This window comes from Pedobacter gandavensis, assembly GCF_014172405.1.
GTDB classification, from domain to species: domain Bacteria; phylum Bacteroidota; class Bacteroidia; order Sphingobacteriales; family Sphingobacteriaceae; genus Pedobacter; species Pedobacter gandavensis.
In genome coordinates this window covers 461,372-519,042 of sequence record NZ_WNXC01000001.1, presented here as the reverse complement: position 1 = coordinate 519,042, position 57,671 = coordinate 461,372, and the positions used below count along the sequence as shown (strand labels likewise).

The window sequence follows — 57,671 nt, the reverse complement described above, 5'->3', positions numbered from 1 at the left end:
TTAAACTCACGTGGGTAAGCCCAGATCAATACCGGCAATGGTCCGTTCTCTTTTTTATAATCTTTTGGCAAATAAAGTGTTGCAGAAAGCTTAATCCCATCCTTACGTGGATAAGAAAGCAAGGTCTTTTGGACACCTTTTAAACTCGGATAAGGATCTGAGAAACTGGTCAAGGCCTGTTCTGATTTATTTTTCAGGTTCAGGGCGAAAATATTAGGCGTTGCTTCTGTCGATTCTCTCGAGATATAAAGTTTTCCAGTATTGTTAAAAAACATGGGTTCCTCATAATAAGGCGCTTTAGACTTGAATAAGGTATCCTGTTTATTAGAAATCAAATCCCATTTCAGGAGAAAAGGACGATCCCCTTGTGGAGAAGCTCCTGCACCTTTGGTAAAGACAACACCGCCTTTATCAAACAATAACACTTTCGCGGAGAAAGGTCCTTTTCCATAAATGAAATCCCCGGGATCAGTATAGGTATCTTCTGAAGATCCCTCCTTAATTACTTTTACAACTTTACCAGTCTCCGGATTAATCAGTGTCATTTTTGCCGTACGACTTTTCCTCCATTGTTCTTTAAGTACCGCGTAGTTCTGATTGCCCCATTCTACTCCTCCATATCTGGAAGTCATGCTGAATAGCTTTACAGGAGTACCAGAGAAAGGCGCTTTTAGCGTAAATAAAGCATCACGATACTCAGATTTTACACTAGGATCACCTTTATCCTGTGCCTCTGCCCATACCACAGTTGCCGGAGCGTCACTTCTCCATTCATAAGCACGTGGACCCATTGCTACCGCATCAAAACCAGTTGGCAATTTCTCTGCCAATGGTGCATGATACAATTCTTTTACCGTTTTCCCAGTTACATCCAGGATACTGGTTTGGAATGGGAAATAGGAAATCGGCACCAAATAAGAATAAGGTTTCTCCACAGTTTGTACCATCAGGAAGCTTCCATCCGGCGAATAAGCTGCTTTGCGATAGATTGCAGGGCCAGCAATTTTTGTCAGCTTGCCATTCAGATCTACTTCCTGCAGTTCAGAACTGAGGTAATAGCCCATTAAGCTTTGATCGTAAGTGTTTTGAAGTAAGTTTTGATAAGTTCTGGAAGGCGTCACCACCCCAAGGTTCTGCTGAACAACCGGCCCTGTAGGCACGATGTTTTCTAGCGGTTTTGCGCCACGTCCTGGCAGTATAAACTGAGCGAGAATACGCTTTCCGTCTGGGTGCCATTGCAAAGTTGTCCCATAAGCATCATTTAGCAGACCGTTAGTCAACCTGTTAGCTTTCAAATTCCGAACATCTACCAGCCAAAGCTCTACCCCATTTAAGGTATTATTGCTAAAGGCGAAATAATTACCATCTGCATTCCAACTGATGTTGGTCATCCTCATTTTCTCCGGCAATCCGGCGACTTTACTTTCTTTTCCCGTTTTCAGGTCTTTAATGGTTAGGTCGTTATAGATACCCGAAACCTCTCCTTCAGTGGAGTTATTAGCGGGATTGATTCTGATTCCTGCCAGTCCAATCACAGGTTGCGCCACCTGCTCGATCGAAGCATATCCCGGTGCAGAAAGAAGTAACATCAAGTTGCCATCTTTATTAAAGCGTACTGTTGGACTGCCGGATGCATCTACCAAATCAACAATAGATTTTGGTGGTAATTGGTAAGTCAGGCTCTCCTGCGCATACCCTTGGCTGCTTAATCCTGCCATCAGTAATAAACTGAGTAAGGTTTTATTCATAGGTTTATAGTTTTCGGTTTTTTTCATTCCCACAAAAATGGGATTTTAAAGAAAGGTTACCAGACTATCGCGTAAAAGTTACCGGCAAATTATCCTATCTTTATTCTTTGAAATGTTCAATCCGGTACGGGAACAGATTTCATCCTACAATAGCTTACCATTAACGCTGCCACACCATATGCAAACTGTTGAAACCCTAGATCAGTTTTACAAAAGAACCAATCAGGTCATCCCTTCTGAACTGTTAAACCACTCCGGGAACCCAAGCCATTTTAATGTTCAGGAACGCAGGTATTGCAGTAAGGTGAGTCCGTTTAACAGAAGAGATCATTATAAAATCTTCCTGAATCTTGGAAAAGGGAAACTTCACATGCTGAATGAAGTGATTGAAATTGACCAGCCGGCATTGGTATTTTCCAATCCTACAGTTCCTTATTCCTGGGAATCAACTACCGAAAATCAAGAGGGCTATTTTTGTTTGTTCAATGACTCCTTCATTTCCCCAAATTTCAATAAAGGTTTAGAAAGAATCTGTCCTTTGTTTAACCCAGGCATTTCTCCCATTTGCTTTTTAACGGAGGATGCTTACCAGCGCGTCAACGGATATTTCCTCCAATTGATTGCGGAGTTAAAGAGTGATTATGAGTATAAGTTTGAAGTCATCAGGAGTATATTAAGACTGATCATACATGAAGGTATCAAAATCCAATCCGCGACCCTTACTCCTGTCCTCACAGAAAGTTCTGACCGCATCATCCCTAGATTTTTAGATTTATTAGAGCGACAATTCCCTGTAGATTCTCCAGAAAATCCTTTAAAGATTAAAAGTGCTTCGGAATTTGCAGAACAGCTAAACATCCATGTAAACCATTTGAATTATGTGATTAAATCACATACCGGGAAAACGACTACTCAAATGATTAGTAACAGAGTGGTCGAGGAAGCGAAAACTTTATTGAAGCAAACGGACTGGGATGTAGCTGAAATCGGGTACTGTCTTGGGTTCGACTATCCAGCGCATTTCAACAATTACTTTAAAAAGAATACTGGACTTACGCCTGCCGCATTTAAGCACCAAAGCTAAGTCCCGTTATTTTCTTTGATTTATGAAATGATCGTTTTAGGAAACATACACTTCTTCCTCTTTTCCGAAGGTCCAAACCTGTCGCTGTCCTCTCCTGGCAATAACCAGGGAATAATAATCTTCATACTCTGAGATTTCCAGTACCTCGCCTAGGTTGATAAGCTTGTCACCGATAGATAAATTTGCAATTTCTAAGTTTTTAAACATTATAGGCTGTTCCAATATGTGATTCATGAGAGCGAAAAATTAGAATAGATTTATTTAAAATTTAATTTATACCCAAAAATAAAATTATTTATCAAATAACACTAATAATTTAGTTAATTCCGGAGAATTCGCTTTTAAACCACTTAGAACAGCACTCTGATCAAAATAAAAGGGATTGCGGCTTAGGTTTCTCCAAATCAAGTAACCATTTTTTTCGCCATAGACCTCCGCCATACCCGGTTAATTTTCCGTCTGTACCAATCACCCTATGACAAGGGATCAGAATGGAAATCCGGTTCATTCCATTTGCATTTCCTACCGCTCTAATGGCTCCTGGTTTTTCCAGTTTCTGTGCTTGCTGAAGGTACGTTGAGGTTTCGCCATACGGAATGCCTTGCAGGTTTTTCCAGACTGCCTGTTGAAAGTCTGTCCCAGGGCTATGGATAGCCACCGTAAAACTGGTTCTTTTCCCGGCAAAATATTCGGCTAATTGTTCCCTCAGCACGTCAAAATGCTTATTTTCTCCTTGTAAGATCACTGCATTGAGTTGCTTCGCTAAGGCTTTAAACTCTGTCTCCAGCATCTTCCGGTCTGAAAATTCTAACAAACAGATCCCTGCTGCTGTAGCACAGGCAAACATAGTCCCTAATGGTGTTTCCAGCCTGGTAAGGTCTATCGCCCCGATGTGCTTGCTGTTTTTTGGAGAGATTCCAAAAACCGACTTAAAAGAATCACCAAAACCACTTAAAGGCTCATAACCTGCATCAAAAGCAGTATCGGTAACAGTGGCTCCATCCTGGATCTTTTTAAAGGCTGTGTTTATTCTAAACATTCTTTGGTAAGCCTGAAAAGTAATACCATGGTTTTTCAAAAACCATCTTCGAATCTGACTCGGCTGAACACCCATTTGAAGAAGATCCCAATCTTTGTACTTCCGGGAAGGATCTTGAGACAAGGCATTAAGGATATCTTTAATGAATGTTGGTGTTTCATCCAGGTGTTCCAAGGGTTTACAGACCTTACATGCTCTGTATCCCGCCAAAATCGCTTCCTTGGTGGTACTGAAAAACTCCACATTTTCTCTTTTAGGCTTTCTTGCGGTACAGGTTGGCCGACAAAAGATACCGGTAGTTTTCACGGCCGTAATAAAGGTGCCTTCATAAGCAGTATCTTTTTCTATAATGGCCGTATAATAAAGATCATCAATATGCTGTTCCATGATATTATTTCCTCGTTTCTATACTACAAAATAACGTCAACCTGAATTAAGGAGCAACCGAAAAATTAACAAGCATTTTTAATTTCGTTTTAATCCCAGTTTAATCTCTTGCAATTAGCTTTGCTAAAACCTTTAAATATAGAACATGGTATTATTAGAATTCTTAAACATGGGCGGTGGGGAAATCATGCTCATCCTGGTTGTAGTCCTGTTATTATTTGGCGGCAAAAAGCTCCCTGAACTGGCAAAGGGATTGGGCAGAGGTATCCGGGAATTTAAAGATGCCTCAGAAGGTGTCAAAAGAGAGATCCATAGAAACATCAACCTTGCTGGTGTAGAAGAGGAAATCGTCAAAGAAACGCCAGCAGCATTTAAAGAAGAAGCTCAACAAGCGTCTGCGCATCAAGAGTTTTCAGAACAACGCTAATTTTCACACACAAATCATAAAATAAAGAAACGATGTTACACACTCCTTTACTTGCCGCTTTAGGTACGCAAGAAGTCCTGATTATCCTGGTTGTGGTCCTCCTCCTATTTGGTGGTAAAAAAATCCCCGAGTTGTTGGGTGGATTAGGGAAAGGAATCCGTGAATTTAAAGATGGAAAAGACGGTTTAGACCAGTCAGAAACAGATAAGCGTTAAGATTTCGCTGTAAAGCGATCCATGAGTTGCATAGACAATATTGCTTCATCTGCGGAGCATGGGTTTTCTGTCTGCCCTAAAAAATAAGCCGTTACCTTCTCGATCATTGGCTGTTGTACGTGTGCTAAAGGGCTAAAGTCATACACTTTAGCTACGCCACCTTTCGTCAGCGTCATTTGATGTCCAAATACCGGGAAGCTGATTTTCCCTGTTGTTCCAATGATCTCGCATAAATCTGTTTTATCCTGCTCGGAAACGGTAAAACACCAGGTTCCATTAAATATAGTTCCACTTTTGAACCAGACCTGACCGGTCACCAGATCATCGACTAGCCCCGTTCCAGATTGATTGGTGGATAGACCAGAGGCATAAATCCATTCCCCAAAAAAGAAAACCAGGAGGTCTAGCTGATGCGGAGCAAGGTCATGGAATAAGCCGCCACCAGAAATTGCAGGATCTAATCTCCAGTTGGTTGCAGAATTTGCGATCTGATTGGAATCCTCTGGTTGCAGCATTTTAAGTTGCACCAACCTTATTGCTCCGATTTCCTCATCCTCCAATAAAGACTTAATCTTTAAAAACATGGGCTGGGCACGTCTGTAATGTGCAATGCTCAATTTGACACCTGTATTTAAAGCTGCATCCTTCATTCTAATGGCTGAAGCTGCATTTAGCGTCATCGGCTTCTCCACATAGACAGGTTTACCTGCTGCAAAAGCCATTAAAGCATAAACTTCATGCTGGGCCGGTGGCGTGGCAATATAGATGGCATTTACTTCTGGGTCATCGATAAGTTGTTGTGCATCGTCGTACCATTTTGGCACGCCATGACGTTTTGCATAGTCCTCTGCTTTCTCGGCATCTCTACGCATCACAGCTACCAATGATGAATTTGGCACCTTGTTAAAAGCAGGTCCGCTTTTAACTTCTGTTACGTCTCCGCAACCGATCATTCCCCAGTTAATACTTTTCATTTTTCTTGATTATCGATTCAGCTTCAATTCATAAATGTCGGATTTTAACAGCTCCGAATCATTGTCTTCACATAAAAGAAAACTGAGTAGCCCAGCGGTTTTATGTTTTAAGGTAATCCCTTCAAATTTATGTTGATCGGTGATTTGCTGTGTAAAGTCCAGCGTCATTTTCTCGATGTCGATGCAGCCAATCAAGGTGCCGAAGACAGCGCCATCCTGATAGGTAGAATTACTGTCCTCTGCAGCTGCTAAAAAGTAAAGCTTTCCATCTACTTCAATTGCATCTGTAAAACCACAGGAAACCCCTTTAATTTCTGGCAGCTGTATTTCCTTAAAGCTGATTTTCGAAGGTTTAGAAAGACTGGCACCGGTTACCTTAAAAAAGCCGTTTTTCCCTGCACCGCCATTACCCCGATTAAAGAAATACCAATCCGAACCTGTAAAGACTACGCCTTCAATATTAAAATTATCGGAATTGATCCGGGCTATCCCCTGCATTTTTTTATACAGCGCAGAAATATTGCGCGTCTCAATCACTTTTTTTGTTGCTGCATCTAGCTTAACCATTTGTGTTCTATTTTCTCTGGAACCAGAGCCAAATAGATAGATCACATTTCCATAGCTTGTTATTGCTTCAAAATCAGGCTTTAGTTTTTTCGCTATGTTTTCCGCGGGATGAGCGGTTAAAGGCTGACGAGACAAATGCGAGGTTTTCATTTCATAAGCGTAGAGATAAGTCCCATTGTCGCTGATGATGTTCAACTGGTCATTTTTTAATAATAGACCAGAAGCGGAACCAATCCCTATGATCTGAAATAACAGTTCGAGTGTAAATCTGTACATAAATGTAATCGGCTAATTCCTTATCGCATATAACAGGGTATCGGTTATCAAAATCATCAATCATTTGAAACCGATACCCGTATTTTTTACTTTTTAGCAGGTGTAATCACAATTTTTCTGAATTCGATAGGTCCATGATCTCCCTGAAAATAGATTGGTCCTGGTTCTCCCTCGTTACTGTCTAATGCACCGCCGGTAATCCCAGGAATCTCCTGGTTACTGATCACTGTTTTGCCATTTGCAACTACAGTAACCATTCTACCGACTAAAGTGATATCATACGTTTGCCATTTATCTGGTCCAAGGGCTGCAATTTCGCTTGGTGGCAAAAAGCCGTAGACACCGCTGTAGTACACGCTCGAAGGATGTGCTTCTTTCGGACTGTCTTCAATCTGCACCTCATAACGACCTCTTAAATACACACCGCTATTGCTACCTTTCTGATATTTAAACTCTACATGTAATTTAAAATCTTCGAATTTCTGATCGGAGATTAAGTTGGCGCCAGAATGTGGACTGCTCAGTACACCATCTTTCACTACCCATTGATTTTTCCCTAAAGCTTTCCAACCTGTCAGGTCTTTTCCATTGAATAATTCAATCGGCTTTGCCCATACTACCGGACTTGTTCTTTTCAGATAGGGAGCCTTCACTCCTTTCCAATTGTATTTTTTACCTTCACTGGTCAGCATTGTTCCTTCAATTACCGAACCTTTCAGTTCTCCTTCGATCACAAAATCCTGATCACCGCTTTCCCATTGTGGTGGGATCTTAAAGCTAAATTTACCATTGTCAAAATTTACCCTTGAGATTGGGCGAGCACTTCCGGAAGATCCTACGAAGTAGCCAACTAAGATGCGGTTACCAGATAATTTAACCTCTAGCCAAGACGGCAAAGACTTTCCGTTTTCCTCAACGGTAATGTCCCAACGTCCAATCAGATCTTTACCCGGTATATCTTGTACTGCATTGATATTTGTGAAGGTTGGAGCTGCAAAAAGCGCATCAGCAGATCCAAAGCTGAGTAAGCCGGTAACCGCCATTGCAAAAAGTTTCTTGTTCATAGTAACGAAATTAGGTTTAGGTTGATTAATTAAGGTTCTTGCGGGTAAGATAAGGATTAATTCGTATTTTGTAAAAGCCTTAATTAAACCCTTATGAAAGCTATTGAATTCAACTCCTATGGTGACTCCTCGGTATTACAACTAAAAGAAATCGCGATACCGGTCCCAAAAGCACATGAAGTGCTGATTAAAGTTGTGGCTGTGACCATTAACCCTTTTGACATCAAGAACAGATCCGGAGCGATGAAGGCCTTTTTCCCCATCACTTTCCCTCATATTCCTGGCACTGACGCTTCGGGAATGGTGGAAGCGGTAGGTTCAGCAGTAACCCGGATTAAAGTTGGTGACTTGGTTTTCGCTACAGCTTCCCATGGCACTTATGCGGAATATGTCTGTATTAACGAAGCAACGGTTTCGCTGATCCCGGATCATCTGAGCATGAATGAGGCTGCAGCGCTGGCTGTCCCATTAAATACCGCTTATAGTGTATTGGTAGAAACCGGGCATTTACAGCCCGGAGAAAGGGTATTAATCCACGGTGCGGCAGGCGGTGTAGGTGCAATCATTTTACAAATGGCAAAAGCATTGGGCGCTTATGTGATTGCTACTGCGTCTGGGACTGGACTGGATCTGATCAAATCTTTGGCTGCCGATGAAGTGATCGACTACAAATCACAAGACTTTAGCAAACTGGTCAAAGACCTGGACACGGTCGTTGATTTGGTGGGTGGAGAAACGCAGTTAAAATCTTACCCTTTAGTTAAAAAAGGAGGCAGACTATTGAGTATTGTCATGCCAACTTCCGATGAACTGGCCGCAAAACATCAGATCAATGCGCAATTTATCAGTTCCGTAGGAGATCATAAGAAGCTGGATTTTGGAAAAAGGCTGGTAGACTCCAATAAAATTAAGGTTCAAGTTGCCAAAGTGATGAAAATTGAGGAAGCTGCGGCAGCACAGGATTTGGTTTCTAAAGGAGGTTTAAATGGCAAAATTGTATTGAATTTTTAGGATTCCCTTGCAAGATCAAGCCCTTCCATCCCTTTTTCCTGGAAGAGCATTTTAAATTTGCAGCCCATATCCATAACCAATGCATGTCTGAGCATCGCAATTTTTTGCGCTGCCGTGGCCACGTCTTTTTCCTGAGAAAAAGCATTCATCACCCAATTGTTAAATCCCATTTGAAGCAAAAATTCTCCCTGACTGGTCAGCACAACTTCATTTAAGCCGTATTTTTGTCCCCAGTAACTTAAAGCAGAGAAGTTAACATGGGCCGTAATGTCTTGCTCGCCGATAAAAGCATAATAATCATCATTAACCGTATGGTTTCTATAACAACATAAAGTTCCTGCAGACCTACTGCTTTTATATATCTCCGGACTTCGATCACCGTAATCAATCGTCATCACATAGCCCTGAGTCATCGACATCGCGACCTCTTTAATCCAGGAAATCGCCTGAAGATTAATCTCCGTTTGGAAGTCTTTAGGGAGCACAATGTTTAAGGAGGAAAAGTAATCGGTTAAGGCTGGGGAAGCAGGCCTTAATACCTCCTTGAATCCATGACAATGATCTACAAAGACTTCCATGAGTTGTTCCTGCATGATGACACGGTGAACGGAGAAATTATCCAGCAACTCATTTGACAACACGCAGCCCCGAATTCCTTTGATCTCAGCAATATCATTATGCCATTCTACCTTTTCCTGAAGCCTTTCTTTTTCCAGGCTCACCATCATTGGGCTTCTTTCAATAATACAATAGCGCAGTTGTTCGTACAGCTCTGGGTGAGCTTGAAGTGCAGCAAGAATATCTGCTGCTAATTTACCTGTGCCGGCACCGTACTCAACGATGGTAAATGGCCCTTTACCTAATTTTAGCCAGATTTCCAGCATTCTTTTTGCAATCATTGCCCCAAATGCGGTACTCAAATAGGCACTGGTATAGTAGTCACCTTGCTTGCCAATTTTCATCCCTTCCGTATTGTAATAACCGAATTTGGGATGGTAAAGGCACATTTCCATATAATCACAGAAAGAAATTGCCCCATTTCTACTTATTTTGTTCTTGATCAAAGTGTGAAGTCCAGACATCTTTATATAGATAATAACGTTATAAAACAGTTCGGCGCAAGCATTGTTTATTTAGCAAAGCTCAAAACATGAAGAATGGCAGGTTGATAATGACGATAGCTGTCATCATGGTGATTACCCAGTCTTGCCGTCCTTCCGAAAATCCGAAGGTTCCTGTAGACAAAACCATTGATGAACATTTACAGGAAGCCCTGTTTATCCAAAGGACAGCACTCGATGGCATGAAGGCCATCGCTTTAGGAAATCTTGCTGCTGAAAAGGCGACTCAACCACAGCTAAAAAACTATGGCTCACAACTGGTCAGGAATTATGAAAAAATCAATGGCTCCTTGAAACTCATGGCCAGTTCAAAAGCCATCGTATTCCCTACTACCCTGCCTATGGAAGAACAGAAGCGCATTAAAGAACTCGGGGACATGGAGGTTGATTATTTTCAAAAGCTTTACCTGAAGATCATGATTGAAGACATCAGAAAAGACATCTCACTTTTTAAAGGGGCACAAAATGCACCAGACACTGCCATCGTCAACTTTGCAAGCAAAAATTTGCCCCTATTAGAGCAGCAACTTCAAAAAGCATTGTCCCTTCGGTAAATTAGCTGTCTTTTTGAACCGCTAGTTGCTTGAGCGCTGATAGATATGCTTTATAATCCTTTTTAACCTCTGCGGCATAACTCCTGGCATAATCCAGGAGGTCTTCCCCAACCTTATTCTGACTGGCAAAAGCTGTTAATTCATCATTAATTGAAGAACCCTGGATCCCGGAGCTCCGCAATTGTGCAGAAGCCGTCAGGACAGCCATATCCTTAATCACGTTGCTAATTTCTTTCATTTGATTACATAACCCCGCTAAATTAATCCGATCGGCTACCGGCTGCAACTCCTGTAACACAAATACGGCTCCATTAAAAGTGGTGGTACTCAATAGGGCTGGTGATACATTTTGCATATGATATTTTGCCGTACTGATTCGCGCCGCTTCGGAAGTCCATTTTGGCTGAATCACAGTATTGAAGGGCGCTAAAGATGAGGCTACAGCTTCCTTAAGGTCTAAAAACAACAGTTTGTCCGCATTCTTTTTGTTTTGCAATAACAGCATGTATCGTTTTAAACCAATACTTCCGGTACCGGCCACCCGAAACACAGCATCTTTTACCGTATACTTATTCCGCAACAGCTCCGTCTTTGCCAGCCATTGCCGAACATGTTGCATCACCGCTTGTTTTAACTTCTTTTCAAGCTTAAAATGCGTTTGGTTATTGATTTTAATCAGCAACTCTTTGTCTTTTCCAACCGCATTTTTTTTGATCAGTTCCTTTTCTTTTCTTAAAGCGGCCTGATCAAGAAAAGTTCGCACGACCCCATCGGCTGTTCTGGGATCAATGTAATAGGCTTTACCAGATTTTAACCTACCCATATAGACTTCCAGAAAAAGCTTTGCCATTTCTTCTGCCCTTTTCTTTTTCAGTTTTAAAGTATCAAAGGCGACGTAAATACTACACAGTATCCGCGCCAACTCCCAATTTAAGGGCGCAAGCATGGCTTCATCAAAATCATTTAAATCGAAATAAACCTGGCGGTTTGTTCCTTTAAAACTGCCAAAATTCTCCAGATGGAGGTCGCCACAAATCCAGGTTAATGGAGATTTAGGAAAGGATTTAACCTTGGAGAGATCTTCATAAAACAGGTGACAGGTCCCTCTGAAAAAGCGAAAAGGGCTCTCGGCCATCGCTTTATATTTCAACTGAACCATATCTGGTAGTAAACCACTGTTAAATCTTTCTATTCTTTGTGCAACCCTATCCATCGTATTCCCAATTAAGTTTGATTGTTATGATTACCATTCAAATGAAGCGATTGACTGCTGATTGAGGAGCCATTCGTTAAAAACCTCGAGCTGATCTCCTCTTCCGGAGACCTGAGCTTCCCAAATTAATTGCTCGCCATTGCGAAAAACCTTGATATTTGTACACTTCAGATTTAAGCTCCCCAACCGCTCGGAGATGCTCAGTTCTGGAGATTGCAGATTTAACACCACTTTATAGTCCCGATGTTGGAAACGAAAATCGATCCAAAACTGAATGTAATCCATTGCATATAGAATAAACAAGGATAGCACCATAGAAATTATGGCCAGTCCGAAAGCGCCTATGCCCACCAGCATCCCAATTGCGGCAGAAATCCATATTGAAGCCGCAGTGGTAATCCCGGAAACGGTGATGTTATTCCTAAATATGACGCCGGCACCTAAAAAACCGACTCCGGTGATCACGTTGGCCGCTAACCGATCTCGGTTCGCATCAACGCCCAACAGGTAAGAACAGATCGTAAAAATGGTGGAACCAAAACAAATGAGGGCTAGTGTCCTAAAGCCGGCTGATTTCCCACGGATCTCCCGTTCAAAGCCAAGGATACTGCCGCATAGGACAGATACAAATATTTTAAGGACCTCATCGCCATAGATATGGCTGGAATTAGTAAGGATCGAGTTCAAGGGCGAATGGGATAACCACCAATAATCTATTTACATTGGGTTATCTAAATATACCAAGAATTAGCCATAAGCACAATGGCCAAATTGTAGAATAAAAAAACCGCCCTTCCATACGGAAAGACGGTTCGTTTTTTATGAATTTCTATTATTTTATTTCGATAATGCTGATGGCATATCCACCACCTGGAGCGCAATACTGACTTAATTTGGCACCTTTTTTCACATTGATCTTTTTAATTACATAAGCTTTCGGATTCAACTCATAATGCGCATCTTTTCCATCCGCATAAACTGTAGCTATGTACTTTTTATTGGCATCGAGGAAGTCCAGATTTACCGTTGAGGTTCTACCATTTTCATCGCAGGTGCTTCCCACAAACCAGTTGTTCGTTCCTTTGGCTTTTCTGGCGAAAGTAATGTAATCACCAGGCTCTGCTTCCAGTACTTTCGTATCGTCCCAATCTACTGCTACATCCTTGATAAACTGGAAAGCATCTTTGTACTTATTATAAGTTTCCGGCAAGTCTGCAGCCATTTGTAGCGGACTGTACATCGTTACATAAAGGGCCAGCTGACGGGCAAGAGTGCTGTGTACGAAAGAGTTGTTTTCCGGATTGTAAGCACTGATCTTGGTTTCAAATATACCTGGGGTATAATCCATTGGCCCCCCCATGAGTCTGGTGAAAGGTAAAATGGTGGTATGATCTGCGTTATTGCCCCCAAATGCTTCATATTCTGTACCTCTTGCCGCTTCGTTAGCCAATAAATTCGGGTAAGTACGGCTCAGGCCCGTAGGTCTTACCGCTTCATGCGCATTGACCATGATTTTATATTCAGCAGCTTTCTCTATAGCATACTGGTAGTGGTTAACCAGCCATTGTCCGTAATGATGTTCTCCTCTTGGAATAATATTACCTACGTAACCGCTTTTTACTGCGTTGTAGCCATTATCTACCATAAACTTGTACGCTGTATCCAGATGACGTTCATAGTTTCGTACCGAGGATGAGGTTTCATGGTGCATCATGATTTTCACGTTTTTACTTGCTGCATATCGGTGCAATTCTTTGACGTCGAAATCAGGGTAAGGCGTCACAAAGTCGAAAACATAGTCTTTTGTTTTTCCAAACCAATCTTCCCATCCTTCATTCCATCCTTCTACCAACACGGCATCCAGGCCATTTTCTGCAGCGAAGTCGATGTACTCTTTTACCCTTTTGGTATTTGCAGCATGCTTACCATTTGGTGTTGTTTTGCTGTAATCGGTTACACCTAACTGAACATTGTCCAGATCATTATAGGCCCATGTGCTCTTACCCGTAATCATTTCCCACCATACACCTACATATTTAATCGGTTTAATCCAGGAAGTATCTTTAAATTTAGTAGGCTCATTTAAGTTTAAGATCGTCTTAGACATTAGGATATCCCCTGCTTTATCGCTCACAATGATGGTACGCCATGGCGACTGTGTAGGTGCTTGCATATAGCCTTTATCACCAATTGCATCTGGGGTCAGGACAGATTCCAGAACCATATCCTTATCATTCAGTTCTAAAGACATCGTAGAATAGTTAATCAATGCCGCTTCATGGATATTGATGTACAAACCATCTTTACTTTTCATCATTAAAGGCGTTTGTAAGCCCGTTTCAGAAAAAGTCTTTTGAGAAACGTTTGGGGTTACTGCTGCCTTCATTTTACCACGAACCTCAGAAAGGTTTGAGGTCGTCGTGCTATATTCCTGCGTATCATAATCACCAGGAAGCCAGAATGCTTTATGATCTCCAGCTAAAGCGAATTGCGTCTTTTCTTCTTTAATGGTGAAGTAGTTCAGGTTTTTCTGTTGAGGGAATTCATATCTGAAGCCTAAACCATCATTGAACAATCTAAAGCGAACCACAATAAAGCGGTCGCTGGCAGGCTGTTTAAGGGTTACTGCAAGTTCATTGTAATGGTTGCGAATGATTTTTACTTCTCCCCAAACTGGCTTCCAACTTTCATCAAATGTACTTTGTTTGGTATCAGCAATTTCAAAACCATTCAACAGATCTGCTGCATTTTTCAATTGAAAACCAAGATTACTGGGCTTAATGACACTTTTGCCTTTATAAGAAAGCTGGTACACGGGGCTTCCGGTATTGCCAAGGCTAAACTTTAAAGTTAGGTTATTGTCGGGTGATCTTAACTCCTGGGCGCTAGCGGAGGAAGTCGTCGTATAACAAAAACAAATCAGCAGAATGAACTTCGAGATGTTGGTCATACGGATAGGATTGCGAAATTGATAGGTGCTCATACCTGTACTACGGTTAAAGATTAATTTGGTTGGCAAAGCCCAAACGGACTGCTTTTCCAAAAGTACCGGCGAATTCCTTTTAAAAACCTTTGCTATTTAAAAATGTAGATCCATTTTTGATTTAAAAAACTCAAAACCAATCAACTAACAACAGAAACACCTGCTTAAAATGTAGACATTGTGCCTATTTCTTTGACATAATCCTCAAAATCCTCTCTTGGAACGATCGCTTTATTCCTCACTTTTGTTCTGTAATTGTAAATGGTACTCATCGAACAACGAAGAAAAGCAGCAATCTTTGCACTGTCATGAATTCCCAATCTGAGCAAAGCATACATCCTTAATTCTGTATTTAACTCCCCTGGTTTAAGGTCAAAACGTTCTTCGGCTAACAGCAGGTTGTTAAACTCAGTTACGAAATCAGGATATAGGTGTAAGAAAGTATCGTCAAAATTTTTGTAGAGCGCTTTAAGTTCAGTAGTCATCAGGTCTGTCGACTTTAACATTTTTAAAAGCGCATCTATATTTCCGGTTGTTGCTTTTTTATGGAGGCCTTTCCGATAATCTTCCAGCTTATTGATATAGTTGGAACAAAGGTCTAAGAAGTTTCCGATGTATTCTTCTTTAATTCGGTTTGCTTCACTGAGCTGGGTGTTTGTCTTGGTCAGCTGCTGATTTATACTTTGTAAATCTTGGTTCAGTTTCTTTAAAAGGTGGTTTACCCCTTGTAATTCCAACCGACTCTTTTGCAACTTTTTCATCTGCTTGATCACGTAAGCTACCGCGGCTATTAAACCTGCAGAAAGCACACTGATCAAGCCCAGCAAGATTAACAATTGGGTTCTTTGTTGTTTTTCTTTCGTTTGGTGGGCCACATCAATGATGGGAAAAATCTTGGAGATGACGATGGTACGTAATGGCGCATTACAAAAAATCGCGTCCTCCATGGAGCACTTAATATATTGGTAGGAACGGTCTAAATCCCCGGTTTCATATAGCGAAATGGCCAATGCCTGTAAAGAGGTATTCTCCTTAATTGCATTCTGTAGATCTGAAATGGCCGACAATGCAAAGTATTTTTGTTGAAGCAAAGTATCACCTTCGTTCCTATAGACTATCCCTAAAGCTGAACTCCAGATCGCGTATTCGTGATTTTTAGTTTTCACTCCTGCCAATAGTTCGAGTAAAAGTTTTTCTGCCGCTTTATATTCCCCAGAGCTGCTTAACTTTTCTGCATAAACCCCCTTATAATTCCTGGAAGAGGCCGGTAAGATCTGTAGCAGCGAATCTCTATAGGCTGCATTGTATTTACGATATAGATCGGTATTGACGTTATGATAGGCGGCCAAATTACTATAAAGATCTTTATAAGCCTGGTAGTAACCGATTTTCAGATCAGTTGTCAATTGATCTGAGTGCAAACTCCTCAATAAGCTAGCTGCGTCCATAGACATCCCAGCAATCGAATAAAGTGCAGAAAGTTGCAGCTTAGACGCTGCAATTCTTGAGGGATCTTTAAGAAGGCTTGCAATTTCCAGGTTGTAATTGACATATTTTATCGCAGAATCACTTTGATAAGGTTTGTATTCCTGATAAATTTTGCTGTTGAGCGTATATATTTCTTCTTTTGATAAATTAGGCGATTTCAGCTGCTGCTTGAGTCCGGATAGGACTGCTTCCCTCCTGTCCGTATAGGTTTGTCGCCGCTCAATGGCATGGTCCAGCGCTTTTAATAAACTGTCTAAACCAGAATTCCCGCTCCGCTCATTTTTAGCATAACCAGAAAACCCAAAGATGATCAGAAAAGACAGCAGAACAGTTTGTTTAAGCAATTTCAAAAGATACAAGGTTAAAGCAAATAGGAATGGGCAAAACTATCTAAATTCAGCTAAGAAACCTAGTAAATTCCATATCCCTTGTCGTTGGAAAACGTGTTTATAGGCCATTGATAATTCTTTGAGTGGTGCCATTCTCGTATCTATCTGATTTCATTAAAAACCTGCAACGCAGATTCCCTTCCTAAACTGGCCCTATGGTTTAATCAAAAACTGGACCCCATTGCTAGCCCTAAAATAACCCAGCTTTGCCGTAATTAAACACCACTAAATTTTAAGCGCATGAATACAATATTAAAAGCGAGCCTAGCCCATTTGAACGAATTTGCAGAATTATTTGATCAATACCGTGTTTTTTACAGACAAGAATCGGCATTAGAAAAAGGGAAAAAGTTTCTTGAAGAAAGGATTACAAACCAAGAAAGCGTTACATTTTTAATTAAACATGGAGACAAATTTGTTGGATTTGCACAGCTCTACCCATTGTTTCACTATAAAGCCTTACAGCGTCAATGGCTGTTAAGCGACTTGTTTGTTGATCCTGCCTACCGTGGACGCGGCTTCTCCATTGCACTCCTAGACAAATGCAAAGCCTATTGCGACGAAACAGATGCTTGCGGATTATTACTGGAAACAGAAAAAACAAACATCATTGGGAACAGACTATATCCAAAATGCGGATTTGAGCTCGATCAAGACCACAATTATTACAATTGGTGGAAATAGTCATCAACATGGCTTAATACTAAAACGCATTAAGCCATGCCACCATTAACACCAATATTTTGTGCGGTAATCCATTTCGCATCATCACTGGCAAGGAACACCACTACCTGAGCGATATCTTCTGGTTCTCCGATACGATTAAAAGCGGAAAGGGAAGCCAAACGGTCAATCACCTCCTGAGGTTTTCCATTCGTAAACAATTCCGTATTTGTTGGACCGGGCGAAATGGAGTTTACATTAATCCCCCGACCACCAACTTCTTTGGAGAACACACGGGTAAGCTGTTCTACTGCCGCTTTTGTAGCTACATAGGTACTATATCCAGGCAACATGATCCGGTTTACAGAAGTAGAAAAGTTAATGATACTTCCCTGATCGGCTAAACGCGTTGCTGCTTCCCTCATCGTATTGAAAGTTCCTTTTACATTGACATCAAACTGCTTTGCAAACTCCTCGTCTGTGGTGTCCTTAAGCAATTTCGTGATCATAATTCCTGCATTGTTTACCAATACGTCAATTCTGCCATAATGGGCAATTGCAGTATCGAACATGGTTTTAACCGCTGCCGAATTACTGACATCTGCCTGAATTGCGATCGCCTCCCCACCTTGCTCCTGGATTTTCGTAACAGTTTGCGCTGCCGCTTCCTTTCCTCCTGCATAGTTGACAATAATTTTAGCACCTGCAGTAGCCAGCTTTTCAGCGATACTTGCTCCGATACCTCTTGATGCACCAGTGACCAGAATTACTTTATCTTTTAGTGTTCTCATGTTTTCTTTATTTAATGATTCAAAGATCCGCTAAATCTGAGCTTAGAAATTACACATATTAAAGAATGACTTGCTCAATTCTAAGATAAAAAATGATTTGTCGGTTAGCGGGCAAGATTTTGCTTCCGATAAGCGATTGGCGTAAGTTGGGTATGTTTTTTAAAGTAGCTACTAAAATGACCGGGCTCGGCAAAGCCCAGCAAAAAAGAAATCTCTTTGATGGAGTCTTTGGAATTTTTCAACAAAGATTTTGCTTCTCCAATTGTTTTCTCGGCAATCCAGGTACTGACCGTCTTCCCCGTCTTGGTTTTAATCACCGTACTCAGATAATTGGCATGTAAATGCTGTAAATCCGCATAATCTTGTACCCTCAACAACACATTTTCTTTCGTAGATCCTAAAGCCCGATAATGTGCTTCCAGATTCTGCTTAAATGCTTTTACAATGGAAGAATTACGGCTTCCTTCTTGAATGGGGTTATAATCCTGCCAAAAGTATTCCTTTATTTTCAACAACAAGGCAACGAACAGGTTGCCAATAATCTTGTTCTTATATGGGGAATCTCCCAAGTGTTCTTTATAAATCAATTGGTAAAGCAGTTCAATTTCAGCAAATTGTTCCGGTGGTAATTGCTTCGGCTGGACAGTTTCTGTCAGTAAGAAAGAAAAATCCTCAAATACGTTGGACTGGACATTGGTCTTCAGGAAGGATTCATTAAAAGTAATCAAATAAGCATCTCTGATTTCAGTCCACTCAAAGCTTCTGTAATTACCTGGATTGGTGAAATAAATCGTTCCTGGATTGACCACAAATGACATTTCATCGATGACATAACTTCCTCTGGCATCCTTCAGAAATACGAAGCTAAAATAATCAGGTCGGTAAGCGATAGATTTAAAAGGCAAGTCTTTGAAGGTTTCTGTTAAAGCATGTATGGTAAAGCCAGATTTGCGCTGAACTGAATCCAAAGGTAAGCCCATCAATTTGTACAAATCTGCCAGATCTTTTGATATCGCTTCCTTTTGTTGCATATAACCCTTAATTTTTTGCTAAAATAGTCGTTTTGATCTATTTAATCGGTAGAAAACGTTAATCTTGTCAGCACCTTCCACTAAAACAGTGGAGAAACTTAAATTAGTTGGATTTACCTGATTTTAGGGAAAAGTATCCATTGACTAACCTAGTCTTTTCTTGGTCTTCAGGCGGAGCCATGGAAAAAATCGCATGCATTAACCAGTTACTATCATTTAAATTATAGAAAGCTAGAAGTTATGTTATTTTGAGGATAGTTCAATATTGAGGACTTTTGTGCCTTCAATAATAATTAACAAAATGGAATATAGAAAATTAGGAAATACAGCTTTGGAATTGTCTACCATAACTTATGGCGCATTCGCGATTGGTGGTACAATGTGGGCAGGAAATGATCAGAAAGATTCAATTGAGGCGATTCACGCGTCTTTAGATCATGGCGTAACTACTTTAGATACCGCTCCTTTTTACGGTTTCGGCTTAAGTGAAGAACTAATCGGACAAGCTTTAAAAGGAAAAGACAGAACTAAAGTTCAGTTGTTAACTAAATTCGGTCTGGTTTGGGACGGCAGTAACCAAGGAAAAGGAGAACATTTTTTCGATCTACCGGTAGATGGAAAGAATGTAGCTATCTATAAATTAGCTTCAAAAGCGAACATCATTAAAGAAGTTGAAGAGAGTCTGAAACGTTTAGATACGGATTATATCGATTTAATCCAGCAACACTGGCCGGATGCAAGCACTCCTATTGATGAAACGATGGAGGCGATGGAAAGCTTAATCCAGCAAGGAAAGGTCCGTGCAGCGGCAGTTTCAAACTATAGCTTAGATCAATTGAAAGAAGCAGGAAACACATTTGTTCCGGCAGCAAATCAAGTGGCTTACAGTATGCTGAACCGCAGTATCGAAAAGGACCTGGTGCCTTATACTGTAGAAAACAACATTGGCATTATTGTTTACAGTCCGATGGAAAGAGGTTTGCTTTCAGGCAAGTATTTCCAAAATGAAAAACTGAAGGCTGATGACCATAGAAATGGATATTTCGGTCAGTTTGATCTGGAAAAAGTGAAAACATTCCTGGAAAGTATTCGTCCGATTGCGGAGGAAAAAAACGCAAGTCTGGCACAACTGGCCTTACGTTGGACGACTTTGCAAAAAGGGATTACGATTGTATTGGCTGGTGCAAGAAATGCTGAACAAGCGATTTCTAATGCGCAGGCGATGAGTCTTGATTTAAGTGCGGAAGAGTTGAGTTTTATTGATGGGGAACTGAGAAAATTATAATAGGATAATTCAGCTACATTATTAGCTCAGAATGAACCAGGCTAAACGGATAATTACCCGTTTAGCCTGGTTTTTTTAATTAAAAAAAAGTTTATATTGCATATACTGTTTCCTTTGGGTTATGTCTTCACACAGCAGATCAGAATTGATATGAATTTAATTAACATTTTATTTATTGCTTTCTTTTTGGTAATCCTATCCAAAAGAGTCAGACTTATGGTTCCTTGTTACAAGAATCGTGACTATTCACAATTGAAGGCTCAGACTTTGTTTTTCAGCATCCAGTTGCTGGTTTCTATTGGCGTCCTGCTGATTCTTTTCAAAAGGATTTAAAATTCATACGATTGCTTAATAAAAATGGATGTTATCACATCCTTAATTGAATCCCAAATTTGGACAAAAGCTTTTGAAATAAAAATGGCCGTTACCACAAGGATGTGATAACGGCCATTTCTATTTATAGTAGCGCTGTAAAACGCAATCAAATTACTTACTGCGCATTTTAAATCTTCTGTAAGAGATAAATGCCAGGACAAAAACCACACCTACGGTCACATAAACCCATGATGGAATTGGTACAGGATCACCTTGTGCATAAGAATGCAGTCCGGTTAGGTAGTAATTCACCCCAAAATACGTCATGATAATTGTCGAGAAGCTCAACAACGACAGTAAATTGAACAGGTATTTAGTTCTTAAACCTGGAATCAAGCGAACGTGTAAAACGAAAGCATAAACGATCACAGAGATAAAAGCCCAGGTTTCTTTAGGATCCCAGCTCCAGTAACGCCCCCAGCTTTCATTAGCCCAGATACCACCCAAGAAAGTACCTACTGTAAGTAAGAACAATCCAACGGTTAAAGACATCTCGTTCACTATAGTCAATTCTGTGATGGAAGATTTCACTTTCGCAGAGATCTTGTTATTGTCAATTATGTATAAAATTAAGACTACAGTTCCCATTAAGGCACTTAGCCCGAAGAAACCATAACTAGAGGTAATAATTGCGACGTGAATCATCAACCAGTAAGATTTAAGCACTGGAACCAATGGCGTAATCTGTGGATTCATCTGTGATCCACCATGTGCAAATCCCATTAAGATCACGGCGATTAAACAACCCGCAGCAGGAATAAAGGCATTGCTATTTCTATACATTCCCAATCCGGAAAGTACCCCGATCCAGCTGATGAACAAAACGGCTTCATAACCATTGCTCCATGGCTCATGGCCAGAAATATACCATCTTATCCCTAAACCAAAACCTTGAAGGAATGCCGCGATACTGATTAAGATCAACACAAACGTCACTAGTTTATCCAGTGTTTTAGAGTTTTTGAACAGCTTAAAGAATGCCAATCCTAGAATTACAGCACCTAACATGGCATAAGTAATCATCAAGTTTAGGAATAGATTCCATGAGTTGTAGCTCACTTCCCAGAACACTTTCGAGTCTGAAGGCATCACCTCTTTACCGAATTTCAATTGAATATCTTTGATCTGATCTAAAGCAGTATTGGCTGCATCCCAGTTTCCAGTCTGCTGACCGTCTTTGATACTTTTAGCATAACGATCAATTGGGTTTAGTTCACCTACCAAGGCAGAGCCTGGGACTGCAGAAGGCATCGCAATCCAAGTATTATTTGCATCACCTTGAATCGGGAAAATACGCAAATATTGACCATTGATCAGTGATTGCATCGCCTGTAATTTATCATTCAGATCAATAATCTCTTTATCGTAGTTATTTTGCTCTGCTGGTTTCTTAGCAAAAGCTTTCGAATAATCATCTTTCAGGATAAACTGTAGCGTTCCATCCTCGCCTACCTTTAATAGGTTAATCATGGAGGTATAACCTTCTTCGTTCGCTTTTACTGCTTTAAGTAACTCTGGGCCACCTTTTGCTCCGATTTTAATCAGTGGAACATTTACCCATAGGAAAGGCGTAGTTGAAACCGAAAGGAAAAACTGGTTGGCATTTAAGCTGTGGAAACGGTCTTTACGGTGCAGTTTTCTCAGAATTTCTAAGGCCATCGTATTGATTGGCTCCACCCTTCCGTCGATATTTTGTACCAGCAAATGACCGAATTTATCGGCATGCGCCACATCAATTTTTATAGAAGATGCAAACTGAACTGGATCTACAGATTTTGCAGAAAGTAACATTTGCATTTCTGCTTTACTTGGTTGTTCATGGTTGTGTGCCTGAGCAGTAGTTCCAGGGGCTTCAGCGGCATGATCATGACCATCACCAGGAGCGTGATTATGACCGTCATCTGCTGTGTGATTGTGACCATCACCGGGAGCATGGTTATGACCGTCGTCTGCTGCATGGTTGTGACCATCGCCAGGTGCATGATTGTGGCCGTCGTCTGCTGGCATTTGCATCTGTGGTTTTACAAGACCTGGAATGGCAGTAGAACCATTTTTGCCATGCATATCAATCTTCTGACTAAACGCTGCACCTAAAGGAAGGAATAAAAGTGCCAGTAAAAGTGATTTTGATTTTGCTGATTTAGAGATTGTTCTCAACTGTTCGTTTAGTTTAGAGAAATGCGTTCCTTTCCAAAATAAAGTAACGAACATCCCAAGGAATAATAAAGTATAACCGATATAAGTCACGTTTGTACCTGTTTCATCATGATTTACAGAAAGGACTGTTCCTTTCTCATCGTCATCAAAACTGGCCTGGAACAAGCGGTATCCAGCTTTATCCAATACGTGGTTCATGTATATTTTGTAAGGTGTATCTTGTCCGCCATCCTGAATTAACACATCAGAAGAATAGGAAGCAGGGCTATTACTACCTGGATATTTCTCCATTTTGAAGTCTACCAGTTTAATAGAAAACGGGGTTTTATAAATTTTAGAACCGTAGGCCATAGATATTCTTAATCCGCCAATTTCACTTTGGTGTTGGAAATTCGTGATCCCTTTTCCGCCATAGAAAGAAACGGTATCCACTGTATTTCCAGAAGTAACTTCCACTTTAATCAGGTCCAGATCATGCTCATGTTTGGTTTTATCACCTTCAAAATAGATGATGTTACCAGGAATTGATGGCTCTGGGATGACGAAAGCTAAATTCCCAAAAGTATATAAGCTTCTTAAGTTGAAAGGTTGTGCCGGACTATCAGCAAGTACAGGTTTCTTCTCCTGCGTTGCCATGATCATGTAATCTCCAGTGAAAGGAGTGGCAATTTGCAAGCCGCCTGTAGTGGCATCTGAAATATTGATGGCTCCGGGAGTTTCCTTATTGTAGCTCACCAACATATTTTGCATCAACTGCACCGTTCCTGTAGGCACATACTTATTTACTCTCTTTCCGTTTTCTAAAACCACTAAATGTAAAGTTGGTTTACCGGTAGTACTGCGTACTAAAGAGTCTTGAGCTCTGGCGTAAAAGTCGATCACTCTGACTTTAACCCTTTGTCCCTGGTAATCGTATTCTGCTTTGAAAGTCTTTTTGAAAGGCTTTAGGTAAGTTGGAATTCGGTTAGAGATTAAAATTGCAGGTAGGTCATCATAGGCTAATGCCTGATCATCCTTCCCGATTTGCATTTTGAAAAAGGTAGCATCCGAAATGATTTCATCTGAAGATTCACCTTCTCTGATGTGCATAGAGCCTTCAAAGCTTACATATCTGGTAATGTATCCACCAATAAAGATGATTACGAATGCCAGGTGAAATACCAACAGTGGCCATTTTTTACGCTGTGTCAATTGGTATCTACCGATATTACCGATAAAATTGAGGACCAAAATGACCATCACCAATTCAAACCACCAGCAGTTGTAGATTAATGCTTTGGCGACTGCCGTCCCATAATCATTTTCCACAAAGGTGGCCATGGCCATGGAGAAAGCGTATAACAATAACATAGCACCCATCGTTCGGGTGGAAAAGAGAATTTTGCCTAACCTTGTAATCATTCGTGTGTTTTTCTTTTTCTTTTGTACCAGTTTTAATCACCGGCATTAGGAGTTGTTCCTTATCAATTGCGCAAAGATGACCCGAGAGATTTAGAAAAATGAGGGTTAATTATTTTATGGCAAAAAAAAGACGAAACTAAATCGTATTTTATAAAAAAAGGGTCTTATTTCATTGTTTTTGTTACAGTTGAAGAAAGAATTAATGTTGGCAGCAGACTGGTTTTGCCTGATACCTGTTAACGTCAGGAATAATTTTTATATTAAACAACCTAAACTATAACGATTTGATGAAGAAAATACTCCTGGCGCTGAGCTTACTTCCTATGGTAAACCTCGTAAATGCCCAGACAAAAACATTAAAAACCCATTCTGGAAATCCGATCTTCAAAGGATGGTATGCAGATCCTGAAGGCGTTATTTTTGAGAAAAATTACTGGGTATATCCTACTTTTTCGGCTCCATACGAAAAGCAAGTCTTTCTTGATGCCTTCTCCTCTCCTGACCTGGTGACCTGGACCAAGCATCCAAGAATATTGGACACCGCCAATATCAAATGGGCAAAAAAGGCCATATGGGCACCTGCTATCATTAAGAAAAAGAACCAATACTTTTTGTTTTTCGGGGCAAATGATATCCAAAGCGATCAGGAAACTGGTGGTATTGGAGTGGCTGTTGCAAATAACCCAGCCGGACCTTTTAAAGATCACTTAGGAAAGCCATTAGTCGACAAATTTCACAATGGTGCGCAACCGATAGATCAGTTTGTTTTCAAAGATAAGGATGGTAAATATTACCTGATTTATGGGGGCTGGAAACATTGCAACATCGCAAGACTAAATGATCAGTTTACGGGTTTCTTACCCATGAAAGATGGCAGTACTTTTAAAGAAATCACACCTGAAAACTACGTAGAAGGCCCATTTATGTTCATAAGAAACAACAAATACTACTTTATGTGGTCGGAAGGCGGCTGGACTGGCCCGGATTATAGTGTGGCTTATGCCATTGCAGATTCTCCGATGGGGCCATTCAAAAGAGTGGGTAAGATTTTACAACAAGATGCAAAAATCGCTAACGGTGCTGGCCATCATTCGGTGATTAGAAATGAGAAAAGCGATGATTGGTATATTGTGTATCATAGAAGACCGTTAAACCAGACCAATGGAAATGCAAGAGAAACTTGTATTGATCGAATGTATTTTGATAAAGATGGATTCATTAAACCAATCGTGATGACGACAGAAGGCGTTTCTCGCAAATCATTACGTTAAAAAGCACATTGTACTGGAATTGTTGTTATCTTGGAGCGAATTAAATTCCATATAGGAATACCGATAGAACACCATAAAGGATACCATTGAAAGAGAAGATTAGTTTAAGAAAAGGTATTTTTGCTACTGTCATTTTGGTATGGACATTATTGTTTGTACCCAATACTTTTTCTGCCAACTCTTCAAATGATCATCCTAATTTCCTTTACAGCTCCTACTTTCAAGGAGAACTTTTGGAAGACATCCCATTGGATATGGGTTATACTTCTGCTGTTAAAAAAGCAAAGTATTTTCAACCTCGAATTACAAATCATGATGCCATCGTTAGTCCGCTGGTACCTCAAACAGCAACAAAGATTGCTGTTGCCTCATGGAACTGGCCCCAACATGGTGAATATTCCTTTCTTTTTAGGTTAACTCCGTTCTAGATTTCAATTGATCAACAAAAGAAGTATTGCTCAAAATAATTGTAATCAGAATTAACTTAAAAAGAAGAAATTTTATGAATTGTCCAAATTGCCAGGAAACCCTATTAATGACCGTAAGAAATAATGTAGAAATTGATTATTGCCCAAAATGTCGCGGTATTTGGTTGGATCGAGGTGAATTAGATAAACTATTGGCACATGATCAAGATAAAGGCTCATCACACCGCCAGGAAGGTTACCGTGGACAGGATCAACGTGGCCATGACCAGCGTAATCAACATGGTTACGGAAGCAACGCCCATGGATATCCAAAAAAGAAGAAATCCTTTTTAGAGGACTTATTTGATTTTTAATCGCTTTTCCAAAAGGATTGCGCAATCTAACTTCATTGCATACCTGCAATAGATTTTAGAACATTCAGCAGGTCAGCATTACAAATGCTGACCTGTTTTATTTTCTTTACTTCCCTCCTGTTTACCGCTATTTGATTCCAAATTCTGGAGAAAATTCATCTCCAGGAATCTTTCTTCTATTCCTTTATTAATTTTCAACATCAAATTAGAATGCAGTATCCAGTGTATCAATAGGTTTCAATTACGGATGCTAATCCATGATAAAAATCCAGGTATCAAAACCATTGATACTATTTCAAATTTGCTCAAAAAGACTAATTTTGAAATTGAAGAACCATATTAAAGCAACCATAAACCAAGATATCTCCATTCGAAATCAATCAATTGAGCGCTATCAGAAACCCAAAACCATTTATAAATGAGTATGATCCAACAAGCTGAATTTCTAAGTACCTACAACCTTAATTCAGCAGATTTAAAAGCTACGAACCTTAATTACGAAGAACTGTTAAACATCAGCGCCGATTTTGAATCCAAAAAGGCTGCGTATGATGAAATCGGCACCGGAGTTGTCAAAATACTTTTCAAGTTTGATGCCGTTCATGCCATCAAATATCAGATCCAGAATTCGGAAGAACTAATCGCTAACCTTGTTGCGTATAAACTACAACATCCAGAGGTTATCCTTGATTTGACGACTTATGAAGCACTGATTGAAAACCTGATCAGCATTAGAATCATTCCACTTTTCAAATCTGATTGGGCAAAAATACATGACAGTATTGTGGATCAATTTGTGGTTATCGGTAACATGACGGCAAATGTAAGAGTCGAAGATGCTGCTACTACCACTAAAGCCTTTACCGATAAAGGATGTACATTAAAAACACAATCAGACGGCTATAGATCTGTTGATTACGTGATCAAAACTGCGCCAAGTAAAAAAGAATACAAAGTAGCGGTTCAAGTTCGCAACATTTTTGAAGAAGGATGGGCTGAAATCGACCATAGTGCCCGTTATAAGAACAAAATGGACAGCCAGATTTTAAACGAATTCTCTAAAACACTAAACAAATTGGCTGGTGGTGCTGATGAAATGGGTGAGTTTATCCATGGATTACAATCTTACCTGGAGGCACAGGAAACCTTAGTTCAGCAACAGCAAACTTTAGTGGAGGAACAACAGGTTGAGCTGGAAAATTTAAGAGCAGAACTTGCTAAAACCAAATTAACGGAAAAGACAAGCAACAGTTCGGAAGGCATGTTAGGAAAAGACATCATCGAGGATTTAGCAAAAACAGCTGCTGCAATTGACGGTGGTTCGGTTCCAACTGAAACTCCGATCAGTGCAATCAAAACAACGCCTGAGCCGGCTCAGGAAAAGGCATCAGAAAAAGCGCCTGTTAAAACCGAGGAAAAACTGATCGATTCTACTGCTGCTGCAACGGAAAAGACTATTGAAGAAAAACCTAAAACGGTTAAAAACAGAACAGATAAACCAAAAGCTGTGAAACTAAAAGAAGTAAAGATAAGCGAGGAAAAACCTAAGGTAGAAATGCTTCCAGTGGTGGAAGATTTATTCGGACAAACCCGTATCCCGGACGCTGCACCACTTAAACCTTCAGTTACAAACGCATAAAACATTTCAATTTTATTAATTAGCCTTCAAGCGCCAGAAATCTGGAGTTTGAAGGCTATGTTATGAGATAAGGTTAATACAAATACGCCAAGAGGGATAGCAATCTGCCACAATTTTTCGCAAACGTTTGTGTAAACAAAAACGACCAGAATTACTTTAATAATCGAGTTATTTGGTTAAACAACCAAACACACCATGAAACTAAATTCACTAAATCCTAAAACCGGCCTCGCAGCAGTTCTATTGATGGCGACCGGGCTTTCCGGCTTTGCGCAAAGTAAAAACTTCAAGGAGGTTTTCTCAGTACCTGCAAACAAAGCCTATGTTGAACCCTATAGCCCAAATAACCGAGGAGTCTCTGTACCTGTTGGCTACCCGGAAGACAAAGATGTCGTTTCTAAATGGAGCGACAAAAGTAAAAGCGTAGTCTGGTATCTTTATCAAAAGCCAGGACAATATGATTTTTACTTCGACAATACTGTTGATCATGGTAAGCAACTAACCTTTGAATTGATTGTCACACCAAGCGTAGCCATGAAAGGATTCAAAAACATTCAAAAAAAGTTAACATTTAATGGCACAGGTCAGCAAAACGCGTTGTTTGCTGGTAATATAGTCGTGCCTGAAACCGGTTACTTCCGATATGAGTTGAAACCAATTACGGATCCACAATCCGCCATAAAAATAAAGACACTTACTTTCAAATCGCTACAAGATGGTGGACAGGTGAATCAAACTGACTATCAGTCCTCTCCTTCTGTGCATTTGGGTTTCAGTGCTACGGAGCCTAGCACTAAATCTTACAACTGGATTTACCAGGAAATCATGGTTCCTAAAGGCGCAGACCCTTTGGCTACCTACTACATGAGCTTAGGTTTTTACCGTGGTTACATGGGCATCCAAACGAATTCATCCACCGAACGCAGGGTGCTTTTCTCAGTTTGGGATAGTAAGGATGCTGAAAACGACAAAACAATTACCGCACATGATTATGTTTCATTTGTGGACAAAGATAAATCAACTACCGTAAATACCTTTGGTGGTGAAGGTACCGGCGGTCAATCCTATGTGAAAACTGCCAACTGGAAAAGCAATGAGCCGGTTAAGTTTTTAATGAATGTTTTGAAACAAGATAACAATTCAGTCCTTTTATCTGCCTGGTACAAACTGGAAGGTGAAGACTGGAAATATGTGGCAACCTGGAGAGCACCAAAAGAACAGCGTATGTTTAATGGTTTCTATTCTTTCCTGGAGAATTTCGGTTACACGAATGGTCAGGTTCGTAGAGAAGCCTATTACTATAATGCCTGGGGCATGGAAGATGCGACCGGAAAATGGGTGAACTTCAATAAAGTAAAGTTCTCTCATACGGACGGTAAACCTGGTCAGCGGGTAGATTACGAACAAGGTGTTTCTCCAAAATATCCAGACATGTTTTACATGTCTTCTGGTGGATATACGCCTACTTTAAAAACCGAAGATGAAATGCCGGTTGCTAAGCAAAAGCTTGAGCTTAATTTGAAGCCTTTCGAAGAAAGAGTGGCGATTGCACTGAAAAATGAAGAAATCAACAACAAGGATTTTAAGACGAAAAAGTAATTTGGTAAAAAAGCTTAGAAAAAATCTTTTAGTATCAACGAAGTCTCACAGGAATGTGGGACTTTTTTATTTAACAGCATAGCTATTCTTCAGTCCCCGTAGCAATGACCTAAACAACCGACAAGCACGTAGTCGATTAATAAAACCCATTTTTTTGATTTTTTGTCCTAGAAATATTTATATAATTGCTTTATTTGATATACTTTAATTAAAAATATATTATTAACCATTTTATAAATGACAATGGCTCTCGAATCAACAAAAAACATATGGGTACTAAAATCTGTACCAGACTCTGACAGATCATCTCAAACTATCGAAAGTTATAAAGATGAGGCAGGCAAAAGTTACAATTATGATAGTAACGTTCCCAATGCAAAAAAAATAAAAATTGGTGATCAAGCAATTATAATAAATAAAAAAATAATTTTAGGAATTGCTGAAATCCAAGACATTACCATTACCAAGGGTGTAAAAACGATTCTCAAGTGTCCAGAATGTAATTCTTCTAATATTAGCAAGAGATTGAAGCTTACTCCCGTTTATAAATGTAACGATCAACATTTTTTTGATCACCCGAAATCTGACCAGGTTGACGTTACCCGGTATTCTGCAAAATTTCAGGATTCTTATGTCCCAGTTCCTAATAGCTCAATATTACTTTCAGACCTAAGACCATTTTACGTAAGAAATTATAATCCAAATCTTTCAATGCAATTTGTTAGTAATGATGTAATGAGTTTATTCCAACAAACAAGTTGGCAATTTGAAAAGAATACCACGACAGACTTATCACCGGAAATCACATTAAATGAACCCGAAAATCCATATATCTACAACAATGAAGATGAAAGAATAACTGTTGAAAGACAACTACAAGCAAGGCGGGGTCAAAAACAATTCAGAGATGGATTGATAAATCGTTACGGAGCCAAATGCATGGTGACCAATTGTTCAATTCTGTCTATTATTGAAGCGGCCCATATTAACCCATATCGTGGACAGAAAGATAATCATGGTGAAAATGGTTTATTGCTACGCGCAGACATTCATACGTTATATGATCTAAATCTAATAGCGATTGAGCCTATAAGCTTTACAATACATATCTCGGACAAAATCAAGGGGTCTGAATATTCGGAACTACAGGGCACTACATTAAAAATCACATCAAAAAAACCCAGTGAGGAAGCCATTAAGAATAGATGGATCATATTTAACACATTGTTGTCCCAATAATATCAACACCAAAATTAAGTTCAAAACATTCATACACCTATCAAACTTTTATTATTTGATAGGTGTTTTTACCATTTACCACAACTTCCTATCAGAAATATAAGGCACAATCGGATAGATATAATCGTCCATCTTCACCCCCAACTTTTCCGGCGAAGAACCCACAAAGACCGTTTTCTTTCCTTTAATTGTGATCTTGCCTTTTCCTTCAATTTCAATCATTGCCCATATTGGATCCTTATAAGGAACGGTGTACTTAATATTTGGATGTGATTTATCGACTTCCTCCGAGTACCTGCTTTCCTTATAATTATCCCCTAACCACTGATATGACGCACTATTGATCTGCACATAATGGATTTGGTTGATATAATTGTAATAATCCTGATGGTGATGTCCACTGATTACCAGTACCACTTTTTGCTGACCTGCTTTTTTATTTGCTTGTTCCAGTGTATACCTCAATTGAGTCCCATTTTCCAATCCCCCAGAATCATTGTCCAAACCTTGGTGACAAAATACAACCGTTGGTAAAGCCGTATCATTCAAGTCTTTTTTCAACCAATCCAACTGTACCGGAGAAATGTACCGCGCATATCCCTTTGGCCGGTATTCGCTTTCATTATTCTCGTTACCATCTAGTACCACGAAATGAAATCCATTCACATCAAATGAATAATATTTTCCTTTTGCAGACCAAAAATCTACGACTTGTTCCCGTGTAAATCCCCCATCAGTATCGTGGTTCCCGATCACATGATATTTGGGCCCTTTAAATCCATTCCAGACCTCCATCAATGGCAGGTTGCCTTTTTTAGGAAAACAAAAATCACCACCTTGAATGATAAAATCAGGACTTTCTTGATTCATCTCTTTGATAAAAGCGGACAATCGATCTATGCCATCATGCATAATGTCATGATGTAAGTCGGTGATCATTCCAAATCTTACTTTTTTAGGAATTGGATTTAGTTCCGGAAATTTCGCAAAAAGTAAAGTACCTCCTGCTAACCCAGATTTAGTGAGAAATTCTTTTCTATCCATATCTATTTTTTAAACATTTCACAGACCTAAATTAGTAATACTAAACAATAATTTAGTATTACTGTGTGTCAATCTGCTACTACAAATGATATTTTCTACCAAAAAGAAAGGAATTTTGGGAAGGTAACACCTTAATCTTCGGCCTTTTGAATAGACAAAGCATGGTGAAAAATATTCAAAGGATCCCATTTAGTTTTCAGCTGCTGTAATCGTGGGTAGTTACCTTTATAATAGAGCGTATGCCATGGAATACCCGATTTATTCCATTCCAGATCTGCATGATCCGTATCCGGGTGATTGATCAGACTACCATCCGTTTGCTCATTGGGTACTGGTACACCTCCAGAATTCTTAAACAAGTCCTGATAAAAGGAACGAACCCAATCCAAATTCACCGCTTCATCTTTAGGATCGAGCCAACCTACATTGCAAGCAACATCAAGAATGCAGTCCCTTTGAGCGGATGCGGTCGCATCGGAAACTACACTATTTACTTTACCTCCGTAAGTCGCCATACCTAGTCCACCGCCAATATTTTGTGGGCTAGTCAAATAGTGATAAGCTGTTGCGATCTGTTCATCTGTTAAAGGTTCGCGAAAAAGAGCGTCCTTCACTTTTGCTTTTACTTGCCCCAAACCAGGCTGAAACAATTCTGGAAAAGGATTCAGGGCAAAATCCAGCCAGGAACTTTCCTCCAGCTGTAAAGAATAAGGTAAATCCGGGAAATCGGCTATGGCCGACAAATGTGCTTCGATCAGCACTGCCGCATTTCCATGAACTGTACATAGCCCTTTCATTTCCAATTTACCAAGGTTTCGGTGGTTTAAAAAAATCAGACTAAACAATTGGTTGTATATGGAATCCGGGCCACAATTTTGTTGCGCCCAGTTTCCGAAATTTCGGACCAATCTGGAGAAAGAGATTTCGTCAAAACCGCTCCAATCCCAGGAAACGCGAAAGGTTGTGATGGTCCTTGGTGCTTTTGGAAGGGCAAATTCCGGATGAGAACCTATGGCCTCCGGAGAACGGAGCCAATAACGCGTGACAATTCCAAAATTACCGCCACCACCACCGGTATGCCCCCAGCAAAGCTCCCGATTGGGATCACTTTCTTCGCGGGTAGCGACCACACGATAAACTTTTCCAGTGCCATCAATACCCAGCATTTCTATCCCATAAAGATGATCGGCTGCCAAACCAAACTCCCGGCAAAGGAAGCCAAAAGCACCGCCTAGTATATGTCCACCCACACCTATGCCCGGATGTTCACCGGCGGGAAGCAGGACTCCCCAACCTTGAAATAAGTGCTGATACATTTCACCTACTGTAGCGCCAGCCTCTACCATAAAAGCTGACTTTTCGAGATCATAAGAGACACTGTTCATCAGAGACATATCGACCAACACCTGAACTGCAGGATCAGCTACAAAACCTTCCAGACAATGCCCTCCACTGCGTACCACCAACCGTTTGTTGCTGTTAACGGCATCCTGTACCACATCAACCAACTCTTGCGTAGATTCCGGCATACAAATATATTCCGGATGCCCTGTGAAACGCTTATTGAACCGTTTCCCGGCGAGCGCTTCGTACTGTGCGTCCTGAGGTGTGATCTTTTTCATAGCTTACATTTCCAGAATGATTTTTCCCAAATGCTGACTGCTCTCCATGAGTTCATGCGCCTTACTGGCTTCCGCCATAGGGAACACCTTAAACACGGTCGATTTATATTGTCTATCCTTAAACATAGGCCAAACCTTTTCCAATATATCCTGTGCCAATGCCGTTTTAAATTCCGGTTCACGATTACGTAAGGTACTTCCAGTAATGCTTAATCTTTTACGCATCATTTGCATGATGTTTAAAGAGACCATATTGCCTTCCATTGCGTTGATGTAGACCAATCTGCCATCAGGTTTTAACACTTCAATATTCATTTGAAAATATGCCCCACCAATCATGTCCAGCACCACATCAACGGGATGGTCCTTCAATTCGTCTTCAAAATCCTGTGATTTATAATTGATAAAGCGATCTGCGCCTAATTCCAGACAATACTGTCCTTTTTGGTCTGAGCCAACAGTCACGATGACTTCTGCTCCTATATATTTTGCCAATTGGATGGCGGTAGTACCAATTCCACTGCTTCCTCCATGAACTAAGAGCCTTTCATTGGCTTTCAGACCTCCGCGTTGAAATACGTTGCTCCAGACCGTAAAAACAGTTTCCGGCAATCCTGCTGCTTCTATGAAACTTAAGCCCTCTGGAACAGGCAAACAATGTCCTGCGTTAACTTTTACATAGGTCGCATAACCTCCGCCAGCCACTAACGCACATACTTTGTCGTCGATCTTCCATTGCGTCACATTTGCCCCAACTTCTTCAATCACACCTGCAACCTCTAAGCCGAGGATATCTTGTGGAACATCCGGGGGTGGCGGATAACTACCTTTCCGCTGAAATACATCCGGACGATTAACCCCAGCTGCTTTTACCCGAATCAACACTTCATTTTCATTGATCAGGGGTTTCTCCCTTTCTTCGATCTTCAATACATCTGCAGCGCCAAATGAGGTAATTACGATTGCTTTCATAAATAAAAGGCAACATTTATCCTGCCAAAAAAAATAGCGCATTGTTTTTTTTCAGGCTTTTAAAATAACCATCAACCTCAGCAACAACCGGCAACCATTTAACTATTAATTAACCAAAATCACAAGATATTCTGGCTGTATTTTTCTTTCCTGTCCCTTTGCTACTGTTTTGCTCTTGTTTTGCTTCAACAACAGCGGAGCAAAACAAGAGCAAAAGAAAAGCAAAACAAGAGCAAAACAGATAGCGGTAAAAACCCGGTTCTACTACGCTTCATTTTCGATGAAAAGACAGATAAACTGATGGATTGTAATCGCGTTGGACCTTCGCAATATTGGAAAAACAGGTCTTTTCATGGCGAAATAATAAAGAAATAATTATTTCTTTATTAAAATCAATATTTTCCACATAAAGAATAATTAAAGAATCACTAATCCCAGCTCTTGTAAAACAAAAGACCTTATGTAATAATAAATCCTCTTTTTCAAATGACCAAAACAACTTCGCCCCTGAAGTGTTATCTCATTCTAGACAAAATTTTCAAGCCCTCCCAATACTATAATATACTCGCGCATTTTTTTAAACTTACCTTTCAACTACCGAAAATGAAAGACACAGTTCAACAACAAATCAGGTTATCCCTGCTTCAAATGGCATTGGATAACGCCGTAACTATTGAAGATTACGAAGAATGCCAGCAGTTAATCGCATTAAAACTATTGGAAGAAGCCGAAAACCCATTGACTGATACCTTAGTCGAAGCTAAAGTTTAATAATTAGAGTCCGTTCATAATGAGCGATATTAAAATCCAGATTCAAGGATTAAACCCTTGTTATAATGTTTAAGATTCCGGGGGCATACGTTCGTTTACTCCTATTTCATTAGGGTATATTCAGGAGAAAACGCAATTTCTTAATGCCAAAAGTATAAATAACCAAAAAAGCACATATATTTGAGCACAAATTTTACAATTACATTTATATGGCAAAGGCATCTGAAATTAAAGTAGGAAATATTTTACGTTTTAACAATGAACTGGTAACAGTTATTGAAATTTTACACCGTACACCAGGTAAAGGTGGAGCGTTTTACTTAGGTAAATTTCGCAATATTAAAACAGGAAAAATTGTGGAAGCCCGCTTAGGAACTGATGAGCAAGTTGAAATTTGCCGTGTAGAGACTAGTGACTACCAATATTTATATGAAGAAGGTGATTATTTTGTAGTGATGGATAATGAGTCTTTTGAGCAATTCAGTGTTGCTAAAGACCTATTTGGTGAATCTGCAAAATTCCTTAAAGAAGGAATGGACGTAATCGTTTCTTTCGAAAGTGAAGAACCAATTATGGCTCAAGCGCCTAATTTCGTAGAGCTTATGGTTACTTATGCAGAACCAGCTGTTAAAGGTGATACTTCTTCAGGTGCTCAGAAAATGGTAACTACAGAAAATGGCATCGAGATTAGAGTACCATTATTTGTAAACGAAGGTGATAAACTAAAAGTAGATACACGCACAGGTGAATACGTGGAGCGTGTGAAATAAGAAATTTCATTTCTAAAAAAATGCGGCTTAAAGAAATTTAAGCCGCATTTTTTGTTGGTATTTGTTTGGGCCCATTGGGCTACTTTAGCTTTCTGAATCCGTAAGCGATCGCAACTGTGAACAGTAGCATGGCTGTAAAGCCAAAGGCGATAGGCAATGAAAAAGAATAGGCGATAAAGCCAAGTATTGCAGGGCCGGCTAATTGTCCGGCATAACCGATCGTGCTAATTACAGGAATTGCTACCGTTGCAGGAACGTCTTTAAGCTTCCCTCCTTCACTGATAAATACAGGAACGATATTCGCGGCACCCAGGCCTAATAACACAAAACCAAGAATGGTACTGCCCAACCAAGGTGTAAACACCGCCAGCAGAATCCCAAAGCAAGCGAGTAAACTTCCGGCAACCACTACTGTTTTTCCATCAAACTTAGCCACCAGTTTATCTCCGGTAAGCCGCATAAAAGCCATGGCAATTGAAAAGGCCGCATAGCCGATTCCTGCAAAGCTTTCGGTCACCCCGCGGCGCTCTCTTAAAAACAAAGCGCTCCAGTCGAGCATTGCACCTTCAGATAAAAATACGGCGAAACACATCAAACCCAAAAACACGACACTCCCTTTAAGCCAGGATGTCTTTTTCTGCCTTGCCGCTGTGGAAGAAAATCTTTGAATGGCTTCTTTTTCTGTCGCCTTGTCGAGCAAGGATTTGAAATTTAAAGAGACCATGATGATCAGTAGAATAGCAATGGTTATTGCGGCTACTACCGGCTCCAATCCCAGTCTCATTAAGAAGCCTAAGCCCAGGGAACCTAGTAATCCGCCAACGCTAAACAGGCCATGCAGGGAAGACATAATTGGCCTTTCCGCAAGATTTTCCACCTGGACACCATGCGTGTTCATGGCCACATCTACTGTTCCTACTGCTGCCCCGAAAATAAACAGCGCAATTCCCATTTGAACCGGCGTGTTAGTGAGCATTAACAATGGCAATACAAAGGCCATCATTAATGCCGCAGCGAAAATCACCACCCGACTGCCGTAACGATGGGACAATAGCCCACTGATGGGCATCATTGAAATCGCACCAGCACCTAAAAGCAACAGTAAAAGACCCAGATTGGCATCATTTAGTCCGAGTCTTTCTTTTGCGTAAGGTACCATTGGCGCCCAACTGGAAATCCCCAATCCGCAAACCAGAAAAATGAATTTAGTTGCCCTTTGTGCCTTTAATGTTTTTTGTAGTCCTGCTATCATGGTTGCAATTTAGATAAATATTGCAGATAATTGCAATTACATGCAATATTTAATCAAAATACTGCAAAACATAGGAAAAAGAGGCATTATAAAACAAGTAAGGTATTTCCTTGTTAAGCTATAAACAATTCCCCATGGAAGCATATAATATAGATCTTAGTGGCCGAATATTAACTATTCAGCCACTACATGATGGAAGTTTTAAGGTTATTGAAAATGGTCATGAGGTTGCCCGTCTTTTTCCGGAAACCAATGAACTGGGCACAGTCTGGACGAGTTCAGGAATAATCGATCATGATGAAGCGCAAAAACTCGGCGCTTTAATTGAACAGAATTAAAACCTAATTTGTCATTGGTAGTCTGTTGACCAGGAACTTTCCTAATTTCTCATATCCTAGCGCATTTGGGTGTAAGCCATCAGAAAACAGTGATTCATCGATACGTTGTTGAGGATTTAGGAAAACCGCTCCTGCATCTACAAATTTGAAGTCCATTTTAAGTGGTCTCTCTACTTTCCCGCCTTTTCCGGAGCTTAAGGCTGTTGCAGCACCAATCTCTTTGTTCAGTTTTGCAATCCTGGCTTCCATACCTTTACGCGGTAAAATCCCCAGCAATACAAGTTTAGCTTTGGGTTGCTTATCCTGAATCGCTGTTACCAGCAACTTTAATCCCTGTACAATCTCATCATCTGTATTGATTTCAAGGTTATTGGTTCCAATCATCAACACAATTTGCTGAGGCTTAAAACCATCTAATTCTCCGTGATAGACACGCCAAAGCACATTTTCAATGCGATCCCAGCCAAAGCCCATATTGATTGCGTTTCGATCGCCGAAATATTTCTTCCAGGAATCTTTACCATTGGCATGAGGAGCTATTGGTTGTCCTCCCCAGTAATGCGTGATCGAATTTCCGATGAAAACCAATTTTGGCTGATGGCTTGCTGTATAATCTAATACCTGGTTGTGCCTGCTTTCCCAATCATAAGTTGAGGCGTCCCTTCTTTGGGTTACTGGAATAGTGGTAGAGACCTTCCCTTCCTTTTCCTTAAAAATCTCTTTAATCTTTTGTTCATAGGCCTTCGCATAATTCATCATACCGATATCATTTGGATGAAGACCATCTACCATACTTTCAATGTCCTGTCCGATGGCTTTTTTAGAAAGCAGGTATAAATCTTTGCGACCAGCCTTAGTCAGGGAGTCTACTGTATTTCGAAGTACCTGATTGATCGTTTCGTATTCCTTTTTTCGCAAAGGTTGCATTTCCTCTTCTGAAAACCCATCATGTTCTGTAAGTAAGATCGGAACACCTGGTCTTTTCAATTGAATTTGCGCCACTGCATCAGCAATTCGTTTACCAACAAATGCATTGCTCATTTCTTTGGATATCATATTTGGCAAACAATCCAAAACATACAATTTGGCATCAATCTGTGTGATGTAATCCAATACTTCTGCTTCAAATTTACCATTTCCTGAAAAGCCAAGATTGACCATAGGCCTGTCCAGCTTTCTCCCGAGAATGGAGGTCCATGCCAAACCTGGTCTGGTGGCACAAGCACCCTGAGCGATGGAAGTACCATATACTACGATTGGTTTGTCCGCTTTTGCTACAGGAATTTTGCTGAAACTGGCCGTTGTCGGAACGGCCACTTCCAGCCATTTCACACTATTATATAAGGGTAAGTATAACTGGTATTCGCGGTCTTTGATTTGGAGGTCTTTCCCTGCAATATTAAGAAAGCGATAGCTAATGGTATCACCGAAGGCAAATTTCCCGGCACACCAAAGCCATCTCCCATCCAGATCCTTCACATAAAGATCCACACCACTGACACCCGTTGCAGGCATATGCGGCATTTGGAGCGAGCCGGATACGGTGAATTTAACAACGATCTCTTCTGCATCGGTTTTGAACCTCAGGTTCAGTCCGGCACTATTTTCGGATAATTTCCAAAGGGGATCACGTACCTTTTTCTCCGCGGTAGCAGGTAAACGATCGTAATTACTTTTGTATCCATTTGTCCAACCCCGGCCATGAACCACATTGAGGCTGTCTTTTGCAGGATTCCAGGATTTGAAAGTTTTCTTTTCCTGCGCAATGACAAATTGGGAAAAGAACAAAGCCATGATCATGACCATGGTTAAAGTACGCTTATTCATGTATTTATGTAGGTTTAGGTATGTTCTTTATCGGGTATTAAATTCCGGTTTGATCTGGCAAAACTACTGGTTTGCCTGTGCTTTTCACAATAGGCATTGGGGCATCCCATTTCCGCAACTGAGCAGACAGCAAGGCCGATAATTCCTTTACTTTTTCCGGGTTTTCTGCGGCTTTATTTTGAAGTTCTCCAATATCCGTTTTCAGGTTGTAAAGATCCTTGATTCCATCGCGCATATGGTAGATTAATTTCCAGTCTCCTTTTCTGATGGCCGATTTATAATTAATACCAGGTCCATCCTTTGAAATCCATTTATTGGGCGTATGCCAAATTAAGGCACGTTCGTTATCGGTATAATTGACCTGCTTTAAAATGGGCAGCATACTTTTTCCGTCCAGCTCCTGAATGGTCTTATAATTCTTTATCCCTGCCATCTCCAAGATCGTTGGAAAGAAATCCTCGATGATCACATATTGATTTGCAGTAGTACCAGGCTTCACTACACCAGGCCATTTTACGATCATCGGCTCCCGAATACCACCTTCATTTACAGAACCTTTACCCGCCTTCAAAGGAAGGTTTTGTGTATGTGCAGATCCGCCTCTAGGTGGCGCAAGACTCAGCCCACCATTGTCGCTCATAAAGATAATGATGGTATTTTGAGCTACCTGTTTCGCTTTTAAATAGTCCATCACATCGCCAAGACTTTTATCCATTCCTTCCAATAAGGTGGCATATTTTGCTTCTTGTGGGTCGAGCCCTTTATCGATGTACTTTTGATAGAAACGGGGGTCTGCCTGAATGGGATCATGCACCGCATAATGTGCCAGGTTTAAATAGAATGGCTGTTTATTTTTTATGGGGCCATCCAATGTTTTCAGGGCTTCCTGCGTCAGTGCTTCCGTTAAAAATGTACCCTTTCCGTAATATTCTTCCAAATCTGGTACGGATTGCATGGTGTTTTTTCCGGGTTTGTTCCCGTAGTAGTCTTCCGAAAAATAACTTTGGGGATGACCGGCCGCATGACCGGCAATATTCACCATAAAACCAAGATTATAAGGGTTTGCTCCTGGCGTACCTACAGATGCCCAATGTGCCTTACCTACATGAATCGTGAAATAACCTGCATCTTTTAGCAATTGCGGATAAGGAGTCGCATAAATGGCATTTGGAATTCCTGGTTTAGGGCTTAAGCCGGTGTAATTCCAACTGGCAGCTGCGAATTGCTCATCATCATTGTCTGAAGAAACGTTGTATTGTGGGGAAGTCCAGTTGGTCACTTTATGGTGTGCGGCGTTCATTCCTGTCAACATGCTTACCCTGCTTGGGGTACATACTGGTGTCGCATAAGCATTCGTGAATTTCACACCATCTTTTGCCAGTCTTTCCATATTTGGTGTATGGTAGCGCTCATTCAATGGTGTCTTTTGTGTCCAGAAAGGCAATGATGTATCTTGCCAGCCCATATCATCTACCAGAAACACGATAATATTTGGCTTTTTCTGGGCGTAGATGGTGCTGATTGTACTGATAAAAATAAGCGTAGCGGGCAATAGAAGACGGGCTAGCTTCGGTCGACTAATTTTCATGTCCTAAAAATACTGGGATATTTTATAAAAAAAAGGATAATACTTAATAAATAGCCAATTACGCTGAAGACAAAAGCCCGACTTTATAAGCTTTCTTCAGATATTTTTTAGTTAATTTGAAAAACACACAACTCCAATTCAATGAACCTAAAACGATTTTTATTAGTTTCTTTCTTATCGATCAGCACTACTTTGAGGGTGATGTCACAAGAGACTAGTTATCCGATTATTCCAAAACCTGCGCAGCTGGAAAGCATGCCTGGTAAATTCAACTGGTACAAAAACACGGTGATTCGCAATGGTGCGGGAATCAGCTTTACGGATGCAACAAAAGAACTTCAGCAAATTACCGGGGCTTTAAAAACCACGACTAAACGTCCCAATTTCATCTTAATCAAGAAAGACCCTTCCATAACAGCTGCTGAAGGTTATAAATTAGTAGTAGAACCGAGTCAGATTACCATTTTAGCGGCAAATAAAGCAGGTGCTTTTTGGGCAATCTCTACTTTGAAACAATTAATTGGTACACCAGCGTTCAAGGTAGGTACGGGAGCTTATGTGGTTCCGGCAGTTAAGATTGCTGATGCCCCAAAGTTTGCCTGGCGCGGGATGCACCTGGATGTGTCCAGACATTTCTTTGATCTGGACTATTTAAAGACTTTCATCGATCGCATGGTCTTGTATAAGTTCAACAAGTTTCATTTGCACCTGACTGATGATCAAGGTTGGAGAATTGAGATTAAAAAATACCCGGAACTGACGTCAAAAGGCGCCTGGAGAAAATTAAACGGCCAGGATTCGGTTTGTTTAAAACTGGCAAAAGACAATCCTGATTATGCGTTACCGGAGAAACATTTTAAAACCATCAACGGTGAACGGATGTATGGTGGTTTTTATACCCAGGAAGAAATGCGTGGCTTGATTCAATATGCCACTGCACATGGCGTAGAGATTATTCCGGAAATAGATATGCCAGGTCATATGATGGCCGCTACGAAGCTGATGCCATGGCTGACGGCCTCGGGAATCAGTCAGCAGGGCGTAACCTTCTCTGAGCCATTATGTCCATGTAAAGAGACGACTTATGATTTTGCAGAAAATGTATTGTCCGAAATCTTCTCGCTTTTCCCTAGCAAATATGTGCATATAGGGGCTGATGAAGTAGAAAAAGACAGCTGGAAGAAATCTGAAGAGTGTAAGGAGCTTATGAAGCGTGAAAACTTAAAAAGCGTGGAAGAGCTACAAAGCTATTTTGTACACCGTATGGAGCGCTTTCTGAACAGCAAAGGGAAAAAGATGATCGGCTGGGATGAGATCCTGGAAGGTGGTGTATCTCCTACTGCCACGATGATGTACTGGAGAGCATGGGTACCAACAGCACCGAAACATGCGGCAGAAAAAGGATTAGACATGATCATAATGCCGGGTGAGTACTGTTATTTTGATGCACAACAAGATGGTGGGTCTTTGAAAAAAGTATACAGCTTTGATCCTTACAATTACAACCTGACAAAAGCGGAAGAGAAATTGGTACTGGGTATACAATCGGCGCTCTGGACGGAATACATTCCTTCTGAAGCACGCGCGGAATACATGCTTTACCCAAGAACACAAGCGCTTTCTGAAGTGGCCTGGAGCAATGCGGATAAAAACTGGGCGGAATTTGAAAAAAGAATGAATGCACAATATCCTTTGTTGGATGCGATGAATATCAATTACCGTCAGCCGGACCTGACTGGCTTTTCTCCGAAAAGCGTGTTTGTGAATCAGACCGTGTTGAAAGTGATCAATCCACTGGCTAGCTCTGTATTGCGTTACACCACTGATGGCACTAAACCTACCGTAAATTCTACGGTTTACAATGGACAATTGGTGATCAATAAGCCTACGCAGGTTAAAATTGCAGCTTTCCGTCCAAATGGAAAAATTGGCGAGGTGTACACGATCGATTATGATCAGCAATCTTATGCAAAAGGAGTATCCTTAGCAAAAGCTGAAAAAGGCTTGAAATTCTCTTATTATCCTAAATCTTATAAATTGGTGACTCAGATTAATGAGGCTGATAAAAAATCAGATGCCATTACTACTGCGATTGAAATTCCGGTAAAAGAGCAGGCAACAACCTTTGGAACTAAGCATGAGGGTTATTTTTACGCAGCAGCACAAGGTGTTTACACGTTTTATTTACGTGCGGATGATGGTAGTAACTTATACCTGAATAACAAATTATTAGTCGACAATGACGGTCTGCACAGTGCGATTGAGAAGTCTGCACAGATTGCTTTAGATAAAGGCTACCATCCTTTCAAATTATTATTTATTGAAGGTGGCGGTGGTTACACACTTTCTTTAGAATATGTAGGCCCGGATGGCCAGCGCAAAGCAGTAAGCGCGGCTGATTTCGCACATGAATAAACTACAGGATAAAAAAAGAAGGCTGCATTAAAAATACAGCCTTCTTTTTTTATACAAAACCTGACCTCTATTTAGAGAAATTGACGAAGAAATTAATGCTGACATCATTGAGAATCGTTCTTGTTTTTACGGAATCATTGATTCGGGAGATAACGTCTCCAACGTACATGGCACTAATTTTTCGACAAAGCAATGGTCTAATTATTCACCATATCCTAAAAAAAATCATTAATTTAATCATCAAAAAAAAATGGTTAGAGCATTGGTGATTTCCGGAGGTGGAAGTAAGGGCGCATTTGCTGGCGGCCTTGCTGAATATTTAATTACTGTTTGTAAATACGATTACAAAATATTTATTGGCAGCTCTACCGGAAGTCTATTGGTGCCATTACTTTCTATTGGTAAGGTAGACAAATTAAAAGCGGTGTTTACAGCGGTCACTCAGGATCAGATTTTCAACATCGATCCTTTTATTATCAAAAAGAAAGATGGGATCTTCAGAACAACGATTAACCATTTGGGGATATTAAAGATGTTCATGAAAAAACGGATGACCTTTGGAGAGAGTTTAAATCTGCGTGCGCTCATCCGAAAAACCATCAGCCGCGTTGATTATGAAAACATACAGAATTCCGGGCGTGATGTGATTGTTACTGTCTCCAATCTGACAAAAATGACTGTGGAATACAAATTAGCAAAAGAACATAGCTATGAAGATTACTGCGATTGGATCTGGGCTTCTACCTCCCTGGTGCCATTTATGAGCCTGGTGACAAAAAACGGAAATGATTATGCCGATGGTGGCATGGGCGACCTGATTCCAATTTATGAGGCCATACAGAGAGGAGCTACAGATATTGATGTAATTGTGTTAAAATCAGACCGGAGTCTAATACAAACCCCGGCCATTCATAATGCACTTGATTTAACGTATCGGATTTTTGGATTCATGTTGAACCAAATCGGCCTGGACGACCTAACCATTGGGAAGCTGGAAAGCTTGAATAAAAAAGTAAAACTCAATTTTTACCATCCACTGGACGCATTAACTTCTAATTCCCTGATTTTTGATCCGGAACAAATGAAGCAATGGTGGGATTTGGGCTTTAAATGCGGGCAAGATAGTGCATTAACACCTAAAGTAATTGAGATCAATTAATTTTCCATCTTGGAATCCAGGTATTGATTTGCCGAATTGATCACCGCTGAAGGATAACCAAATAACTCCAGCAGGCGGATGGCATTCTTTGTCTGAAGTATTCCCTTCTTAATTTTATAATCGAAAACATAGCCCCCATTCTCCACCTGCTCGGAGAAATGAAAAAGACTGTATTCAGCGCTCAACAAATTCGCCAACTCCAGGTCATGCGTGGCCACCATCACCATATTTTTATTTTTAACCAGGAATTCAAGCACTCCTTTTGCTCCTGCTATTCTTTCCAGTGTATTTGTTCCTTTGAATAATTCATCAATGACAAATAAATTACGGGATTCGGTGCTTTTTGATTGATCTATAAAGGCATGAATCGAGATGATCTCTTCTAAATAATAGCTCCTACCCGACAAAATATCGTCCTGAATAGCTATTGAAGTAAACACATTAAAAAAGGAAGCCTTATACTGACTTGCGCATACGGTATAAATCGTTTGGGCCATGATCACATTCAGCGCGATTGTTCTCATAAAAGTGGTCTTACCGGACATATTTGAACCCGTGACCACCAAGCCCTGTGCAGCTGTTTTAAGATCGTTTGGTTCACAATCCGCCAGTAAAGGATGATAAGCGGCCTTGATATCAAGGTGCGTGTAGGTATCATCAAAGTCAGGCACACAGAAATAGTCCAGTCCAGTCCGGTATGAGGCGATAGACTGACAACTGTCTAAATTACCGATAAACTGATACAATTCATGAATTTCCGGTCTTAGCTTATTGGTGATCTCAATACACTTATCCAACAGATTATTTTCGACCAGAAAGGTAATTTTAACATACTCCAATAGTAACCAGACAATGCTGGAAAAATCATTTTGATCAGGCTTTTCCGAATGCAATAAAAACTGATACCTGGCCAATGGTTTTAATTTATCGCAGGCACTTAATGCTGCTTCATCGAAAAAAAGAGGATCTAGTTTTGACAACCGCTGCACATAATTTATAAGCTTGGGAAGCTGTGAGAAGGGAGAAATGAAAAACTCCACTTTTGCTTTGTTTTTAAAATGAATGATCAGGTTTACGACAAAGTTCAGGAACAACAACCCGAAAAAATAACGTCCATAAAGCAGACTGAGCGGCAAAAAGACCAAAGGCAAGAGGCTTAGTATGAGCGTTAAATATTTATATTTCGATTGTTTTAATTTCCAGTCAAATATAATATTGGGGATAAAATATGTTAAAGAGTTGTTCAGTTTCAGCAGATTATACGACAGTTCGTCTCTCAACTCTTTATGGTTGAAAAACAAATCAATGAAACGATTCTTCCTTTTCAACTCCGCTTCATCCTTGGAGGGATTTTGTAATAAGTAATATAGATACTGCTGTCCGATTTTGGTCTTACACCGATCTATTTTACTGTAAACCTCATTAATATTCAGGTCTTCCAGGCTCTTGGCGGTCAACTGATCCCGCTCATTGTCCTGAATCAGATGCTCATTATAAAGTCCGATGCGGTCAAAATCCCGGTAACCGATCTGTTCCTCGCCCCATTTCTCCGATAAGTCTGCTTTAATTTTTTGCTGCTTACGGCTGAAATACCCTTTTAAGAGATACCAAAGCAAGAAAAAGACCACTTGGGTGGTTATAAAGAGCGGTATTATCGTCATCTAACAATAATACCAACAAAATCAGACAATCACCTCATATAAAAAATGATATGCATTTGTGTATTAAATACCCAGGGTATCAAAAATCTCGCCTCTACTCAGTTTATCATTTACTTTTGCGATCACTTCTACTTTCGCTTTAAGGCATAAAGCCTGATCGGAAAGACGGACGATGTCCTGGAAAAACACCAGCTTTAGGCCCTGACGTTCCGTTCTCAATTGTACACTAAATACATCAGTACTGGTCAGCGATTGCTTAAAATCCATTTCGATCCTAGACACCATTAAAAGGACGCCTTGTGCAGTCAGTTCTTTAAAAGACTTGTCCATAGACAATAGGTACTCATGTCTCGCATGCTCTAAATAAGATTGATACACGGCATTGTTAACTACTCCTTGGATGTCACATTCGTAATCTCTTACCTTCAATTGAATTTCAAAAATATAATCCTTCATAGCTGGTAAAGATCGTGATCTTTACCAGCATTCAAATGGCTTTTCTAAAAAGCAAGACCATCAATTTATATTCATCACTATTTTTTTTCCATTAGTCCGATTTTCTTCCAGAATTTGATGAGCATCTGCAACAGACTGTGTACTAAATGATTCCAAAACCAATATTGGAGGAACAGTAATGCGGTTACTCCCGATCATTTCCGCAATTCTGCTTAGTTGAGCTCCGTACCATTTGAAATTATTAGAAAGCGAATGTGCATAATTTGAGATGTGATATACTACAGCCCCCTTGTCGAAGAAATCTGAGCGGGCCTTTGCCGTTTCGAAAGCCGTCACATCTGCATAGCTGCCGTTCACACGGATTACCTGAGCACATAATTCCGACATCTCCCCGCCCACCAGATCAATACAAACGTCAAACATTTCTCCTTGATTTTTCGCCAAAATCAGCATCGCTAAATCCTGGCTATGGTAATTTACAATTTGTGATGCTGCTAATCCGGTTCCGATGAGGATCGCCTGGCTTTTAGGATTTCCTGCAGTAAGCACCAGGTTTTTATGCCCCCTGTCTAATAACAGTTTGACTAAAGCCAGACCAACTCCTCCAGCAGCACCGGTAATTAGCACAGTGGCAGTTGGACTGATCTTCAAACGGTCCACAATCTGAAGCGCCGTTAAATAAACCACAGGAACAGCAGCTGCCTCTTGAAAGCTAATGTTACTGGGTTTTAAGGCCAGAATAGTTGCAGGAACCAACATATATTCTGCGTAACTGCCATTGGAGCCCATGCTGCCAGATGCGGCAAACACCGCCTGTCCGGGGTTAAAATGATTTACTGCATGGCCAACCTGAATGACAATTCCAGAAAACTCTCTGCCTAGAACAGGAGAATGCATCCGAGTACTTTCAGATCCGCCCTTTCTCATTTGATAATCTATTGGGTTGAATGCTGTGGCTATTATCTTTACTAAAACCTCTTCCGGGCCGACAGCTGGAAGCGCTATATTTTTACTAAATTCAAAATTCTCGGTACCACCGATTTTTTTTAAGACGATTGCTTTCATTTTATTGGCTTTCATGGATACAAAATTATTCCTGAAAAGCTTATTTTTGCTATGGGTTAACCCAAGGTAACTCATCGCTTATTTCAAATCTATTATGGCTATAATAAACGACAAAGGCACAAAAACAGAAGCCACCTGCGCGCAGGAAAGGCTAGCCATACTCGATACTTTGGACGTGTTAGGAGGAAAATGGAGACTCAACATCATGCGTTATTTAAATGGCAGGATGAATGAGAACAATACCTTTAAAAAAATGCAGCGAGAAATTGAAAACATTTCCGCTAAGATGCTGACTAAAGAATTGCAAGAGCTGGAAATGAATGGTTTGGTTTGCAGAACACCACAGGATACCCGTCCAATCACGGTTAGTTATGCCATCACTGAATATGGAAAAACGGTGCTTCCCTTAACAGAAAGCATTGCGCAATGGGGATTAGATCACAGAACGAAAATTAAAGAAGAAACAAAATCATGAGCAAATACCAACAAGAGTGGAAAAAACTCCTCCAAAAAGAGGAAGCATTTAAAGACTGGAAAATCAGGTCTAGTGGTGGCGATTTATTGATTCGTGTACCTGAGGATACCGAAATGGACGTTTTAAAAATGCAGTTCTTAGACCTGATTGGTCCTTATGCCCCCTTAATACAATCGCCCAAGACCATGCTTAAATTTTATGTGGGTAATACCGCTGAGTCCGATTTCATTTTTACCTTAAATTAAGTATGCAGCCCATTGCAGGGCTGCATAAACAGTGTCCTTCATCTAAACGGCATCTTTAATCTGGCGCTGTACCATCTTTATACAACTTAACCCCTCTCCATTGTACAACGGCCTTCCCCGTCTTCATGGTACCGTAGCATCCGTATTTCATATAATTGGTCGCATTTTCACCATCAACCTTTTCAAACTTTTTCTGGCCATCAACATAAACGATCATTTTGCTGCCAGCGTCCTCTTGTAAGTGTATTACATTGATGTGAACTTCTTTATTGTAAACTCCCGTTGCTAAAACAAAGCTATTAGAGATTTTTAAGGTCCCTCCATTCTCTGAAAACCCACGAATCATCAGCTGTGTTGCGTTTTCTGAAGTACTGCCAAAAATCTGCATCAGGCTTTCATCATTAAGCGGCGCATCAAATTTAAGATAGCCGGAAAACTGCCTGCTTCCTGTACTATAATTATCCTCTATCCTAATCTCTGAACGATTTGATTTTGTCGTTAGAATCTGAAATGTTTCTGTTAGCGTGTTACTATCATAGCTGTAATCTGAACAGATCACTGGTGAACATGCCGATTTATATGCAGTCCAGGCATAAGTTTTCAAACCTACATCATCATCTAAATGAATCTTCTTGACTGGCGTATAGAGCACCCAATCAGTACCTAGAAATTCAGATTGATCTACAAGCGTATGCTCATCACTTTTCTTTTGACATGAAGTGTTAATAGAAACTACGCAAAATAAAAGGAGCGGATAGATTAAATAATTTGATTTCATCATTTTACAAAATGTATAATTAATTATTTGACAGTTATTCAATTAACTAAAGTTATACTTGTTGATGAGTAAAAAAATCAGTTCGATTAGCAATATGCTGAAGCAGATTGGCAAAGAAGTTAGTTTGTGATCACCGCATTTAATGCACTTTTAGTCAGCTCTTTATTTTGTCTGGAAATGGGTATTTTTTGTAAATCACTTAGCAACAAAGTTCCTCCATCCTCTTTTAGATAGCTTTTCACAAAATGAACATTTACTAAGTGTGATTGATGAGTTCGAATAAACTGATGGGGTCTTAATAGTTCAGCAAATTCTTTTAATGTTTTGCACACCAGTACCTGCTCACCATTTTGCAGGAAAAAGTTGGTGTAATTGTTGGTCGCCTCACAGCGGATAATATCTGCAATGCGAACATACATAATCTCCTTTAAAGTTGGTAGGGCAATCTTTGGGCTCTCTTTATTTCCCGCTTTCAGGTATTCCAATAGATTTTCAATGTTATGGTTTTGTTTTTTAAGTCCGATCTTTTGTTTCGCCTTATCAATTGCTTCATTAAACTCCTTGATGTTAACGGGCTTCAACAGGTAATCCAGTGCTGAAAACTTAATGGCCTGTATCCCATATTTGTCGTGTGCGGTGATAAAGATCACCTCAAATTTCACTTCAGACAAACTGCTTAACAGCTCAAACCCCGATTTACCTGGCATTTGTATGTCTAGAAAAACCAAATCAGGAGCATAGGCTTTAATGGCAGCAATCCCTTCATCAGCATCCTCTGCAATAGCAACGATAGAGATATCAATCCTATACTGATCAATTATATTTTTTATATTTTCAATATTATGCTGCTCGTCATCAATTATAATAGCACTAATCATTAGATGTTCCAGTTTGATAAACGAATGCCAATAGTTGTCCCTTTTTCATTTGAGTCTATATGTAATTTTGTAGGTTGCCCTTTGTAGATCTGACAAAGTAAAGCTACATACTCTTCACTTAATTTTAATCCGTGTCCAGCTATTTTTGCCTGAACATTGAAGCCAAAACCGTTATCTCTGATCATAAATACAAGATCGTCTTCTTCTATATTAACGGTCAATACAATCTTCCCTTCTTGCTTTAATCCCGCTATCCCATGTTTTACGGCATTCTCTACGAAAGGTTGCAATAACATAGCAGGGATTTCCACATTGGCTTTATTGATGTGTTCATCTACTTGAATTTCATATTGAAAGTTAAAACGAAGTTGTTCCATTTGCAGGTAATCTTCCATCAATAGTAATTCATCTTCCAGGCTGATTAACTCTTCTTTGTCACTATCTAAAACCTGCCTGGTTAGACCGGCAAATTTCGACAGGTAATAATTTGCATCACTGATGTTATTTTTATTGATCAGGTTTTGAATGGAAGAAAGGGCATTGAACATGAAATGAGGGTTCAGCTGTGCACGTATCGACCTTAATTTTAGCCCGACTACCTGCTGGTCTCTTGCTACACGCTCCATTTTATTTTTATGATGTCTATGATATAACAGAAATAGCAAAGCAACACCCGAGAGTGTTGCTAAAGAATAAATTAAGACCTCCTTAATGGAAACCTTACGATCAATTAATGGAGCAGCTTTCACCTCAAATGGGATTCTAAGTATTTGTGTTTCTGGCCACCGCCCAATATCACCACCTCTTTGGATCAGGATTTCATAATTTCCTGGGTTTTGATAATACTTACCATCAAACTCCAACACATCTCCTGTGAAAGCCCCAACAATCTCAGTAGTATCGGACTTCCCCTTCAGTTTACTAAGCAGATACACAGAATACATCACTGTTTCATGATTTTTAAAATAAAACCTCATATTATCCATGCCATTCGAAGGAAATGATAAGTTTAATGGAATGTTTGTAACTGGATCAAATTTGGTCGCCAGTCCACCATTAGGTATTTTTTCCATCAGATTATAAAGCTCGGCCGACTTTACTTTCCCTGAAGGTACCATGGCCACCATTTGGAGAAGTTTCGGTTTAAAATTACTGCGCCAATCAAAAATAACCCCATCCCTGATCCCATAATTATGGACATTGACCACTTCTACAAACACCTGTTTTCCTGGAGATTGAAATTTACCAATAAACCCATAAGGTTGTTTAGCACCATATTTTTCTGCTAATGCAGGGATTTTAGACCAAGGTACCAGTTCAGAACTGTCATTCTCAACTACTCGGTAGCGATAATCATCCACATTGCTTTTGTTAATCCCAAGTGCTATTAATATGGCCTCAGAACCGTCTGAGATTAAATAACTGGAATATGATCTGGAAATAGACTTGACCTGTACTGGAAAAAAATTCGTCAGCTTAGGACTCAACTTCACACCTAACATAATGGGACTTTTAGGAACTACATTTTCACTTACAAACTGATTTTCCGGCAAAAGCATTGTAAATGCCTGATAAACGGCAGTATCAGCAGCACTTATCGTATTGGGCGTTCGCATTTTTGACTTGGTGTCCGTAGCGTAATTATCAAAGTAAATTTGATTTCCAAATGGTGGATTCTTAGACTGTGCGAGCCCTACTGGTGCGAGAACGAGGCTGATTACCAACCAAGCCAATAGCAATAAAAAAAAATTCTTCATGGTGTTTAATTTTAGGGGTTAATAATTTACACCACAAAAATGTATTTTAAGGGATTCGGTAACAACCTACAATGAGTAGCTGGTCTTATTCGCTTAGAATTGGACTCCTTTAGCAATGAGCAGCACCTAATTTCCCAAATGGCAAAGATTATCAATTTTAAATAAAACTGATAAAACTTCGGAAAAATAAATAACTTCATGAATATGAAGCCCTTTTTATTAAAACTCCTTCCTACTACGGCCTTACTGTTATTTGCCATTCCATTACTTGGACAGACTGCAAAAGCCAGCGCCGTTAAACCTACCGCATTAAGGTGTGAACACCTGGAAAATCCTTTAGGCATAGATGTCTTACATCCGCGACTTTCCTGGATGATGGATGACTCCCGACAAGGTGCAAGTCAATCCGCTTACAGAATTATGGTAGGCAAAGACTCCCTGGCTTTGACCAGAAAGAAAGGAGCTTACTGGGATTCTGGAAAAATCAGCAAGTCGGTCAATCTAATCAATTATCAAGGTCAGGCATTGGCGCCGTTTACGAAATACTTCTGGGCAGTTGAGCTTTGGGACAAAGATGGAAAGCCATCTTCTGCGCCTGTAGTGGCAAGCTTTGAAATGGGAATGATGAAAATGGAGAACTGGAAAGGAACTTGGATCAGCGACAAAAACGACATACAGAAGCGGGAAGCACCTTATTTCAGGAAATCTTTTAAGACATCCGCTAAAACGATAAAGTCTGCCAGGGCCTACCTCGCTGCCGGCGGGCTTTATGAGCTGTATCTTAACGGGAAAAAGGTAGGAAATCATCGGTTAGATCCCATGTATACCCGGTTTGACAAAAGAAACTTGTATGTATCCTATGATGTCACTGCTCAAGTTAAAAAAGGGGAAAATGCAATTGGCGTAATCCTGGGAAATGGTTGGTATAACCATCAAGCTCTGGCCGTATGGAATTTTGATAAAGCAGCATGGAGGGCAAGACCAACCTTCTGCCTGGATTTAAGAATTACTTACGAAGATGGAACCACAGCCCTGATCACTTCTGATCAAGATTGGAAAACCAGTACTGGCCCGATTGTATTAAACAACATTTACACCGCGGAACATTATGACGCCAGACTGGAACAGTCAGGTTGGAATACCGTAGGTTTTGATGACAAAAACTGGAAGAATGTGATTGCGCGTCAAGCTCCTTCCAATCAAATCGTAAGTCAGGCGATGGCACCCATCCGCAATGTCGAAGAAATCCCGGTGAAGTCCATCAATAAGATCAACGACACGACTTATGTTTTTGACCTGGGCAGAAATATTTCAGGCGTCACGAAGCTAAAGGTTGATGGTCCGGAAGGCACAGTCATCCGACTTAAACATGGAGAACGCCTATATAAGAACGGCCATGTTGACCTTTCAAATATCGACGTGTATTACCGCCCAAAAGACAATACCGACCCTTTTCAAACCGATATCATTACCTTATCTGGCAAAGGTCCTTTGGAATTTATGCCTAGATTCAATTATAAAGGCTTTCAATATGTAGAAGTTAGCAGTAACAAACCGATACAACTCCTTAAAGAAAGCATCACCGGATACTTTATGCACAGTGACGTTTCGGCTACAGGAAAAATCAGCTCCTCAAATCCCTTGATTGATAGATTGTGGTGGGCGACCAACAATTCGTATTTATCTAACCTGATGGGCTATCCTACCGATTGTCCACAGCGAGAAAAGAACGGCTGGACGGGAGATGGTCATTTTGCCGTAGAAACAGGTCTTTTTAATTTCGATGGCATCACCGTTTATGAAAAATGGTTGGCAGACCATCGGGATGAACAGCAGCCGAACGGTGTACTTCCAGATATAATCCCGACAGGTGGTTGGGGCTATGGAACAGCCAACGGAACAGATTGGACCAGTACCATTGCCATCATCCCTTGGAATATTTACCTGTTTTATGGGGACTCCCAATCACTTGCAGACTCCTATAATAGCATTAAAAAGTATGTAGATTACTTGGAAAGCATTAGTCCGACGGGCATAACGACCTTCGGCAGAGGCGACTGGGTCCCAGTTAAATCCGAATCTTCCTTAGCATACACCTCCTCCACTTATTACTATGTAGATGCGGTAATTCTCGCTAAAGCAGCGCGTTTATTTGGTAAATCTGCGGACGAAAAATATTACAGCACCTTGGCTGAAAAAATTAAAAAGGCCATCAACGATAAATACTTCAAGCCGGAGTCCCAAATTTATGCTTCTGGAACACAGACGGAGCTCAGTATGGCACTGCAATGGGGTTTAGTACCAGAAGCGCTTAAAGCTAAAGTTGCTGCAAATCTGGCAAAAAGAGTAGCAGCAGACGGCATGCATCTGGACGTTGGAGTGCTTGGCGCTAAAGCCATTTTAAATGCGCTGAGCGATAATGGTCAGGCAGAGACCGCTTATAAACTAGCTGCTCAGGATACTTATCCATCCTGGGGATGGTGGATTGTAAATGGTGCGACTACACTCTATGAAAACTGGGACATTAATGCCCCGAGAGACATTTCCTTAAACCACATGATGTTTGGTGAGATCGGTGCCTGGTTATTTAAGGGGCTTGGAGGAATTCATCCGGATGAAGCACAGCCAGGGTTTAAAAATATCCAGTTACGTCCTAATTTCGTATCTGGTCTGGATCATTTCGAAGCGGAACATGACGGCCCATATGGTAAAATCAGCTCCGCCTGGAAAAGGGATGGGAAGAAAGTAATTTATGAGGTTAACATTCCACCAAATTCCAGTGCAACCATCACCTTCCCATTAGAGGAAAATCAAAAAGTTATGCAGGGAGGCAAAACACTTAGGGCTTTTGTGACTGTAAAGGCCGGTCAGCATCGCTTTGAAATTAATTAGGTAAAATAAAACAAACTCAGTATATTGTATTGTAATTCCTTAGCAAAACAATTCAACAAATCAGACAGTTAGGGGAATACCGAAAATTTAAACCGACCAATATGAACCAGACAGATTTTGATTTTTCGCATAAATACGATCAATTCATTGCTGAATTGAATGCGGCTATGAACTATAGGGATTCCAGAGGTTACCTCACTTTAAAGTCCGACAATAAATTAGAAGACACCTTTGCTGAATTATTTACCCAGTATTGTGACCATCCACTTCCCCCTACTCATAGAGGAGCATTAGATGACGCCACAATTGCCTATTACTATTTTTGCTCCGCTACAGGACGTCATGGTAACCTGAAATTGATTGTTCAAAAACTTGGAAACAAGTTCATCAAGAATTGTGAGAAGCGCTTTAACAGGAACTAATCCCCGATAAGCCCAGTTATGAAAATTATATGATATACAAATAGTTTTAAAAAAAACCCGGTTAGCAAAAAAGCTAACCGGGTTTTTTATTTAGGATGAACCTTTTATTTTGGAAGGCCGTTCTCTGGTTTTAAATCTTCCAGAATTGGCGTTTCAATTGATTTAACCGTTTTATGCATCACCTCGTTTTTCTGTTCGAAAATCACGATATCGTTTTTACCGGTTTTTAACCAGCAGCCTGGTAAATATAAGGTTTGTTGCGGACCAACGCTCCAGTAACGGCCGATGTTGATGCCGTTTACAAACACAATACCTTTACCAAAATCACGCATATCTAAGAAGGTATCCCCTGTTTTTGTCAGGTTAAATGATCCCTGATAAATTGCAGGTTTTCCAGCAACAGCAGAATTTTTAGCCGCCGCTAAATTAGGAACGACATCCATTGGCAGTTTATACATATCCCAGTTTCCTGTGATCGTTTCTCCATTGATCAACAATGGCGAAATAATGCCTTTAGTGCTGTTTACAATTTTAGCTCCGTAATTGATCCTTCCCATATTTTCTACCACGATATCTAGCGTAGCATTGAATGGAATGTCAATTTCACAGTCGTACTTCTTGTAATAGCTATTTAGTTCGGCAACTTTAACACCATTTACATAGATCAAAGCGTAATCTCTTAAGCCTTTCAATTCCAACTTACCACTAATCGGTTGATTGAATTTTCTACTGTACCATACATAACCATGACCTTGATTTAATTCTTCGAAGGTTAAAGGCTTATCTGCACTTACCGGAGTCATTTTATCTTTTAATTCTTCCAGGTCAACAGCTTTGCTCAACACAATTTCAGGAATGGTAATGACTGGTGTTTTTGCAGGAACAGCAGGTGTTTCCGGCTTCTTCAACAAGTCACGCAAAGCATTATACTTTTCTGTAGCCCATCCTGCTTCACTAATTGGCGCATCATAATCATAACTGGTTAAATCCGGCTGGATGTCATGCTTGTTGTCGTAATTTGCTCCTGAAGTGAAACCAAAATTTGTACCACCATGAACCATGTAGTAATTAAAGGAAACATTACCATCAAGATACTTTTTCGTCTGCTTTACAGTACTTTCTGTTTTCACTTTCGGGAATGGCTCTGCCCAATGGTCTAACCAACCAGGGTAAAACTCGGCCACCATGTAAGGGCCTTTACCATCATGAAATTTGTTTACAATATCTTTCAATTTGGTCACATCACCTTCTCCATTTGCAGTTGGCAAGGCACCAGGTAAGGCACCACCTTCAAATAACCAACTGCCATCAGAAGTAAAGAAAGGCACGTTGAAACCCACATCTTTTAATTGCTGAAAAACTGCTGAACTATATTTTTTATGGTCTTCTAATGAAATGTCTTTACGTTGTGCTACATAAGATCCGAACTCATTTTCACCCTGAACCATAACAATCGGCCCACCATTCGTCACCAATAAGTTTTTCACTTGCGCATACAATTGTGTAAAGTAAGCTTTTGTGGCGGCAAGGTATTGTGGGTTATTACCACGGATCACCATTCCTGGAACTTTCTCCAGGAACCATGGGTAGCCCCCAAATTCCCATTCCGCACATACATATGGACCTGGTCTAAGAATCACCAAAAGGCCTTCTTCTTGTGCTATTTTGATGTATTCTGCGATGTCCTTGTTTCCGGATTTAAAATCCCAGACACCGGGTGCCGTTTCATGGTAATTCCAAAATACGTAAGTGGCTACGGCATTTAAGCCCATGGCCTTCATCATTTTTAAGCGATGACGCCAATATGGTTTTGGGATGCGGGCGTAATGCATCTCCCCACTGTGAATTTGAACGGCTTTGCCATCCAAAAGGAAATTTCCATCAGCAATTGCAAAAGTATGCTTTGCGGGTGTCTTTTTTACCTGGGCCTCTGAATGTCCGGCTAAAGCCAGGCATACGAGCAGCGTCAAGAATTGTTTTTTCATGTTACAAATTGTGGTTATGTCTAGAGATTAGAATTTAAAGGTATAATTTTCTCCACCATTCCTCCCGAAATTACTGGACCAAAACTGACAGAAACAGCGCGCAAACGTTTGAAAACAGGTATTAAGGCCATTAAAATAAAGCGAAGGAATCTACCTTACCAAAGATAAACCGCTTATTTCCGCATATTTTCTTTGGCGAGATCATATTCCAATTCTGGATCCATGTTTTCCTGTTCCACCTTCCTTGCTTTTTCCAGCAGTTCTTCGCGGTGTTCCTGCAGCCAGGCCAGCTGTTTTTTACCGTAAGCTAAACGCGTAAAAATCACAAACAAGACCGGAACAATAAATATTGCGATTCCGGAAGAAGCAATCATCCCTCCCAGCACGGTATAGCCGATGGTATTGCGCGCTACAGCCCCTGCTCCGGTAGCCAACACCAAAGGCATCACCCCTAGGATAAAAGCCAAAGAGGTCATAATAATTGGCCTTAACCGTAATCTTACTGCATCTAAGGTGGCTTTCAGCAA

General features: G+C 40.3%; 50 protein-coding genes (2 of these 50 running past the window's edge). 22 read left to right on the top strand and 28 right to left on the bottom strand.

Going from position 1 to position 57,671, the window contains the following annotated elements; translation table 11 throughout:
- A protein-coding gene (locus tag GM920_RS02015) for an alpha/beta hydrolase family protein (RefSeq protein ID WP_235964405.1) crosses the window boundary here: on the bottom strand, positions 1–1,775 show its 5' portion. The gene continues 661 nt to the left of window position 1, outside the view; only the first 1,775 of its 2,436 coding nucleotides appear in the window; its start codon is at positions 1,773–1,775; the stop codon falls past the left edge of the window.
- Positions 1,776–1,860: 85 nt separating this feature from the next.
- On the opposite strand from GM920_RS02015, the gene GM920_RS02010 reads away from it, so the two are divergent.
- Positions 1,861–2,832, top strand: coding sequence for a helix-turn-helix domain-containing protein (locus GM920_RS02010; RefSeq protein WP_182952942.1), 972 nt, complete (start codon positions 1,861–1,863; stop codon positions 2,830–2,832).
- Positions 2,833–2,868: 36 nt separating this feature from the next.
- Here the strand turns inward: GM920_RS02010 and GM920_RS02005 are convergent, their stop codons facing one another.
- Together GM920_RS02005 and GM920_RS23910 are read right to left on the bottom strand one after the other, a co-directional pair.
- Positions 2,869–3,039, bottom strand: a complete 171-nt coding sequence (locus GM920_RS02005; RefSeq protein ID WP_235964404.1) for a hypothetical protein — start codon at positions 3,037–3,039, stop codon at positions 2,869–2,871.
- A gap of 160 nt (positions 3,040–3,199) precedes the next feature.
- The gene (locus GM920_RS23910; protein ID WP_182952938.1) at positions 3,200–4,258 is read right to left on the bottom strand and encodes a bifunctional transcriptional activator/DNA repair enzyme AdaA; all 1,059 of its coding nucleotides are present in this window, start codon (positions 4,256–4,258) and stop codon (positions 3,200–3,202) included.
- Positions 4,259–4,403: 145 nt separating this feature from the next.
- On the opposite strand from GM920_RS23910, the gene tatA (GM920_RS23655) reads away from it, so the two are divergent.
- Together tatA (GM920_RS23655) and tatA (GM920_RS01990) are read left to right on the top strand one after the other, a co-directional pair.
- The gene (gene tatA, locus GM920_RS23655; protein ID WP_235964403.1) at positions 4,404–4,685 is read left to right on the top strand and encodes a twin-arginine translocase TatA/TatE family subunit; all 282 of its coding nucleotides are present in this window, start codon (positions 4,404–4,406) and stop codon (positions 4,683–4,685) included.
- Between the two features lie 32 nt (positions 4,686–4,717).
- The gene (gene tatA / locus GM920_RS01990; protein WP_182952937.1) at positions 4,718–4,900 is read left to right on the top strand and encodes a twin-arginine translocase TatA/TatE family subunit; all 183 of its coding nucleotides are present in this window, start codon (positions 4,718–4,720) and stop codon (positions 4,898–4,900) included.
- Here tatA (GM920_RS01990) and GM920_RS01985 read toward each other — a convergent pair.
- The 3 genes from GM920_RS01985 to GM920_RS01975 form a co-directional block, all read right to left on the bottom strand.
- Positions 4,897–5,874, bottom strand: a complete 978-nt coding sequence (locus tag GM920_RS01985; protein ID WP_182952935.1) for a Gfo/Idh/MocA family protein — start codon at positions 5,872–5,874, stop codon at positions 4,897–4,899. The genes tatA (GM920_RS01990) and GM920_RS01985 overlap by 4 nt on opposite strands.
- Positions 5,875–5,883: 9 nt before the next feature.
- Positions 5,884–6,717, bottom strand: coding sequence for a DUF6929 family protein (locus GM920_RS01980; protein ID WP_182952933.1), 834 nt, complete (start codon positions 6,715–6,717; stop codon positions 5,884–5,886).
- A gap of 86 nt (positions 6,718–6,803) precedes the next feature.
- Entirely contained in the window at positions 6,804–7,781 is a 978-nt protein-coding gene (locus tag GM920_RS01975) for a 3-keto-disaccharide hydrolase (protein WP_182952931.1), read from the bottom strand.
- Positions 7,782–7,874: 93 nt separating this feature from the next.
- Here GM920_RS01975 and GM920_RS01970 point away from each other — a divergent pair, with 93 nt between their 5' ends.
- A complete protein-coding gene (locus tag GM920_RS01970) occupies positions 7,875–8,792 on the top strand; it encodes an NADP-dependent oxidoreductase (protein WP_182952929.1) in 918 nt (305 codons plus the stop codon).
- Here the strand turns inward: GM920_RS01970 and GM920_RS01965 are convergent.
- Entirely contained in the window at positions 8,789–9,874 is a 1,086-nt protein-coding gene (locus GM920_RS01965; protein ID WP_182952928.1) for a class I SAM-dependent methyltransferase, read from the bottom strand. The genes GM920_RS01970 and GM920_RS01965 overlap by 4 nt on opposite strands.
- Before the next feature lie 68 nt (positions 9,875–9,942).
- Here GM920_RS01965 and GM920_RS01960 point away from each other — a divergent pair, with 68 nt between their 5' ends.
- Positions 9,943–10,467, top strand: a complete 525-nt coding sequence (locus GM920_RS01960) for a DUF4142 domain-containing protein (RefSeq protein ID WP_182952927.1) — start codon at positions 9,943–9,945, stop codon at positions 10,465–10,467.
- Position 10,468: 1 nt separating this feature from the next.
- Here GM920_RS01960 and GM920_RS01955 read toward each other — a convergent pair whose 3' ends face one another.
- The 4 genes from GM920_RS01955 to GM920_RS01940 all read right to left on the bottom strand — a co-directional run bounded on the left by GM920_RS01955 (position 10,469) and on the right by GM920_RS01940 (position 16,501).
- Positions 10,469–11,680 (bottom strand): DUF2252 domain-containing protein, encoded by a 1,212-nt coding sequence (locus tag GM920_RS01955; RefSeq protein WP_182952926.1) that lies wholly within the window; start codon positions 11,678–11,680, stop codon positions 10,469–10,471.
- Positions 11,681–11,710: 30 nt separating this feature from the next.
- On the bottom strand, positions 11,711–12,367 hold the full coding sequence (locus tag GM920_RS01950) for an MgtC/SapB family protein (RefSeq protein ID WP_202986016.1): 657 nt from the start codon (positions 12,365–12,367) through the stop codon (positions 11,711–11,713).
- Positions 12,368–12,512: 145 nt separating this feature from the next.
- Positions 12,513–14,663: a glycoside hydrolase family 97 protein gene (locus GM920_RS01945; protein ID WP_235964402.1), complete on the bottom strand. Its 2,151-nt coding sequence runs from the start codon at positions 14,661–14,663 to the stop codon at positions 12,513–12,515.
- A gap of 164 nt (positions 14,664–14,827) precedes the next feature.
- A complete protein-coding gene (locus GM920_RS01940; protein ID WP_182952925.1) occupies positions 14,828–16,501 on the bottom strand; it encodes a DUF6377 domain-containing protein in 1,674 nt (557 codons plus the stop codon).
- A gap of 279 nt (positions 16,502–16,780) precedes the next feature.
- Between GM920_RS01940 and GM920_RS01935 the strand changes: the two genes are divergently transcribed.
- Positions 16,781–17,224 (top strand): GNAT family N-acetyltransferase, encoded by a 444-nt coding sequence (locus GM920_RS01935; RefSeq protein WP_182952924.1) that lies wholly within the window; start codon positions 16,781–16,783, stop codon positions 17,222–17,224.
- Between the two features lie 29 nt (positions 17,225–17,253).
- On the opposite strand, the gene GM920_RS01930 is transcribed toward GM920_RS01935, so the two are convergent.
- Both GM920_RS01930 and GM920_RS01925 read right to left on the bottom strand, forming a co-directional pair.
- On the bottom strand, positions 17,254–17,994 hold the full coding sequence (locus tag GM920_RS01930; RefSeq protein WP_182952923.1) for an SDR family oxidoreductase: 741 nt from the start codon (positions 17,992–17,994) through the stop codon (positions 17,254–17,256).
- 104 nt (positions 17,995–18,098) lie between these two features.
- A complete protein-coding gene (locus tag GM920_RS01925) occupies positions 18,099–19,025 on the bottom strand; it encodes a helix-turn-helix domain-containing protein (RefSeq protein WP_182952922.1) in 927 nt (308 codons plus the stop codon).
- Positions 19,026–19,326: 301 nt separating this feature from the next.
- On the opposite strand from GM920_RS01925, the gene GM920_RS01920 reads away from it, so the two are divergent.
- On the top strand, positions 19,327–20,310 hold the full coding sequence (locus GM920_RS01920) for an aldo/keto reductase (protein ID WP_182952921.1): 984 nt from the start codon (positions 19,327–19,329) through the stop codon (positions 20,308–20,310).
- Positions 20,311–20,796: 486 nt separating this feature from the next.
- Here GM920_RS01920 and ccsA read toward each other — a convergent pair whose 3' ends face one another.
- Positions 20,797–24,243 (bottom strand): cytochrome c biogenesis protein CcsA, encoded by a 3,447-nt coding sequence (gene ccsA / locus GM920_RS01915; protein ID WP_235964401.1) that lies wholly within the window; start codon positions 24,241–24,243, stop codon positions 20,797–20,799.
- 287 nt (positions 24,244–24,530) lie between these two features.
- Here ccsA and GM920_RS01910 point away from each other — a divergent pair, with 287 nt between their 5' ends.
- From GM920_RS01910 to GM920_RS01885, 6 genes are all read left to right on the top strand, one after another.
- Positions 24,531–25,514, top strand: a complete 984-nt coding sequence (locus tag GM920_RS01910) for a glycoside hydrolase family 43 protein (protein WP_182952920.1) — start codon at positions 24,531–24,533, stop codon at positions 25,512–25,514.
- An 86-nt stretch (positions 25,515–25,600) separates the two neighbouring features.
- Positions 25,601–25,942, top strand: coding sequence for a hypothetical protein (locus tag GM920_RS01905; RefSeq protein WP_182952919.1), 342 nt, complete (start codon positions 25,601–25,603; stop codon positions 25,940–25,942).
- 74 nt (positions 25,943–26,016) lie between these two features.
- Complete coding sequence (locus GM920_RS01900) at positions 26,017–26,295, top strand: TFIIB-type zinc ribbon-containing protein (RefSeq protein WP_182952918.1); 279 nt, start codon at positions 26,017–26,019, stop codon at positions 26,293–26,295.
- A 418-nt stretch (positions 26,296–26,713) separates the two neighbouring features.
- A complete protein-coding gene (locus GM920_RS01895) occupies positions 26,714–27,934 on the top strand; it encodes a hypothetical protein (RefSeq protein ID WP_182952917.1) in 1,221 nt (406 codons plus the stop codon).
- Positions 27,935–28,129: 195 nt separating this feature from the next.
- The gene (locus tag GM920_RS01890) at positions 28,130–29,533 is read left to right on the top strand and encodes a DUF3472 domain-containing protein (RefSeq protein ID WP_235964400.1); all 1,404 of its coding nucleotides are present in this window, start codon (positions 28,130–28,132) and stop codon (positions 29,531–29,533) included.
- Between the two features lie 237 nt (positions 29,534–29,770).
- A complete protein-coding gene (locus GM920_RS01885) occupies positions 29,771–30,772 on the top strand; it encodes an HNH endonuclease (protein WP_182952916.1) in 1,002 nt (333 codons plus the stop codon).
- Positions 30,773–30,847: 75 nt separating this feature from the next.
- On the opposite strand, the gene GM920_RS01880 is transcribed toward GM920_RS01885, so the two are convergent.
- From GM920_RS01880 to GM920_RS01870, 3 genes are all read right to left on the bottom strand, one after another.
- Positions 30,848–31,816, bottom strand: coding sequence for a metallophosphoesterase family protein (locus GM920_RS01880; protein ID WP_182952915.1), 969 nt, complete (start codon positions 31,814–31,816; stop codon positions 30,848–30,850).
- A 131-nt stretch (positions 31,817–31,947) separates the two neighbouring features.
- Entirely contained in the window at positions 31,948–33,438 is a 1,491-nt protein-coding gene (locus GM920_RS01875; protein WP_182952914.1) for an FAD-binding oxidoreductase, read from the bottom strand.
- A 3-nt stretch (positions 33,439–33,441) separates the two neighbouring features.
- Positions 33,442–34,410 carry an NAD(P)H-quinone oxidoreductase gene (locus GM920_RS01870; RefSeq protein WP_182952913.1) on the bottom strand — a complete coding sequence of 323 codons (969 nt, stop codon included), beginning with the start codon at positions 34,408–34,410 and terminating at the stop codon, positions 33,442–33,444.
- A gap of 603 nt (positions 34,411–35,013) precedes the next feature.
- Here GM920_RS01870 and GM920_RS01865 point away from each other — a divergent pair.
- Together GM920_RS01865 and efp are read left to right on the top strand one after the other, a co-directional pair.
- On the top strand, positions 35,014–35,181 hold the full coding sequence (locus GM920_RS01865) for a hypothetical protein (RefSeq protein WP_182952912.1): 168 nt from the start codon (positions 35,014–35,016) through the stop codon (positions 35,179–35,181).
- 209 nt (positions 35,182–35,390) lie between these two features.
- Positions 35,391–35,951 carry an elongation factor P gene (gene efp / locus GM920_RS01860; protein ID WP_182952911.1) on the top strand — a complete coding sequence of 187 codons (561 nt, stop codon included), beginning with the start codon at positions 35,391–35,393 and terminating at the stop codon, positions 35,949–35,951.
- A gap of 79 nt (positions 35,952–36,030) precedes the next feature.
- Here efp and GM920_RS01855 read toward each other — a convergent pair whose 3' ends face one another.
- Positions 36,031–37,203, bottom strand: coding sequence for an MFS transporter (locus tag GM920_RS01855; protein ID WP_182952910.1), 1,173 nt, complete (start codon positions 37,201–37,203; stop codon positions 36,031–36,033).
- A gap of 134 nt (positions 37,204–37,337) precedes the next feature.
- On the opposite strand from GM920_RS01855, the gene GM920_RS01850 reads away from it, so the two are divergent.
- The gene (locus GM920_RS01850) at positions 37,338–37,541 is read left to right on the top strand and encodes a hypothetical protein (protein WP_182952909.1); all 204 of its coding nucleotides are present in this window, start codon (positions 37,338–37,340) and stop codon (positions 37,539–37,541) included.
- A gap of 3 nt (positions 37,542–37,544) precedes the next feature.
- Here the strand turns inward: GM920_RS01850 and GM920_RS01845 are convergent, their stop codons facing one another.
- Positions 37,545–39,368, bottom strand: coding sequence for an SGNH/GDSL hydrolase family protein (locus tag GM920_RS01845; RefSeq protein ID WP_202986015.1), 1,824 nt, complete (start codon positions 39,366–39,368; stop codon positions 37,545–37,547).
- A gap of 37 nt (positions 39,369–39,405) precedes the next feature.
- Positions 39,406–40,956, bottom strand: a complete 1,551-nt coding sequence (locus tag GM920_RS01840; RefSeq protein WP_182952908.1) for a sulfatase — start codon at positions 40,954–40,956, stop codon at positions 39,406–39,408.
- 141 nt (positions 40,957–41,097) lie between these two features.
- On the opposite strand from GM920_RS01840, the gene GM920_RS01835 reads away from it, so the two are divergent.
- Together GM920_RS01835 and GM920_RS01830 are read left to right on the top strand one after the other, a co-directional pair.
- A complete protein-coding gene (locus GM920_RS01835) occupies positions 41,098–43,371 on the top strand; it encodes a family 20 glycosylhydrolase (RefSeq protein ID WP_182952907.1) in 2,274 nt (757 codons plus the stop codon).
- A 250-nt stretch (positions 43,372–43,621) separates the two neighbouring features.
- A complete protein-coding gene (locus GM920_RS01830; protein ID WP_182952906.1) occupies positions 43,622–44,530 on the top strand; it encodes a patatin-like phospholipase family protein in 909 nt (302 codons plus the stop codon).
- Here the strand turns inward: GM920_RS01830 and GM920_RS01825 are convergent.
- The 3 genes from GM920_RS01825 to GM920_RS01815 form a co-directional block, all read right to left on the bottom strand.
- Entirely contained in the window at positions 44,527–46,191 is a 1,665-nt protein-coding gene (locus tag GM920_RS01825) for a MutS-related protein (RefSeq protein WP_182952905.1), read from the bottom strand. The two genes, GM920_RS01830 and GM920_RS01825, sit on opposite strands and share 4 nt — an antisense overlap.
- Positions 46,192–46,254: 63 nt before the next feature.
- Entirely contained in the window at positions 46,255–46,647 is a 393-nt protein-coding gene (locus GM920_RS01820) for an acyl-CoA thioesterase (RefSeq protein WP_182952904.1), read from the bottom strand.
- 60 nt (positions 46,648–46,707) lie between these two features.
- Complete coding sequence (locus GM920_RS01815) at positions 46,708–47,727, bottom strand: quinone oxidoreductase family protein (RefSeq protein ID WP_202986014.1); 1,020 nt, start codon at positions 47,725–47,727, stop codon at positions 46,708–46,710.
- A gap of 79 nt (positions 47,728–47,806) precedes the next feature.
- On the opposite strand from GM920_RS01815, the gene GM920_RS01810 reads away from it, so the two are divergent.
- A complete protein-coding gene (locus GM920_RS01810) occupies positions 47,807–48,187 on the top strand; it encodes a winged helix-turn-helix transcriptional regulator (RefSeq protein WP_182952903.1) in 381 nt (126 codons plus the stop codon).
- Complete coding sequence (locus GM920_RS01805; RefSeq protein WP_182952902.1) at positions 48,184–48,432, top strand: hypothetical protein; 249 nt, start codon at positions 48,184–48,186, stop codon at positions 48,430–48,432. Before GM920_RS01810 ends, GM920_RS01805 begins: the two co-directional genes overlap by 4 nt.
- A 55-nt stretch (positions 48,433–48,487) precedes the next feature.
- Here GM920_RS01805 and GM920_RS01800 read toward each other — a convergent pair whose 3' ends face one another.
- From GM920_RS01800 to GM920_RS01790, 3 genes are all read right to left on the bottom strand, one after another.
- Positions 48,488–49,213, bottom strand: a complete 726-nt coding sequence (locus tag GM920_RS01800; RefSeq protein ID WP_182952901.1) for a hypothetical protein — start codon at positions 49,211–49,213, stop codon at positions 48,488–48,490.
- A 116-nt stretch (positions 49,214–49,329) separates the two neighbouring features.
- On the bottom strand, positions 49,330–50,088 hold the full coding sequence (locus GM920_RS01795; protein WP_182952900.1) for a LytR/AlgR family response regulator transcription factor: 759 nt from the start codon (positions 50,086–50,088) through the stop codon (positions 49,330–49,332).
- A complete protein-coding gene (locus tag GM920_RS01790) occupies positions 50,088–51,845 on the bottom strand; it encodes a sensor histidine kinase (RefSeq protein ID WP_202986013.1) in 1,758 nt (585 codons plus the stop codon). The genes GM920_RS01795 and GM920_RS01790 overlap by 1 nt, the downstream gene beginning before the upstream one ends.
- Before the next feature lie 204 nt (positions 51,846–52,049).
- Between GM920_RS01790 and GM920_RS01785 the strand changes: the two genes are divergently transcribed.
- Complete coding sequence (locus tag GM920_RS01785) at positions 52,050–54,737, top strand: glycoside hydrolase family 78 protein (RefSeq protein WP_182952899.1); 2,688 nt, start codon at positions 52,050–52,052, stop codon at positions 54,735–54,737.
- 101 nt (positions 54,738–54,838) lie between these two features.
- A complete protein-coding gene (locus tag GM920_RS01780; RefSeq protein WP_182952898.1) occupies positions 54,839–55,159 on the top strand; it encodes a hypothetical protein in 321 nt (106 codons plus the stop codon).
- Positions 55,160–55,263: 104 nt separating this feature from the next.
- Here GM920_RS01780 and GM920_RS01775 read toward each other — a convergent pair whose 3' ends face one another.
- Together GM920_RS01775 and GM920_RS01770 are read right to left on the bottom strand one after the other, a co-directional pair.
- Positions 55,264–57,144, bottom strand: coding sequence for a glycoside hydrolase family 35 protein (locus GM920_RS01775; RefSeq protein ID WP_182952897.1), 1,881 nt, complete (start codon positions 57,142–57,144; stop codon positions 55,264–55,266).
- A 173-nt stretch (positions 57,145–57,317) separates the two neighbouring features.
- On the bottom strand, positions 57,318–57,671 hold the 3' portion of the coding sequence (locus GM920_RS01770) for an efflux RND transporter permease subunit (protein WP_182952896.1). 2,892 nt of this gene lie beyond the right edge of the window; the window shows 354 of its 3,246 coding nt (coding positions 2,893–3,246); the start codon falls outside the window, past its right edge — the gene reads right to left on this strand; its stop codon occupies positions 57,318–57,320.

Coding starts and splice junctions, on each gene's coding strand:
- GM920_RS02010 (WP_182952942.1), top strand. CDS start 1,861: ATGTTCAATCCGGTACGGGAACAGATTTCATCCTACAATAGCTTACCA.
- GM920_RS02005 (WP_235964404.1), bottom strand. CDS start 3,039: ATGTTTAAAAACTTAGAAATTGCAAATTTATCTATCGGTGACAAGCTT.
- GM920_RS23910 (WP_182952938.1), bottom strand. CDS start 4,258: ATGGAACAGCATATTGATGATCTTTATTATACGGCCATTATAGAAAAA.
- tatA (WP_235964403.1), top strand. CDS start 4,404: ATGGTATTATTAGAATTCTTAAACATGGGCGGTGGGGAAATCATGCTC.
- tatA (WP_182952937.1), top strand. CDS start 4,718: ATGTTACACACTCCTTTACTTGCCGCTTTAGGTACGCAAGAAGTCCTG.
- GM920_RS01985 (WP_182952935.1), bottom strand. CDS start 5,874: ATGAAAAGTATTAACTGGGGAATGATCGGTTGCGGAGACGTAACAGAA.
- GM920_RS01980 (WP_182952933.1), bottom strand. CDS start 6,717: ATGTACAGATTTACACTCGAACTGTTATTTCAGATCATAGGGATTGGT.
- GM920_RS01975 (WP_182952931.1), bottom strand. CDS start 7,781: ATGAACAAGAAACTTTTTGCAATGGCGGTTACCGGCTTACTCAGCTTT.
- GM920_RS01970 (WP_182952929.1), top strand. CDS start 7,875: ATGAAAGCTATTGAATTCAACTCCTATGGTGACTCCTCGGTATTACAA.
- GM920_RS01965 (WP_182952928.1), bottom strand. CDS start 9,874: ATGTCTGGACTTCACACTTTGATCAAGAACAAAATAAGTAGAAATGGG.
- GM920_RS01960 (WP_182952927.1), top strand. CDS start 9,943: ATGAAGAATGGCAGGTTGATAATGACGATAGCTGTCATCATGGTGATT.
- GM920_RS01955 (WP_182952926.1), bottom strand. CDS start 11,680: ATGGATAGGGTTGCACAAAGAATAGAAAGATTTAACAGTGGTTTACTA.
- GM920_RS01945 (WP_235964402.1), bottom strand. CDS start 14,663: ATGAGCACCTATCAATTTCGCAATCCTATCCGTATGACCAACATCTCG.
- GM920_RS01935 (WP_182952924.1), top strand. CDS start 16,781: ATGAATACAATATTAAAAGCGAGCCTAGCCCATTTGAACGAATTTGCA.
- GM920_RS01930 (WP_182952923.1), bottom strand. CDS start 17,994: ATGAGAACACTAAAAGATAAAGTAATTCTGGTCACTGGTGCATCAAGA.
- GM920_RS01925 (WP_182952922.1), bottom strand. CDS start 19,025: ATGCAACAAAAGGAAGCGATATCAAAAGATCTGGCAGATTTGTACAAA.
- GM920_RS01920 (WP_182952921.1), top strand. CDS start 19,327: ATGGAATATAGAAAATTAGGAAATACAGCTTTGGAATTGTCTACCATA.
- ccsA (WP_235964401.1), bottom strand. CDS start 24,243: ATGATTACAAGGTTAGGCAAAATTCTCTTTTCCACCCGAACGATGGGT.
- GM920_RS01910 (WP_182952920.1), top strand. CDS start 24,531: ATGAAGAAAATACTCCTGGCGCTGAGCTTACTTCCTATGGTAAACCTC.
- GM920_RS01900 (WP_182952918.1), top strand. CDS start 26,017: ATGAATTGTCCAAATTGCCAGGAAACCCTATTAATGACCGTAAGAAAT.
- GM920_RS01895 (WP_182952917.1), top strand. CDS start 26,714: ATGAGTATGATCCAACAAGCTGAATTTCTAAGTACCTACAACCTTAAT.
- GM920_RS01890 (WP_235964400.1), top strand. CDS start 28,130: ATGAAACTAAATTCACTAAATCCTAAAACCGGCCTCGCAGCAGTTCTA.
- GM920_RS01885 (WP_182952916.1), top strand. CDS start 29,771: ATGACAATGGCTCTCGAATCAACAAAAAACATATGGGTACTAAAATCT.
- GM920_RS01880 (WP_182952915.1), bottom strand. CDS start 31,816: ATGGATAGAAAAGAATTTCTCACTAAATCTGGGTTAGCAGGAGGTACT.
- GM920_RS01875 (WP_182952914.1), bottom strand. CDS start 33,438: ATGAAAAAGATCACACCTCAGGACGCACAGTACGAAGCGCTCGCCGGG.
- GM920_RS01870 (WP_182952913.1), bottom strand. CDS start 34,410: ATGAAAGCAATCGTAATTACCTCATTTGGCGCTGCAGATGTATTGAAG.
- GM920_RS01865 (WP_182952912.1), top strand. CDS start 35,014: ATGAAAGACACAGTTCAACAACAAATCAGGTTATCCCTGCTTCAAATG.
- efp (WP_182952911.1), top strand. CDS start 35,391: ATGGCAAAGGCATCTGAAATTAAAGTAGGAAATATTTTACGTTTTAAC.
- GM920_RS01855 (WP_182952910.1), bottom strand. CDS start 37,203: ATGATAGCAGGACTACAAAAAACATTAAAGGCACAAAGGGCAACTAAA.
- GM920_RS01850 (WP_182952909.1), top strand. CDS start 37,338: ATGGAAGCATATAATATAGATCTTAGTGGCCGAATATTAACTATTCAG.
- GM920_RS01845 (WP_202986015.1), bottom strand. CDS start 39,368: ATGAATAAGCGTACTTTAACCATGGTCATGATCATGGCTTTGTTCTTT.
- GM920_RS01840 (WP_182952908.1), bottom strand. CDS start 40,956: ATGAAAATTAGTCGACCGAAGCTAGCCCGTCTTCTATTGCCCGCTACG.
- GM920_RS01835 (WP_182952907.1), top strand. CDS start 41,098: ATGAACCTAAAACGATTTTTATTAGTTTCTTTCTTATCGATCAGCACT.
- GM920_RS01830 (WP_182952906.1), top strand. CDS start 43,622: ATGGTTAGAGCATTGGTGATTTCCGGAGGTGGAAGTAAGGGCGCATTT.
- GM920_RS01825 (WP_182952905.1), bottom strand. CDS start 46,191: ATGACGATAATACCGCTCTTTATAACCACCCAAGTGGTCTTTTTCTTG.
- GM920_RS01820 (WP_182952904.1), bottom strand. CDS start 46,647: ATGAAGGATTATATTTTTGAAATTCAATTGAAGGTAAGAGATTACGAA.
- GM920_RS01815 (WP_202986014.1), bottom strand. CDS start 47,727: ATGAAAGCCAATAAAATGAAAGCAATCGTCTTAAAAAAAATCGGTGGT.
- GM920_RS01810 (WP_182952903.1), top strand. CDS start 47,807: ATGGCTATAATAAACGACAAAGGCACAAAAACAGAAGCCACCTGCGCG.
- GM920_RS01805 (WP_182952902.1), top strand. CDS start 48,184: ATGAGCAAATACCAACAAGAGTGGAAAAAACTCCTCCAAAAAGAGGAA.
- GM920_RS01800 (WP_182952901.1), bottom strand. CDS start 49,213: ATGATGAAATCAAATTATTTAATCTATCCGCTCCTTTTATTTTGCGTA.
- GM920_RS01795 (WP_182952900.1), bottom strand. CDS start 50,088: ATGATTAGTGCTATTATAATTGATGACGAGCAGCATAATATTGAAAAT.
- GM920_RS01790 (WP_202986013.1), bottom strand. CDS start 51,845: ATGAAGAATTTTTTTTTATTGCTATTGGCTTGGTTGGTAATCAGCCTC.
- GM920_RS01785 (WP_182952899.1), top strand. CDS start 52,050: ATGAAGCCCTTTTTATTAAAACTCCTTCCTACTACGGCCTTACTGTTA.
- GM920_RS01780 (WP_182952898.1), top strand. CDS start 54,839: ATGAACCAGACAGATTTTGATTTTTCGCATAAATACGATCAATTCATT.
- GM920_RS01775 (WP_182952897.1), bottom strand. CDS start 57,144: ATGAAAAAACAATTCTTGACGCTGCTCGTATGCCTGGCTTTAGCCGGA.